Genomic DNA, 45,410 nt, shown 5'->3' with positions numbered 1-45,410 from the left:
GCGCTCCAGTTCGTCGGTAAGCTGGGTCTGATGCTTCTTGACGACTTGTGGCTCGAAGGTGCCGGCGCGGTCCCGCGGCGTCTGCAGCTCGAAACTGCCAGCGGGACTTTTCATGGTTTTCGACGTGGTGCCATTTTTGCGGTTGGGCTTGTCCTCGCTGGCGAGGTGCTCTTCCAGCTCCGCCTTCATGGCGGCTTCGGTAAGTTGCTTGATCAGAGGAGTTAGAATGCCATCTTTGCCACTGAGGTCTTTGCCTTCACGCAAGGCCTTGATGGCGGCATCCATATCGAAAGTGGGTTTGGTCATGGGCCATCTCTTTTTTGTTAATGATAAAGAAATGACACAGAGTTCTGAACACTACCGAACTAGCAGGGTGTGGCAGAAAGGTGGCGTGGACAATCGCTTATGCCGTGTACCCAGCGGTTATCGAGCTGCCTGCAAGCGTGTCGTACGGCCTCAGCAGACCCTACCAAACCTTTAAAACGGCTTTCAAAATTTCGATTGAGACAGAGCCAGTGTTTTGGTGAAATTCCCAGTCGCTCAAGAATGGGAGGAATGTTCTCAGAAATGGTACCGCGCTTTCTGGGGGCTAAATATCGACCACTCCAATCCAATAGCTCTAAATAGTGATCCAGCAGCAACGGGGTTGCGCCCTGGCTCCATTGGTTGATAGTAAGCAGAGCGGGAAATAGGAAGGTTCCTAGGGCCGGGATCGTATGTACACAAAATAATCGATCAAAAACGTCTGATATTGATTGACTTGGCAGTAAAAGGCAAAAAGAAAAGCTCGACAGTAATACAGCCGGTACCCCTAGTGTTTGTATACCTGTATACCGACCAAGCCTACAGCCTCCGCTAATCCCAGTAGTTGCAACAGTTGGTTTTCGCAATTGTAAGCCGAAAAAGAGTCTGTGTCCAAAAGGAAAGCCGATCCGTATGAGAATCGCCGACTTACTTTCGCGAATCAAAGCTTACTTTTGTGTTGTGGCTTTAATACCTGCGCTCCTAATCTACCACCCCTGGATAGTGGTCCAGCCGTAATAGCAGGCTTAAATAGTTAGGATCCAACCGAGATATAATAAAGTGCCCCGGAGGATATCTGCTTTACTAATGATATTTAATATGCAAAGTGTTTTGATTACAGAGTAGGTGTATACAGATTGCACTTCGAAATTGAATAAAAACACTATGTCAAACCACCACAGTATATATAGCGTATCCTAGTTAATTAGCCACTTGCATTTGTTCGTAAAATGACCGTATTTGTGTTGCAGAAGTGCGGTGCCGACTTACAAGAGGAGCGTAGCAAAGATTTGATAGAAGCTTCATGGCTGGAGAAAGTAAGCGCGGCTCGTATGGATTCCGTGAGGTGACCAAGAATAGAGAAAATCCCACAAGCATACAGCATGTCATATGTGACATAACATTACATGTTTCACTGTTAGCAAGAGTAAAAACAAGAAAATCAAAATTTATCTTCAGCAAAAGACCAGTAAAACAGCTAATTACTCGAATTTAAAATAATAAAACCCTTAAATTTTGCACAAAAAACAACCAGAGCAATAGCGGAATGAAGCAGAAATGTCGCCAACTAACAACTTCTGTTATTGGCTTAATAAAACTTATTTGTGTTTGTAAAGTTTGTGATACATTACGCTGCCGAGAGGTCGCCGACGGCTCTTTTTAGGAAATGAAATGATGGAAGACTTGAAAAGTAAGATCAATAAGCTTGCTTCCTTTCTTAAAGTAGACAGCCAGAACCAACGCTTGCTCATTGAGTTGGTGGAAACCTGTTTGAGAGCAGGTGAATTGGAAAAAGCTGAGCATTACTTGCAACAAGGCCTAAGTCACTGGCCTGAAGATTCGTCACTGTTGTTTCAGAAGGGCATGTTGTGCATGTATAAAGGTGAGTACAGCGTTGCCATTGATGAATTCTCATCTCAGCTAGGCTCTAAAGTTCCTCAAGATATTGTGAAATATAATATTGCTTGGGCTCAGCTAGCGTTACATCAGCCACAAAATGCATTGAGCACCCTGGATGGGCTGGAAACATTATCACCTAGGTCCGCATTACTTAAAGCGCGGGCACTGCATTATCTGGGACGTATGAAAGAAGCTGAACAGCTCCTTACCTTTGCTAAAACAAGTGAGGAAACTGCGCTGGAAGCGGAGTCAGTATCAGCCCTGTTAGCTCTAGATCAAGAGGATAGAGAATCAGCGCGGACCAAGGCTGATGCAATCCTCAGCAAGTCTCCCCGGAATGTCGAAGCCAATGTGATTATTGGTACCCTGAATTTAGGTGATGGTGAATTACAGGCAGCAGAGAATCACTTTGCCGTTGCTTTAGCAGAAAAACCATCGAGTGGTAGGGGATGGCTTGGAGAGGGTTTGTTGGCACTACTCCGAGGGGAATTTTCACATGCCACAAATAGCCTGCAAAAAGCTGTCGATAATATGCCAACCCATTTAGGTACTTACAATGCTTTGGCATGGGCTCATATCTGTAATGGGGATTTATCAAACGCTGAAAAAACAGCGCTGCGTGCTAAAGAGCTAGAACCGAGATTTTCTGAGACACTAGGGACATTGGCAATAATTAACCTTCTTAAAGGAGAAAGAAATAGTGCTGCTGTCCAGGCAAAGGTGGCAAATAGATTAAGTGCCAACTCCTTTGCAGGTCGTTTTGCACAAGCTCTTCTGGAATCAGATTCTGGAGAGCAGGAAAAGGCTGAAGAAATCGTAACACAAATATTGAATAGTGAAGTCAATGAGCAGGGCGAGCGATTAATTAATTCACTATCTCGCTTTCAATCTTTGTCAGAAACAAAAAAGAATGACTAGTTAGGAATAGTAGTCACATCTTTAACTGCGTTGTAAAGTCATCGGTATGACACCAGAAGTAGCGTTAGAAATGGTCAGAGAAATGCTAGCCACGGCAGGGCTGGTATCGTCTCCCATATTGGGTACGGCCCTGATAGTCGGCATGCTTGTTAGTATTTTTCAAGTTGTAACCCAAATTCAGGAGATGACTCTAACTTTTGTGCCAAAAATGCTAAGCATTATCGGCATAATATTTATCTTTGGTACATGGATGTTAAGTACCATTGTCCTTTATACGGAAGGAATGTTTCGTCGGATCGTTGAGCTGATGTAATGTCAATCCAGGCTGGACTTGATTTTATCGTAAGCATGTTGCTTGTTGCGTGTCGTATTGCACCTACCTTCATGGCATTTCCTTTGCAGCCAGTAATCAGCCTGCCAGCTCGAATCAGATTTTTTTTAATAATTGCGGTTGCGTTGGTCTTAACTCCATTTGTAATAATTAGTGAGATTAGAATTAGCAGTAGCTATGAACTAATTACGATAATGGCAAAAGAGCTAGTTGTAGGCATCACTCTATCTGCTGTGGTAATGGCTGCAATGTCCGTATTTTTAGTTGCAGGAAGGTTGATTGATTTCCAGATGGGGCTTGGTGCGGCGACACTACTAAATCCACAATCAAACACGCAAAACTCCCTCATAGGAACATTGCTTACTTTACTTGGTACAACCATCTTCTTTTTACTGAGTGGGCATCATGCACTCCTTAAAGGCATCATAGAAACATTGAATATAGTCCCCATAGGCAGCACTATCCATCCAAATGGATTGTTAGATGCATTTATTGCATCAGGGATGATGTTTATGTATGGGGCAATCTTGGCTGCCCCCATACTGCTCGGGCTGCTTTTGGTTGATTTGGTTATTGCCGTATTTGCTCGTACGATGCCACAAGTAAACCCATACTTTGTTGGATTGCCACTTAAGATATTTCTCGGCTTATTTATTTTAACCGCTTCTCTAAGTTATTTGATATCACCAATTACCGCGGTTTTTGAGAAAATATTTGACTATTGGGGGCAAGTGCTAGTTCAGTAATGGCCAACAACAATTCATCTTCAGAAAAAACCGAACCAGCTTCTCCGTTTAAACTAAAAGAAGCAAAAAAAAGGGGGCAAGTCGCTAAAAGTTTAGAGGTAATTTCTCTCTTTACGCTAATTGGGTTTTTGATATTAATAGTGGGTATGGGAGAGATACTGGCCGGTCAGCTCCTTGATAATCTATCAGGGATGCTGGACTTCTCCGAAGTGGCAAGTGGTAGTGACGAAAATATCCTAGGTTGGGCTGGCCTTCAAGTTCAAAGGACCATATTCGTTATTGTGCCAATTATGCTGTTGGCGGCGCTGTTTGCGGCATTAGGGAATATAATTCAAACAGGGTTTGTCTTTTCGGGATATCCATTAAAGCCAAGTTTTGACAAGTTAAACCCCGTTAATGGGTTTAAAAAGATATTTTCGTTAAAGACATTATTTGATCTTTTTAAGACACTAATAAAAATTGCCGTCTTAATTGGTTTTCTATTCTTCTATATTAAGAGTAAATTAAACAGTTGGCTTGCACTGGCGAATCATGACCCAAGTTCCGCATTATCTGTATTTATTAGCGCGCTCGTAGAGGTGTTGGCTATGTTGATACCACTAATTGCTGCTATAGCCCTTTTGGATTTCTTGTTTTCAAGAAAAAGTTTCTTAAAGCAAATGAGAATGACAAAACAAGAGGTTAAAGATGAAATAAAGCGTAGAGATGGAGACCCGAAGGTAAAGCAAAAAATAAAAGAACTTCAGCAAGAATTGAGAAGTAAAACTACGGGCCTGGGAAGTGTGCCGTCGGCAGATGTAATTGTAACAAACCCATCTCATATATCTGTTGCTTTAAAATACCATGAAAGCAGTATGCTAGCCCCTAAAGTAATAGCCAAAGGCAAAGGCAAAACAGCTTTACTTATTCGTGAATTGGCCAGAAAACATAACATTAAAATAATGCAAAAGCCACCATTAGCACGGGCACTCTATAAGAGAACAAAAGTAGATGACTACATACCAGTTGAAAGCTACGTGCCGGTTGCAAAATTATTTGGTGAACTAAGAGAAAAACGCTTGCCCCCAATAGCTAGAGATATTAAAGACCAGGATGCACTCAATGCTTGAGAGAATGTTTGGAACAAAGAGTGAGGTTGCCCTTGTTTTAGGGGTTATCGGAATTCTGGTGGTCTTATTCGCACCAATACCATCAGAGGTGTTGGACTTCCTACTATTGTTTAATTTAAGTACTGCCCTACTTATACTTCTTCTAACTTTTTATATGGATCGTCCAGTAGAATTTTCTACTTTTCCGGCAATCCTACTAATAGCCACGCTTCTAAGGCTTGCATTAAATATCGCAGCGACCAGATTGATTTTAAGTGATGGTGATGCAGGTGAAGTTATTGGAGCAGTAGGTGAATATGTTGTTGGAGGAAATTACATTGTAGGCCTCGTTGTTTTCTTCATCCTAATTGTTGTGCAGTTTATAGTCGTAACAAGTGGCGCACAACGAGTTGCAGAAGTAGCTGCTCGCTTTACTCTAGATAGTATGCCTGGTAAGCAAATGAGTATTGATGCTGACCTCAACATGGGACTTATCAATGAGACCGAGGCTCAGAAAAGGCGAAAAGAAATCGAGCGTGAGGCAAACTTCTATGGCTCCATGGATGGCGCAAGTAAATTTGTGAAAGGTGATGCTGTTGCTGGCATTATCATTATTCTTATCGATATTATTGGTGGATTAACAGTAGGAATTGCCCAAATAGGTATGAGCTGGGGGGATGCTCTCCACACCTATACATTAATGACAGTTGGCGATGGCATTGTCACTCAAATACCTGCGTTAATTATATCTACGGCAACCGGAATCATTATTACCCGTGCATCTAGTGACTCCTTTTTAGGTAATGAAATTTCGAAGCAAATAAGTAGATATCCTAAGAGTTTAGTTCTGGTGTGCATTGCATTAGCATGTTTTTCGATCTTGCCTGGGATCCCTCTTTGGCCAATAGGAATATTATTAGCTATTTTTATCCCTACTCTATTCATCATTTTAAATAAAAATCAGTCAGAAATCACTGATGATGAATTAGCTGCGGAAAATGCGGAAGAAAGCAGAAACGAAAACGCTGGGTATCACGATATTATCGTCGAGCCATTAGAAATACAATCGGGTTCTGAGTTGGGTGAGTTCCTATCCAAGGACTCAATTTTTATTGAAAAAATTAAGAGCTTTAGAGGACAGTATACCCAAGAGATGGGTGTAATAGTGCCAACGTTGAAGGTCTCAATATCACAAAGTCTTGAGCCAAATGCATATGAAATCAGATTGTTTGGTTCAAGAGTGGCTAAGTCTGAGTGTTACGAAAATAAGCTTTTGGGAATAAGTACAAGTAGTAGTATAGATGTCAGTGGAATAAAAACTAAAGATCCTTCTTATGGATTACCTGCTGTATGGATAGATAACTCACAACGAAGTCAAGCAAAAGAAAGCGGGCTGACGGTAGTAGATCCGATTACAGTGATATTTACACATTTCAGTGAAGTTATTAGAAAGCATGCTGACGAACTGATAACTAGAAAGGAGACTGAAACACTGCTTTCAAAGGTTAAGATGTCTCAGCCTGGACTATATGATGAGTTAATCCCTGATAATTTATCATTAAGTGATATTCAGAAAATTCTGAAACTGTTAATTAAAGAGAAAGTGCCAATTAATAATATCGAGCTTATTGCAGAGTCTTTGGTTGATAAATCTCGCTCAATAAAAGATGTCCATATACTTGTAGAGTTGGTTCGCCAACAGCTCGGTCGAGTAATATGTGAGCCTTTACTAGATAAAGACGGTACATTGCAAGTACTCACACTAGAGCCTCGACTAGAGAGAAATCTATCAGAAAGTATTAATAATACAGATGGGGTGAGCAGCTTGGCAGCCGATCCAAGGTTGATTGAGACATTTACAATGAGTATTGCTAAATCGGCAGAGCAAATGATTAACTCCGGAAATAAGCCAGTTTTACTATGCTCTGGAAAACTACGAGTGCATATGCGGCAGTTGATAGAGCGCTTTATGCCCCATATGTCAGTTATCTCGTTAAATGAAGTACCAACAAATATACAGGTAAACTCATTTTCAATCGTGAGAGTTAATCAAGATGAAAAAAGCAAAAGAGAGCCAGTAGAAGCGTAATGGAAGGAATTAATACAATCTTAAATACGATGCAATCTGATCTTAGAAAACTTAATTCGATCGGACATAATTTGGCAAATGTTGATACAAATGCATATAAACGTATTGTTGCAGATTTAGAAGTACAGTCGATAGATTTGGTTGGCAAGGAATTAGCTATCACGGGAAGTAATAATATAAATATAGTCTCGAGTTCCCGAGTTGACTATTCAAATGGAGCCTTAAAATTTACTGGCCGAAGCCTAAATGTGGCAATAGAAGGTGATGGTTACTTCCAAGTACGAGATAATGCAGGAACATGGTTAACTCGACAAGGAGAGCTAAAAGTAGATAGCGAGGGATATCTCACATTACTTGACGGATCAAAACTTCAAGGAATTGATGGGGATATTCAAGTCCAACCAGGAACAATTGAAATAAGAAATAACGGAGAGCTTTACCAAGAGGGAGATCAAGTTATTGCTAAAATAGCTGTAGTTGATGCTTCGGATAATATGTTGCAGGAAATAGGTAAAGGAAAATATTCAAGTCCCTCAGTTTCTTTGCTTGAGCAACCGTCGGTTAGGCAAGAATTTCTCGAAATGTCCAATGTAAACCACTTACATGAAATGGTCAGTTTGGTAGAGCTTACTCGACATTTTGAAGGAAGTCAGCAAGTACTTCAGGGATATAGCACTATGATGGAAGAGCTAGTATCTAAAGTCGGTAGAATTTAACAAATATTGATAATTAAGGCCTTGGAAAACCTATGATAGATGCACTATATATTGCCGCGACTGGGATGCGTGCAGAGGCAGCACAAATTGATGCTATATCAAATAATATGGCAAACTTGAATACACCGGCTTACAAGCGCCAGGGAGTCAATTTTGAGAGTTTGATATATCAAACCGAAAAAGTAGGCTCGGTAAATGGGCAGTTACAATCTCAAGGGATGGGGGCTGCGGCTAGCCAAATAACCAGATTTTATGAGCAGGGTGACCTCAAAGTATCTGATGATCAGATGGATATTGCCATATCCGGAAAGGGCTTTTTTGAGGTTGAATTACCTAGTGGATCACTCGCTTATACAAGAGTAGGAAACTTTAAATTAGATGATAACGGTTTTCTTGTAACAGAAAATGGCTATTTATTAGCTGACCGTATTCAAGTTTCACCAGATGCTATAGATATCAATATTTCTGAGTCCGGAGTTGTTTCAGCACGCTTATCTGATAATAGTGAAGAAACCCTTGGCCAAATATCTCTGGCAGGGTTTATGGCCGAGCAAGATCTGGATGTTATTACTGGTGGTCTCTATGGTGCAAATGAAGATTCTGGATCAGCATACTATTCGGAGCCAGGCGAGGACGGTTTGGGTTTAGTTCGACAGGGATATATTGAAGCTTCAAATGTTGACCTTGTTGAAGAGATGCTAAGTTTAACTATGGCACAAAGGGCTTATGAGGGAAGTTCACAAGTTATTCGTGCAGCCGATGAAATTATGAAAATCAATAACTCGTTAAGAGTTTGAACATATAAATGAAGCAGTATAAACATGTAGTAATTGTTTTTATGGCTGCTTCATTCGCTGTCGCAGAGGAAATTAAAATAAAACTGCATCCTATAATTAATCAAAAAAGTAAAGCAGTTTTATTAAGCGAAATTGGAGAAATAAGTTCTAAGTTAGAGAAAAATAAGGAAATACTAATTCCAGGTAATCTACAAAGAGATAGGACGGAAAGGGGATATTGGGTAGATAAATCTGATTTATCGAGCCTAATTATGGCTCTATACCCTCAACATCATTTGAATATCTTTGGCCCAGACAAAATTAAAGTTAATTGTCCTTTGTTTAATCTGGATATGGATGTCGTCAATTTAAAAGTGAAGAAAGTTTTTCATAGCAAAGTTGAAGCGGGCAGTGAGCTATCAATAGTACCGTATGACAACATTCCTGAAGTCAACCTTTGTGCTGAGCCAGATCAGATAGTTATAAAGAGATTTTCAAAGGGAAAAATAAAATCAAGAGAAGCAGTGAATGTATCACTAGAAAGCAAAGGTAGAGTTATTTACAACTTCCCACTTTGGTTAAAAATAGCACATTACGATACAGTGCTACAAGCTGCCAGTTCCTATAGGAAAGGTACCTACTCAGATAAAGTTATAGTAAAAGAAAAATACACTGATATAGCTAAATTAACGCACACTCCAATTGAAACCATACCACAAGGGATGCGCCTCAAGAATCATATCAATACAAGTGAGGTAATAACAACTGATGACTTTGAGCTTATACCATCGGTAGAAATGGGAAGGTCGGTAGTAATTTTATCAGTGGTTAAAAACATAACAATAGTTGCCAAGGGTAAGGCCAAATCTGATGGGGATTTAGGTGATTTGATATTAGTCCAACTAGAGAACGGTGAAAATATGTTCGAAGGTAAGGTTATAAGAAAAGACACGGTGCTTGTGCAGGGGGAAATGTGAAGAAAGCTGTAAAGGTACTCTTATCTATCATGTTCATTAATGTCTTAATGATAGATAGAGCATACTCTGAATCACTTTTTAGTGATGAAACATTTATCCCGCTAATAGCTGACTACCGTGCAGTAGCGATAGGAGATACCGTTACTATTGTAATTGTTGAAACCTCTCTTGCTCGTGCGAATGATGGAGGAAGTGGTTCCGCAGCGATTTCTGTTGGTGCTGCTGGGCATCTTTCCACAACGACAAGAGAGGAAATAGGAGGGGGATCTCTAGATTTAAGTGTTGGGGGATCAAGCGATAGTAGCACAAATAGGGATGGTCTATTTAAGGCTGTTATTACTGCAGATGTAGCGGAGATAAGCCCGAGCGGCAATCTTTTCCTCCACGGAAAACAGCATTTATTAGTTAACGGGGAAGATCAATATATTTCAGTGACAGGTTGGGTTAGTCCTTATCATGTAGATGATAATAATACCGTACTTTCTAGCCGGCTAAGTCAGGCAAAGATCGTATATTCAGGGAAAGATCCGGATAGGATTAGTATTTGGAATAAAATAGCAGGTTTTATCTGTTGCCCAGGAGATGGGAAAATTGATGATGATGTATACAGAATAGAAGAAATTGAAGCTGATACTAATATAGAAGATGAAGTTTTTGGTAAGTAGAGATATTCTTATGAGAAGTTTCAGGTGGAAACTTTCCTATTCATTTACGATATTGACTATTGCTTTTTTTATTATGAGCGATGTCAATGCCACGGTACGACTTAAAGAGTTTGCTCGCGTTGAAGGTGTTAGAGATAATGCCTTAGTTGGCTATGGATTGGTGGCAGGTCTTGCAGGTACTGGCGATACGCGTCGTTCAGATGCTACGATACAATCGATAGCAAATATACTAGCTAGATTTAATGTAATAGTTGATGAACAAGAAATCAGTAGCCGTAATGTAGCAGCTGTTATTGTTACAGCAAATCTCCCTGCTTTTTACCAGCCTGGTGATAAAATTGATATTAATATTGCATCAGTTGGTGATGCGCGGAGTCTAATCGGGGGTACATTATTAATGACTCCACTAACGGCAGCCAATGGAGTTATATATGCTTTGGCACAAGGACCAATTTCCGTTGGAGGGTATTCATACGGATTAAATGGAAATGTTATTCAAAAAAACCACCCAACGGTAGGTGTAATTACAAATGGTGCAACAGTTGAGAAAGCTGTAAACACGAAGTTGCTAGAAGAAGGTCAGCTTAGTGTGGTTTTGTCCGAACCTGACTTTACAACTGCTGCTAGAGTTAAAAAAGCCATTAAAAGTGCTTTCCCCTCGCTAAATATTACCACTGAGCATGCAGGTAAAATAATTGTTGATGTGCCCACCAATATTGATTTAATTGATTTGATCGCTGATTTAGAAAATATATCCATAACGCCGGACAGTATCGCTAAAATCATTATTAATGAGCGAACAGGTACCGTAGTTTCGGGAGGTTCCGTAAGAATTGATGCCGTTTCAATATCCCATGGTAACTTGGAACTAAGCATATCTACAGATTATGCTGTGTCGCAACCAAATATATTTTCTATTGGCCTAAATAAGTCAAATCTAACAGATGAAAATGGCCAAGGTATTTCTACTGTTGTTGTGCCGGATACTAATATCAGTGTTAAGGAGCAATCGCTAGCATCAGTATCGCTGCCATCAGGAAGTACTGTAAATGATCTTGTTCGTGCTCTAAAGCAGATACACGTTAGCACAAGAGATATGATTGCTATCTTACAGGCAATAAAATCTGCTGGCGCATTGCATGCAAGACTCATAATTAAATAAATGAAGAATTACGACATGATTGAACTGATTGATAGTATTGCAGGAAGTTTACTTAATAAGTCTCTTGATCGAACAACTGTTGAGAATCGCCTTATTGCAAATAACATTGCAAATATAGATACGGAGGGTTATAGGCCGCTTACTACAGAGTTTGGTCGGTCATATGAAAAAATAAGACAGGCCCTGAGTGAGAATGACTTTACTGACTTGGAGAAAGTTTCTTCTTCGTGGAAGCCCGCTGAAGAAGTTAGCATTCACCCTACTTACCATAGTGTCAGCCTTGATCAAGAAATGGTTAAACTAGCCAATAACACTTTGCAATTCCAGTCTCTATCTGTCGCAAAAACAAAATTATCTGAAATATTAAAGACTGCAATTAAAGGAGGTTAGTAATGATAACTGATAGTTTTGCAATAAGTTTAGATGGCTTAGAGTATCAACGCCTAACGGTTGATACCGTAGCGATGAATATTGCTAATAGTACCAAGACATTTAGCAATACCATGGATGTTTATAAGCCTCGGGATGTGGTAGCCAGTACTAATGGTCAGATGGATGCAAATGGCATTGATGGAATAACTGTTTCCGAAAGAAATGTTGAACCCAAACGTATTTATGATCCTTCACATCCCTATGCTAATGAAGATGGATATATCTTAAAACCAGCAGTTGATAGCGTCGAGGAAATCGTTAGTTTAATGACTGCTGTGCGCGCATATCAAGCGAACATACAGGCCTTAGAAGCTTCCAAAAAGATCATTCAATGGACAATTGATATGAGTGCCAAGTAATGAGTATTGATGCAATTAATCCAATTGGAGAGTTTAAAAAGATTGAGCTGCCATCAAGTTCAGAGGTAAGAAATAATAATTTTTACCAAGCTGTTTCGTCAGAATTGCAGCATGTCAGTGAACAATATCGCGTTGCTGAAGAGCAGGCTTTAACGCTTACAGTAGGCAATCTGGATGATGTCCATCAGGTAATGTCAGCAATCAACAAGGCCAAGTTGAGCTTTGAATTGGTAACTCAGGTTCGAAATAAGTTACTTGAAGGTTATCAGGAAATTATGAAGATGCAGGTATAGTGGAATAGTTGTTATGCACATAGATTTTAAATCATATCAAAAGAAAATATTCGCCGGCCTTTTTGTTCTGTCGAGTATTTTAGCTGTTGTGCTATTCCTCTTGATTAAAACTGGTAGTGAAATATTGGTTAGCGATCTACAAAAAGGTGAGATTAGTAGTGTAACTAGAACGTTAGTAGATAATAACGTCTCCTTTGAAATAGATGAACAAAATGGAGCGATTTCAGTCTCAAGTGAGCAAATCCCAGTTGCTCGAATGCTGTTAGCCGAAAATGGGCTGCTTGATATAGAAAATGTTGGTTTTGAAATTTTTGATGATGCTTCGTATGGCTTAACTGAGTTTTCCCAGAAAATTTATTATCAGAGAGCTCTCCAGGGAGAGATTGAAAAGTCAATTAAAACTTTAGATGTGGTTCGTAGCGTAAGAGTCCACCTTGTACTTCCGGATAATTCTCTTTTTAAGAGAAGTCAAGAAGAAGCTAAAGCTTCTGTAGTTTTGACTGTTAAAAATCAATATGCTCTTAGACAGGATAAGATAGTTGGGATTCAAAATCTTGTCGCTGCTTCTGTGCCTAAGCTAATGCCCAGTAAAGTAACTATTATGGACTCTAAGGGAAACCTCCTGTCCAGTTCTGAGTTGCTTCTTGGTGATGCTCTACAAAAAGTAGAATTTAAAAGAGAACTCGAAGAATATTACACTGCAAAGGTAAACGAAATTCTTTTTAAAGTAATTGATCAAAAGAATGCAGTTGTAAGTGTTGATTTAACTATAGATTATTCAAAGTCTGAAAGTACACAGCAAAATTCGCTTCCGCTTGTGAATTCTGATTCCGGAGTTTTGGTGAGCAATAAGGTTAGTAGGGAGTATAGAGAAGACAGTACATCAAAAAGGTCTAGTTCTAAGGGAAAAAGCAGCGAAAATGACATTCTATCTGAGAGTATTGAAAATAATTATCAATATTCCAGTGAGTTAGTAAAGAAGCAAGTTAGCCCAGGGCGGATCATAAGAAAAGGCGTCTCAATATTGTTAACAAGTGAGCTGGGCGAGGGACAATTACAGAAGCTGCGAGATTTGGTTGCTAATGCTGTCGGTCTCAATGAAGAAGCTGGAGATAAAATATCAATTGAATTTATTTCTTTAGAGAAAACGATAAAATCTGATCTTGCGTCAAATGCAACCCAAGAGATGGTAGGTGAAAAATTAAAAGAGCCTGTAAAGGTTCTCTTGAGAGACTCTTCTCTTCAAAAATACGATATCAATAAGTTTTCATCTATTAAAATATACGTGTATGCCGGTATTTCTTTCTTTATTTTGATAATTTTGTTTTTTATTTTTGGTCGAGGAAGGTTGAATTCAACTGAGCGTCTGGAAGTTTTAGATGATATGAGAATATGGCTCAACGAAAGCTCAAGTTCGAGACAAGCTGATGTTAAATAAACCTGCGAAGTTGGCTGCTGTTAGGTATAAATCATTATCCTTTCTAGATCGTATCTGGATACGCTCTAGGTTAAATGGTGATTGCAAGTTAGTTTTAGATAATGCGCTAAGAGACTTGAAGAAATCAGGGATTAAATCACTGAAGTACAGTGAAGTGACTAACCTTATAGCTGACGAGAGCATATCTGAAGTTAATGATATAGGTTGCCAGCAAGATCGAGTTCTTCCGAAATATGTTTCTTTAGTGGAAACTGGAGGGAAGCAGAAAATATTTTTGAAGGGTAACGTCACACCATACGTATCTGATTTGATTAGCACCCGGTCGGTAGAATATATGACAGGTGAATTTTAATGTCTGATATAATTCGTCGCGCTAAGATAGGTGGAACCCATAAGATAGAATTTTATACGCCTGATGCTAATCCTGTTGTAACGGAAGACACTGATGCAAAGGTTGAAAATATTGAGGCGCAATTTGAACATGAGAAAAAGCTAACAAAATCTCTTAAGCAAGAAATTTTGACATTACAAGAGCTTATTAGTAGGCAAAACTCAGAGCTTGAAAATTTACGAAGTAACTTGCTTGACTTAGAGAAAACCTATGATTTAACAAAGAACGAATATGCAAAAGATATTGAATCCAAATTAAAGCAAGGTTATGCAGACGGTTGGAAACAAGCGGAGGATGAATACAAGCAGCATTTCACTAATGAGGTCGCTAAAAAATCAGAAGAGTTTGAGAAGAACTTGGAGCTGCTGGGCGAATTTTCCAAGTCCCAATGGTTAAAAGTCACAGAGAGCCTTTCATTACTTGCCCTAGAAGTTTCTTGCAAAATTTTAGGGGTTGAATATGCAAAGCAAAGTGGTTTAAGAGCATTTATATCAAATGTAATAGAGGTGCTACCTAATGAAAAAAAATTGACTATAAAGGCTTCACCACTTGATGTTGATCGAATTCGAAGTATACGTAGTGAAATAGAGTATACGTTTAATTGTGAGATTAGCCTCATTCCGGATGATGATCTGCGGTTGAGTGATCTATTAATTGAATATGATGTTGGCGTTCTGGATGGTGGTCTTGAAAGGCAATTAATGGCAATTAGAAAGTCTCTGTCACAAGAATTTAATTGTGAGCAATCTTAATAAATGAATACTACGGCTAGTCTTGTAGAGAGTATTAAAACTACCAATACCATAGGTAAATTTGGCAAGTTAGTTAGTTTTCATGGAACATATGTATCTGCTACAGGTGTTGACGCTCGTATTGGCGACTTATGCTATATTTATAAAAAGAATAAGGCCGAAAACATTCGGTCTGAAGTTGTCGGCTTTGATAAAGATAATATAATTCTTATGCCCTTCGATACAATGACAGGGTTAATGCCTGGGGACCGGGTAGAAAGAATAAATAATAATACAAAATATATATATAGCGATCGACTGATTGGTAGAGTAATCGACGCATTAGGAGAACCTTTAGACTCTCTTGGTGATATCTCTTCAATTGGTAAAGGGCCATGGAAAACTCCCGGCCCAATTAACCCTTTTGAAAGGAAGAGAATTGACACAATTGCTAATACTGGAATCCCGATAATTGACGGATTACTTACCCTGGGTAAAGGGCAAAGGGTGGGTATATTTTCTGGAAGTGGCGTAGGAAAAACAACTTTAATTAATCAGTTGCTTAGTGCTAGTGATACCGAAGTAAATGTAATTGCATTAATTGGCGAACGAGGTCGCGAAGTAACAGAGTTTATAGAGTGTATTTTGGGAAAGGAAGGTCTGTCAAAGTCCGTAGTAATCGTCGCCTCAGCCGAACAGCCACCCTTGTGTCGTGTATATGCGGCGCACACTGCAGCCAAGATTGCAGAGTATTTTAGTTATCAAGGAAAGGATGTCTTGCTGACCATTGACTCAATAACGAGATTAGCAATGGCCCAAAGAGAAATTGGTTTAGCCAGGGGGGAGCCGCCTTCCGTTAAAGGCTATACGCCTTCCTGTTATTCTATTTTACCAAACCTCATTGAAAAATCTGGTGCCTTTAAGACTAGAGGCACTATCACCGCCTATTATACGGTGTTAATAGAAGGTGATGATATGAGTGATCCCGTAGCCGACTATATGCGAGGGATTCTAGACGGCCATATAGTTTTAGACCGAGATATAGCCGCTCAAGGTAAATACCCTGCAGTCAATATACAGGAAAGTGTTAGTAGAGCTAAGGGGGCGCTAATCAATGATGCTGAAAAGTCAATCCTCATGCTGATATATAAATATCATTCATTATTCCATGAATCTAAGTCAATGATAGATATCGGAGCATACAAGGAAGGTGAAAATGTTGAATTGGATAAAGCTATATATATTGAAGGAAGAATTAATGATTTATTTTATACCGGTAAGTCGTTAGATAGAAATACTGTAATGGATGAACTGAGTAATATAATAAGTTCTGCTAATCAACGGAAGTCGAGTTGATTTTATAAAGATAAAATATGATATCTAAACTAAGGAAAATGGATTGTAAAATCCAAGCGCTTATCACTTATAAGCAGAAGTTAACTAATGATAAAGATGAACTGGCTGGCGTTATTGGTGAAATGAAAAGGCAGCTTGATGATTTTAATTTTCAGAAGGCTAGAGCCTTAACAAGATTGCACGATACTGAAGAGTATATTGACTATAAATATCAATCTAAAATGCTAGATTTTAACCTTATCAGCGCTCAAGAATACTATTTGGAAAGTGAGAGCCGAAATATAGACGAGCTTAAGGGTAAAATTGATGATATTGAAAGTTCTATCGCAGAAATAAATAGCGAATACATATCTGTTCAAGCTAGAATTAACGAAATTGATATAAAGATTGTTTGCTCAAATAAAAAGCGTGCTCGTTACTATGCCATATATGAAGATTTGTATTTTAGTGACCTTTATTTAATGAGCACAATAAATAAGACAGGATCATGCTAAAATGAACTCAACGAGCATAAAAGAATTCTCGTCTGTAACTACTCCGAAGGGAAGCGCTGAACTTGATAATGGAGAAAAAAATCTAAGGATTAAAGAGTGGGAAAAAGCCCTTATAAATGCGTCTGATTCACGCTCAAACTTTACAGAAGTTCAAACTAAAGCTCTACCGAGTGAGCTAAGACGAGATGAAATCCTCAGTTCAAATGAAGTGATATCTAAAACTCTCAGGAACTCTAATGAAATTCATAGGCATATTGCGATAGGAAACTATCAGGCAATAGGTCAAAATGTGCACGATCAGCTGAGGAGTATCGAAAGCCCTGTAGATAAATTGAAATCTGGACCCTCGATTTTTAATACTCAAGTGGCTGCTATAAATACGCAGGGTTACTATAAATCTGTAATGACGGAGAAAAATTTGACTCGTGCGATAGCAAACAGTTTACCAGAGAGAACTAAAGTACAGCTTGTGACTGGAAGCGGTGGGGTTGAAATACGTATTCGTGATTATCATGGAAATGTAGATGAAATAAAACATGTAGTGTTTCAGTCTTCAAAGAAATTGAAGTTGATGATAAATAGGTTGGTTATTAATGGTTCTGTTGTTAAAGGATTGGAGTATTAAACATGTCTATTGATGCTGTTGGCAGAGTTGCAGGGGAGCAACCCTTAAATGAGCAGAGTACCGTTAATTTAGATGAATTTATGCGCATCTTTATTACCCAGCTTAACTATCAGGACCCGTTGGACCCTGTTGATAACCGTGAATTCCTCACGCAGTTAGCTGAATTCTCAAATCTTGAAATTGCCAAGTCGTCGCAAGACAATATTTCAGATTTACTAGAAGTCAGCGCGGTCAGTCAATCTTTAGGTCTACTTGGTAAAACTGTGGAAGTAAATGGTAGTAGCGGCGCAATTATTGGGAGTGTCTCGTCAATTAGATTTTCTGATGGTTTACCCTTGCTTACCCTGACTACTTCAACTAATGAAGTTATAGCAGATTTATCTCCTGCTGAAGTTCGAATTATTAGGGAGTAATGTGTATGTCGTTACTAAGTGTTGTAGGTAATAGTTTATCTGGATTTAAAGCATTCACCAGAAAGTTAGATAACCTGAGTCATAATGTTGCCAACATGAATTCTCCCGGTTTTAAAAAGCAAGACAGTTTTTTTAGGGAGTTGAATGATAATGGACTTGGTGATGGTGTGCGATTTTCCGGTACAAAGACCCATTTCACTCAGGGAGATATTTTTAGCACAGGTCAAAATACTGATTTGGCTATAGAAGGCGATGGATTTTTTATTATAGAAAATGAAGGTGATTTTCTATATACACGTGCAGGACAATTTACATTTGTTGATGACCTTCTTGTCGATACTACTACTGGTGGGGCAATACTGGGGTTGTCCGAAAGTGGTGAATTGCAAGAAATTAGTACTTCGGAGTGGCAGTCATCTACTTTTTCACCCACTACAGAAGTAAACTTATCAGGAAATTTAAGTTCGCTTTCTGCGGCTGATACTGAATTCCCACTTACTAGTGACCCGCCTATCACGGTCGATGTTTATGACTCTGTTGGAACATTACACTCGCTAACTCTCAAATATAGGAAAGAGGCTTCTGGTGATTGGACAGCAGAAGTTCATGATAGTAATAACAACTTAGTGGGTAGTGGTCTGTTAGGGTTCACTTCTGCCGGGTCGCCGATTGCAGGGGCTAATGAGCTTTTGGTACAATTGCAGCTATCAGATAACCTCACTCATGACATTACATTTAAAATTGGCGAACCAGGGGAATTTGATGGTCTAACAAGTTTTCCATCTCAAACTGCCAATTTATCTGCGCTGAGTGTAGATGGGCGAGGGGAAGGAGTCTTGCAAAGTACAGAATTTAATTCGGATGGAAGTTTAGTTCTAACCTACTCCAATGGTGTAGTTGAGGAACCGTTTACAATTGCACTTGCTAATTTTGTAGACCTTAGTTCCCTTGAGGTTTTATCAAATAGCCTTTTTAAGGCTGAAAACTCACCGGATGTAATAGCAACTGCAGATGAGTCTATTGTTGGAAGTATTAGGTCATCTTCATTAGAGCGCTCTAATGTAGATGTTACAGATGAATTTTCAGAAATTATAATCATCCAGCGTGGTTATCAAGCCTGTTCGCAAGTCCTTACTGTTTCTAATCAAATGCTTGAAGAATTATATAATAGCTCAAAGGGTGGATAAATGAATTCTAGCAATTTCTATGTTTTTTCTCAGATGGAAGAGAAAGAACTTTCTGAGACGCTGAATTCAGCCATTTTAAGCCATTCTGAAAAGTGGTTTGGACATAGCTCTATTGAGTATGTGGTAAAAAATGCATTTGAGCTTGAAATTTTAAATAGTTATGATTCGAATTACGTTTCAGATGATTTTTTTATCTGTTTTCCTGGTGAGAATAAATTAACTTTGCTCAAAGAAATCGTTAAAGTACCAGTCGTTAAGGAGGATGTAGGGCACGCTATAAGCTCAAGGGTATTGCATGATTTCTTATCCGACTTTTCCTCTAATTTTCCTGGGGTTCAAGAGGTAAATACGTTAGAGGATAAATTGCCTAAAAATTTACATAGTTATGGCTCTGGATGGGTCGCAGTCGATATTGTTCTCCATAAAGAATTTTTATTTAGGTGCTACTTAGCTGAAAATGTAGTTAAAAAAATAATAGGGAATCCGCGGCAATTTTTTCCTGATAATTCAAGTTTTGGTAGTTTTTCATCCTTATTTAATGGGTGTGCATTGGAATTTTCTGCCGGCATCGGCATGGTTCGATTGGGCTTGCAACAGCTAAAAGATTTGGAAGTTGGAGATGTCGTTAAAACTGATGTGAAGATTAACGAGGAAGTAAATTTAATTTCAAGTAACAATCAATTGTACATACGGGGCTATATTTGTAAGAGAAATTCTTATAGGTCTGTATTGATTAGTGGTTTGAGTGAAGCCTAGCAGGTTAGGGGGTTATTTTATGTCTGAGAGTCGTGAAGTAGATATGTTAGAGTTGTCTGAGTTTAATGAGAGTGATGGAGGTAAGTTATTTGACAGGATAAACCCAAAATTTCTTAAAGGGATAGAGGTCGAAATAAAGGTTGAATTTGGTCATACGAGTATCGCTTTAGAGGAGTTAACTTCACTTTCTATAGGGAATATAGTCAAGTTGGACGCTCCTTCCGAGCAATATGTAAATCTTAAAGTCGGGGATGAAATTTTTGCGAAAGGACTGCTAGTTGTAGTTGATGGCTGTTATGGAGTAAAGATTGAAGAGGTCTTTAGAGTTTGATGTCTCGTAGTTTACGTCAATTTGTATTATTTTTTCTTCTGATGTTTCTGTCGCTTGCTGTTTCCTCAGATGAAAAAGCTAGCTTCAGTTCTGGGCAGATTGTAAATTCTCAAGATTCAGTTTTCTTTAAGGAGGATTTTTCATACGTAGATTTATTGCCTAATAATTATTTTTTCACTATTTTCTTGTTGGCTGGATTTTTTGTGTTTTTGAAAATTTACGATAATAAGAGGCGGCAAATCTCATCAGGCTCAAAAAATATAAGATTAATTGAGAAAACTGTTCTTGATAATAAGCTGGTGGCTTACCTTCTGGTTGTAGATGGTAATAAAGCACTGCTAATACAGCAGCCAAGCGGAGTAGATATAGCGTTACTGTCTGGGCAGGATGTTTTGGAAGTTGATCGTGCTGCGTAAATTTTCTGTTTTTGCAATACTTATTCTTTCCTTTTTATCTCTTGAGGCTTTCGCTCAATCTGAGTCAATAAATTTCGCTGATGATAAAATTCAGTTCTCAGTTAATGCAGGGGGAGAAGAGGGAGACCTGGCTGCACCATTGCAAATATTATTGCTGCTAACTCTACTAAGTGTGGCCCCGGCAATTCTAATCATGTTGACAGCATTTACGCGAATAGTAATTGTATTGTCAATGTTAAGGCAAGCACTTGCTATGCCTAGCACCCCGCCTAATAGTGTTTTAATTAGTTTTGCTCTAATTTTAACTATCTACGTAATGCTGCCGGTTTTTGAGAAAATTAACGATGTCGCTATCGATCCTTATTTAAAGAAGAAAATTTCTTTAAATTCTGCTGTTGATTTGGCTAAATCCCCAATTAAAGATTTTATGATAAGCCAAACCCGTGAAAAAGATATAGTGCTTATTTCAGAGTTGTCCGATAGCGATATACCTCATGAACCCCAAGATCTAGATCTGTCTATTTTAGTACCGGCTTTTTTACTTAGTGAACTCCAGTCTGCATTTATTATTGGGTTTGTTATATTCCTTCCTTTTTTAATGATTGACTTAATTGTAGCCAGCGTTTTAATGTCGATGGGTATGATCATGTTACCCCCAACTACTATTTCCCTTCCTATAAAAATTCTTGTATTTGTATTAATTGAGGGCTGGTCACTTTTAGCATATTCATTGGTTGGTAGTTTTACATAGTATGCTTTTCAATGTCTATTGAGGACAATGTATTAACTGAAATGTGGGACGCCCTTAGTCGTCCCGGCATGAGTAATGCTCGCACATGGCTTTATGAGTACTATAAGGATTATGGCTACTATATTGCAAAACGTATATATGCCCGCAGAAAATTTACAGGTGTAGATATTAATGATTTATATCAATTGGCCGATGTTGGGCTGATTGAAGCGATAGATAGATATGATAGAACAAAGAAAGTAAACTTTAAGACATATGCAGCGTTTCGTATTAGAGGTAGTATTGCAAATGGTCTTGAAAATTATTCAGAAAGGACGAGCTATTATGCCGGCGTTACTGCAAGAAAACAAATACAACAAGAGGTGAATTTTTCAGGTGAGAGTTTTGAAAGTAATCTATTTCAAACATTAATATCTATAACTTTGAATTTGGGTTATTCATATGTGCTTGACGCATATGATTACGTTGAAGAGATTACTAATAACGAATCTCCGTATACATCCCCAGAGTATAGTTCTTTTTTGTCAGAAATCTTGAATAAAGTAGGGAAAATGTCGAATATTCATCAGGATGTTATTCGGATGCGATATTTTGAGGAGGCTAGTTTTTCTGAAATTGGTAGAGCTTTAAATCTTAGTAAGACTAGATCAGCCCAGCTCCATAGCGAAGCTATACAATTATTGCGGAAGTCAATCAATAGCAGGTTTGATTTTGAGTGTTAGTTAACATGGGATATGGTTTAGTTTGAAGTGGATGCCAAATATATCTATGTTATAGGTAGAACTACAGCTATAGTCATAGCCCTCAAGTGCCTTTTTAAAATTATTATTTTTGATAAATAGAGCCTTGACTAGAAGTCCATCCAACTCTTTTATTTTCTATTTGGTTAGTTTTTCACTGTATTTGAAGGTTGGAGATGATTTTCGATTACTAATATTAAGGATTAGTTAATTCGGTTCTCAGTTCTACTATCTAATAGTGTGAGTAATCCAAATGTTTGTTTGTCGATAAAGGAATTTCGACTTTCTAGATAAGACCTCTGAGAGATGTATTCTCAGTTAGTTGTAATTATATTTCTACTATAATTATTTTATGCTCTTTTAATGAGTGTAAGTGTACGAGTCTGATCAACCTATCATTTATTTTGGAGCCTATTTAAGTATCTGTACAGACTACAAAACACATAAAAGGCTCCACTATATTAGATGTGGTAACGTTTATTACTACTTAACACGGCACCTAGGCCCATTTCGCGCAGCATTAAAACGGTCACGTAAGCGCTCAATCATGGTTGAGCGCGCAGCATCGTGGTTTATACTCATAACCACATTTACTGCCAAGCCCTCACCGGTCTCAGCAAAAGTAGTCTTCCCTACTGTTGGGTCAAAGGTAATTGGATCATAAGGCGTTGTGCTGTCGGCTATGCCCGAATTTAGTTGATCAACTGTGATGTAGCCGGGTACTAATTCCATCTCCATAGCTTCAGGTTCCAGCAGTACCAGTGCCGCGATTATGTCCCACAGGCGAATAACCGCGTCCATGGCGAAGTCGCCGTTACCCTGGAAATCTCCACCCTCAAATTCGCGAATGGAGCTAAGCAACTGTGAGGTGTAGCAGGCTTCCGGGGTTGCCCGGCGTTTAGCCAGGGCTTCGATGGTGCTGCCCTGTACCTTGGCCATATCGGTAGAGTTGGTGGGTACTAGATAAGTTTCAATATTATTTTCGCTCAGGGCGTCAAAGGCCCACTGTGCACTCAAGGGGTCGAGCAGAATATTGAATTCCTGGTGGGTACTGAAGTCGCTGTCACAGCCGAAACTTGGGTGGGAGAAAATATTGCCACCCAGGTTGCGAGATTTGTCGCCAAAGCAGGCCGCTTCGTGATCTGCAGTAAACGGCTCATAATTCTCAAAGCCGCCACCCATCATAATAACGCGATCAATTTTATCCAGCTGCTCTTCGTTGGCTTTGCCAAGTACGCGGGCCAGGGTGGTGAGTTTACCGGTATTGAATACTACTGGATGCTGCTCCAGATTACTTAGGGTCTCCAGAATAATATCTTCAGCAAGCTCGAAATTAAAGGAAACACCATTATTGCCTTGGTAGCGATAGTGCTCCTGCTTTGCGCGTGGGATTAGATGATCGGTGCCATACAGGGTGGAGCCGTTGTCGCGCCAGGGGCCGGGCACATACTGGCCATAGAGGTTAATGCCCATGGCATTGCGGCGTTCCAGATTCCAGGTTCCAGTGGTGAAATCGGAGGAGTTAGGCAGCTGGTAATCATCCCGGCCAGCTACAGCCTTGTCATCATTTACCGGAGTACTGGAAGCCTTACCGTTAGCTCCGTAGGCGACCTCCTCAGTGGCAAAGTAGGCACCGCGAATTACTTTGGTATCGTTGTTGCCCAGCCACTCGAGTATGTTGTAAACCGTATTGGCTCCGTGCGCTACAGTATTGAAGGAGTCTTCGACGACTGCCAGTTCCAGGGTATAGCGGGGATCTTTGGCAATCAGCATCAGTGCTACGGCATCGTCAAAGTTATTGAAGTCGCCAATCCAAATAATGGGTTGGGCATCTTCGTTTTTGCTTGCCTGATACAGCTTATTACCGTGGTGGCCACTGTCTGCGTTGCAAGAAGCGAGTGTGGTAAGACTGCCCAGTAGCAAAGCCCCTGCAGAAAACCAGTGTTTTAATTTCATCAGCTCTTCCCTAATCTTCGAGTGGTTTAATCCTGGAACCCAATAGGTCTTCCATGATCTATTCGGTTGCCACTTTTGTAATACTCTTGGTTTATGTATTGAGATATTGCAAAAGAGGTGCCGATTTTTAATCGGCAGCGATACATCCCTGTTGAACCAATTGAAAACTGCCTACATCAATTTCCAATAAATGTCTTTAAATTTCGAGCCAGCTGCTGCTGTAATGGTTCCTTACCTTGAATGCCTAAGTCTGTAAGGCGTGATTTATCCAGTTGGCAATTGTATGGGCGCGGTACAGAAAAATTGGGTTCACTATCTGCACTGATATGATCGGCCCTTAATTCACAGGCTTCGGCAATAATGTGAGCGAGCTCATAGCGGGTGCAGGCGGTATCGCCGCTCCATTGATAAATGCCTTCAAACTTGGTGTTACAGCAAATTTTTAACAGACATTGCTCCAATACTTCTGCTACTTCCTCCACACTGGTGGGAAAGCGAACTGCCCAGTGGTCCAGTGTGACCGGTTTTTGTTCTCTCAGAGTATCCAGAAGGGCAGTAATACCGGATTCCTCCAGATAGGCGACGGGTCCAAACAGCCAGGGCAGTCTTAATACCCAATGGTTAGCGTATTTCAGAACCACTTCCTCTCCGGCTCGCTTGCTGCGGCCATAGAAATTTACAGGATTGGGGGTGTCATCGGAACTGTAGGGTGCCGCTGTTCCATCAAAGACATAGTCGGTGCTGATATACACTAACTGTGCATCGATTTCGCTACATTGTTTTGCCAAAAGCTCTGTGCTGCTGACATTCAGTTGCCAGGCAGTATCTGGGTTTTCGGCACAGCGGTCTGGCCAGCGCTCGGCGGCACAGTGGATTACGACATCGGGCTTAATTTCTTGCAAGCAAGTTTTTACTGCGTCGCTATCAGATAAGTCCAGGTGAATGAGGTTTTCATCTACGCGGGAAAAAGCGGTACCAGCTACGGTAAAAGCCGGGTTGCTGTAAAGTTGTTTAAATACACTGCGGCCTAATAGGCCGGAGGCGCCGGTAATCAGGATTTTCACGGGTTACTTTCCTTTAATCAGGCCAGTGGGAGAAATGTGACCCTTATAGAGCAATTGATGATGCAGGATGGGTGGGCAGGAAGCGGAGAAAGCTTACCTGCTCGAACTGCCCGGCTCGCCAACCCGCATATTTTCTGGAGGTGTGGCCGGGCAGGAGCCAATTACATTTGCTCCATCACTTCAATGCCGAGTAAACCGAGGCCAGTAGCAATAGTGCTGGCGACGAGGTTACACAGTTGAAGGCGGCTGTGCTTCTGCTCTCCGCTGACGCCTTTTTTCAGTACCGGGCAGGCTTCGTAGAAACTCATATAGGCACTGGCCAACTCGTACAAGTAGGTGCAGAGCACGTGCGGAAAGGTATCTTTGGCTACCTGATCCAGTACTTCCCCAAATTGGTTTAGTTTAATGGCCAGGGCGCGCTCTTGATGGCTTTCCAGATTGATGTCGCCCTTGAGTTCGCTCGGCTCAATACCGGCCTTGCGGAAAATACTGCGGACACGGGTATAGGCATACTGCAGGTAGGGGGCTGTGTTGCCTTCAAAGCTGAGCATGGATTCCCAGCTGAAGATGTAATCGTTAGTGCGGGTTTTGCTCAGGTCGGCATACTTTACTGCGCCGATGCCCACCTTGCGCGCGATTTCCGCACAGGTTTTTTCATCTAGCTCAGGGTTTTTCTCGGCTACCAGTTTCTCTGCCCGCTCCACCGCTTCGTCCAGTAGGGCTGCCAGTTTTACGGTACCACCGGTGCGGGTTTTAAAAGGTTTGCCGTCATCGCCCATCATGGTGCCAAAGGCGCAGTGCTCAAGAGAAACGGATTCCGGCAGGAAGCCAGCTTTGCGTGAGGCGACGAAAGCCTGCTGCAGGTGCAGGGATTGACGGGCATCTACTACGTAGAGGATGCGGTCGGCTTTGAGCTGGTTGGCGCGATAGCGGATGGCTGCCAGGTCGGTGGTAGCATACAGGTAACCACCGCCTTTCTTCTGAATAATCATCGGGCTGGGATTGCCCTCTTTGTCAGCCATCTCTTCCAGGAACACTACGATAGCATCTTGGTCTTCTACGGCGATGCCGTTATCCAGCAGTTCTTTAACCAGCACTGGCAAATCGTCGTTGTACTGGCTCTCGGCGTAAACGTCCTCCTGTTTGAGGGTGACATTCAGCTTGGAGTAGATTTCTTCACAGTGGCTGATTGATATATCGATAAACTGCTTCCAAAGCTTCAGGCACTGCTCGTCGCCGCCTTGCAGCTTTACGACGTATTCACGGGCGCGGTCGGCAAAGCCTTCTTCGTCGTCGAAGCGCACTTTGGCTTCGCGGTAGAACACTTCCAGGTCGGCTAAGGCCACCTCTGCATCGCTATCTGCCAGCTTGTCAGACAGGTGAGCCAACAACATACCGAACTGGGTTCCCCAGTCACCCATATGGTTTTGACGGATAACCTTGTGGCCCTGGAACTCCAGCAGACGCGCCAGGGCATCACCAATAATGGTGGTACGCAGGTGGCCCACGTGCATTTCTTTGGCCAGATTGGGGTGGGAGTAGTCGATAACTACGTTCTTCGGCTCTTCAACAGCGGCGATATTCAAACGCTGATCCCCATTCGCGGCCAACAGCTGCTGGCTCAGCCACTGCTCGCTCAGGTGGATATTCATAAAGCCGGGACCGGCGATCTCGACCTTTTCGATCATATCGCCTTTTTCAAGATGTTCCAGGATTTTGCTGGCCAGCTCGCGGGGGTTGGTACCGAGTCGCTTGGCTGCACCCATAGCGCCGTTGGCCTGATAGTCGCCAAATCCGGCTTTTTTCGCAGGTGCCACGATGGGGCCGCATTCTTCGGGGGTACCGGCGGCGAGCATGGCGGCCTGGAATTTATCGGAGAGGAGTTGGCGAATATTCATAGAGGGATATAGCTGTCTTAAATTCGTGGAAACGCCGAATTTTAATGGGCGGTGGCGGCTTTGCAACCAACCTTCGCTATAGAGAGGTTTAAATCTGGATGCAAGTGTCCAGACGGCATGGCGCTCAGTGGTATGATGCCGCCAAATTATGGAGGTACCGTGAGTTCTACCACACTTTATTGGCACGATTATGAAACCTGGGGTACAGACCCGGGGGCTGACAAGCCGGCGCAGTTTGCCGGTATCAGGACTGACGAAGAGCTGAATATCGTCGGCGAGCCGTTGATGATTTACTGCCGCCCCTCAGTGGACTGCCTGCCGCAGCCGATGGCGAGCCTGGTGACTGGAATCAGCCCGCAAAAGGCCCTGGCCAATGGCGTGCCGGAAATAGAATTTATCCAGCGCATCCTCGCCGAGCTGGGTGCGCCCGGCACCTGTGGGGTGGGCTATAACAGTTTGCGTTTTGACGACGAAGTTACCCGCTACACCCTGTATCGCAACCTGTTAGATCCCTATGAGCGCGAGTGGCGCTCCGGCAACAGTCGCTGGGATATTATCGACATGGTGCGCCTCACTTACGCCCTGCGTCCTCAGGGCATCCAATGGCCGACCCGAGAAGACGGTGCGCCGTCCTTTCGCCTGGAAGAGTTGACCGCTGCTAATGGTATTGCCCACGAGGGTGCCCACGATGCCCTGTCGGATGTGCACGCCACGATTGATATGGCGAGACTGATCCGTAAGCAGCAGCCGAAATTATACGATTATGTATTCCGCCTGCGTCGCAAGCAGGAAGCTGCCAAGATGATTGATATGCGCGAGCGTCGCCCGCTGTTGCATATCTCCGGCAAAGTGTCTGCAAATCACGGGCATTTGACCTATGTAATGCCTTTGGCCAGCCATCCAGTTAACCGCAATGCGGTCATTGTTGCCAATCTGGCGATGGACCCCGAACCGTTGCTTAATTTGGATGCGGATACCCTGCGCGAGCGCCTTTACACTGCCCGCGACCAGCTTGGTGAGGGCGAACTGCCTGTGGGCCTGAAGTTGGTGCATTTAAACAAGTGCCCGGTTCTGGCCCCGGCAAATATGCTTGATGACAAGCGCGCCACTGAGTTAGGTATCGACCGCGCAACCTGCGAGGCGAATTGGCAGAAGCTCAAAGATGTTGACCTGACTGAAAAGCTACACAGCGTATTCCTGGATCGGGAGTTTCCCAAGAAGGATGTAGAAGCTGATCTTTACGGTGGTTTCCTCAGTGATGCCGACCGCGATATCTGCCGCGAGCTGCACCGTGGGCTGGCTGCCCGAGGCCCCGAAGCGCTGGCTGGTGAAGTGCCTTTTAGTGACAAACGCCTGCCCGAGTTGTTGTTCCGCATGCGTGCGCGCAACTTTCCTGAGACCCTGTCTGAAGAGGAACATCAGCGTTGGCAGATCTGGTGTTTCCAGCGTTTAACTGACCCTACCGCTGGGGCTTCTATCACGCTCGAAGATTATTTTCGCCAGCTGTCCGATTTACGGGTACAGCACCCGGAGCGGATCTCGCTGATTACCGAGCTGGAAAACTGGGGCGATAGCCTGCTCGCCTAATGTGTCGAATCACGCCGGCGGTTATTCTTCCTCTGGGCTCTGCTGCAGTGCCCAAGTAGAATGCCGCTCGCGAACACCTGGCGCCCACAAGGCGCAACCACTGGAGTAACCATGGACTTTATCGGAGCCAATATTCTGTCCGTCAGCCAGTTCGAGCGTGCCGACATAGAGCGCGTGTTCGATGTGGCCGACGCCATGACCCCTTACGCCAAGCGCGAAAAAGTAACGCGCGTGTTGGAGGGGGCGATTCTCGGCAATATGTTTATGGAGCCGAGCACCCGCACTCGCCTCAGTTTTGGCGCGGCTTTTAACCTTTTGGGCGGTACTGTACGGGAAACTGTTGGAATTACCGCCAGTGCCATGGCAAAGGGGGAGTCCCTCTACGATACGGCGAGAGTACTCTCTGGTTACAGCGATGTGATTTGCATGCGCCATCCACAAGAGGGCTCTGTGGCGGAATTTGCCGCGGCGAGTCGTGTTCCGGTGGTAAATGGTGGTGACGGTGCCAATGAGCACCCCACCCAGGCGCTGCTGGATCTCTATACCATCCGCAAGGAACTGGCCGCCCACGGTCGCACTTTGGACGATTTCCGTATCGCTATGATTGGCGATCTCAAGCACGGGCGCACCGTACATTCGCTATGCAAGCTGTTGTGCCTGTTTGGCAAGGTGCAGGTGGTACTGGTATCTCCGCCGGAGCTGACCATGCCGGAAGGGGTGGTAGAGAAGCTCCGTGCCATAGGGCATGATGTGACGGTCACCGATCAGCTGGAAACCTCTATTACCGATGTGGATATTGTCTATTCCACCCGCATCCAAGAGGAGCGTTTCGCCTCCCAGGAAGAGGCCAATCTTTATCGCGGCCGCTTTCGTCTGAATCGTGAAATTTTTACCCGTAATGCCCAGCCAAATACGGTAATTATGCATCCGCTGCCCAGGGATTCCCGCGCGGAGGCCAATGAGCTGGATACGGACCTAAATGAGCACCCTAGCTTGGCGATTTTCCGCCAGACGGACAATGGTCTGTTGGTGCGTATGGCGTTGTTTGCTCTGTTGTTGGGGGTGGAAAATCAAGTGGACATGTACGCCCGTGAAGTGAACTGGCATAGTCGTCGCAACCCGGTTTAACGCCGATTGGTCCCGTTTTCAGATAGCGCCGCTTTTTTCTGTTAATCTGATTGAGTTGGCCCGGCCAGTATTGATCTATCTGGTCCGGGCGCCTCCGCAATCGCATCAGGGAAAGGTGCATGTTGAATCAGATTTCGCCTGCGGTTTTCTCTCGCAGCGTCGCTTTTCTGGCGCTGTTCTTTTCTGTATTAATTTGCAAAAGTGCTGCGCAAGAAGGCGCTTTTCCCCATGTGGCACTTTTAACTATCGATGGCGCCATTGGCCCGGCTACTACCGATTATTTTAAACGTGCCACAGAGGAAGCGGGAGAGCGGGGTGCAGAATTAATCATTTTGCATATCGACACCCCTGGGGGGCTCGATGCCGCTTCGCGCGATATTATCCAGCATATCCTTTCTTCCCCCATTCCAATTGCAACTTATGTCTACCCATCTGGCGCCCGTGCGGCCAGCGCCGGTACTTATATCCTCTATGCCAGCCAAATAGCAGCCATGGCTCCAGCTACCACCCTTGGCGCCGCTACACCGGTACAAATAGGGGGGCCGCCAGGAACGCCTGCTCCGGGAGGTAAGCCCCAAGAGAATGAAAAAAAAGAGGAAAAAGAAAAGAAGGAAGGTGACGAGGAAAGCGAAGAGGAAAAAGAGGAGAAGCCTCTTTCCGGTACTGCGATGGAACGCAAGGTGGTTAATGATTCGGTCGCATTTATCCGTGGTCTCGCTCAGCGCCATGGGCGCAATGCGGATTGGGCGGAAAAAGCGGTGCGCGAAGCGGCAACCCTGACGGCTTCGGAAGCGCTTGAAATGAATGTGGTGGATATTGTTGCCAAAAATGATCAAGACCTGTTAAAGCAGATTGCGGGGCGCAAGGTTTCTCTCGACTCCGGCGAGATCACAATATCACCAGAAATTGCGCAACTACCCATAGAAAATTATGAGCCGGATTGGCGCAATGAACTACTGGCGCTGATTACCAACCCGCAGGTCGCCTATATTCTTCTGCTTATCGGTATTTACGGCTTGATATTTGAAGGCTATAGCCCCGGTGCCTTTGTACCGGGGATTGTCGGAGTTATCTGCTTGTTATTGGCATTTTACGCATTACAAGTTCTGCCAATTAATTATGCAGGTTTGGCACTTATTATTGTTGGCGCGCTGCTGATTGTGGCGGAAGTATTTATGCCTAGTTTTGGCGCCTTGGGTATCGGTGGAATTATTGCGTTGGTTATTGGCTCGGTAATGCTGATTGATACCGATGTGCCCGGCATGCAGGTATCAAGAAAATTAATCGGTGCAATTGCCGGGGTGAGTGGACTCTTTTTATTGACGTTTTTCCTGGCCTTGGGGCGAAGCTTGCGTACACCGCGGGTACCTGCGGATCAGGCTCTCGTGGGGCGCTCCGCGGTAGTCAGCGATGTTACAGAAACGGAGGTGCTGGTGCACCTCGATGGCGAAATCTGGAAAGCCCAGTGTGAGACACCATTGGAGCCAGGGCAACGTGTGCGGGTAATCGCACAGCATGGTTTACTTTTATATGTAGAGCCAGGTTAAGTTTTTGAAAACTATTAACCTGTGGGCGTAATTAGCACGCTTGCAGATTTCAGGCGGTGAGACAGGGAGAAAGGAAAATGGTCAGTTATTTTATTGGTCTGCTAGTGCTCGCGGTGGTACTGCTGTTGATGTATGCCATTCGTATCCTACGGGAATATGAGCGCGCGGTGGTATTTTTTCTTGGACGTTTCCAAACCGTTAAGGGCCCCGGCCTGATCATTATTATCCCTATCATCCAGACCATGGAGCGTGTGGATTTGCGCACCGTGGTCATGGATGTACCTACACAGGATGTTATCAGTCGCGATAATGTTTCGGTAAAAGTAAATGCGGTGGTTTACTACCGTGTAATCAATCCACAATCTGCAATTATCAATGTAGAGTTTTATCACGAAGCAGTAAGCCAGTTATCCCAGACCACCCTTCGCTCTGTACTAGGTAAACACGAACTGGATGAGATGCTTTCCGAACGCGATAAGCTTAATGTGGATATACAAAATATTTTGGATGAGCAAACGGATGCCTGGGGTGTGAAGGTAACCAATGTCGAGATTAAACATATTGATCTCGATGAGAGCATGGTTCGAGCGATAGCCCAGCAGGCCGAAGCTGAGCGGGCGCGGCGCGCCAAGGTTATTCACGCAGAGGGTGAAGCCCAGGCGGCCTTGAAGCTCACTGAGGCGGCTGATCAACTTTCCAAAAATGCAAATGCAATTACCTTGCGTTATATGCAAACTATGATTGATATTGCCGGGGCCAATAACAGCTCAACATTAGTATTTCCGTTGCCGCTTGATTTGATTGAGCCACTACTTAAACGAGGTTCTGAGGCCAGTAGCTCATAGATCCAGGGCAATCTAATAGCAGATTTTGACTTATTTAATACAATCAAGTACTACTGGATCAGAAGGAAAGAATACACTGCACTCGAGACGCGCTGTGAATACATCCTTGTAAGCTCGTAATTGGCATCCATGCCTCATACGGTCCCGAGCGCAGTGTATTCTTTCCTTCCCTCTTTTTAGTAGGTGTAATCAGAATAATAGAATTAGCGGGAAAAGATTAAAGGTAAGATAAAAAGGCCGCATTGGAGCTGCAGCCTTTTATTGTGTAAAAATTTCCTTTGATAGACTTTTTACAGTAACTTTTTCATCAGGGCACGAGTTGAGCTATCCCAATCGTTTGGTACTTCACCGTCAGCCGCTTGATAGATTTTTGAACTTAGCTGTTTGCCCAGTTCCACGCCCCATTGGTCGAAGGGATTGATACCGAGCAGGCAGCCGCCTGCATAGACTTTATGTTCGTACAGCGCCAGCAGGGCACCGAGATGATGCGGGTCGAGTTTACCCAATATTAGCGTATTACTTGGGCGGTTACCCGGGACCACTTTGTGTGGGGCCAGTGTATGGGCTTCGCGGTGGGTATAACCGGCTTTTTCCAGTTCCTGGCGCGCTTCGTGTAGGGACTTACCGCGCAACAGGGCCTGGCTCTGGCTAATGCAGCATGCCAGTAGCCAGCGGTGCTGTTCGTGTAACTCAGAAGTGGGTTCTTTCACCGCAATAAAATCTGCAGGGATCAGGTCGGTGCCCTGGTGCAGCAGTTGGTGGAAAGAGTGCTGGCCGTTGGTACCCTCGGTACCCCAGATCACACTGCCGCTGGGATAGCCCAGTGCCTGGCCGTCTTTATCTACGCTTTTACCCAGGCTTTCCATATCCAACTGCTGTAACCAAGCCGGGAATTTTGCCAGGCGCTGAGCGTAGGGCAGAACCACTTGGCTGCCGGTATTCCAGCATTGTCGATACCAGAATTGAATAAGGGCCATAATCACCGGCAGGTTTTTCTGAAGGGGGGCGTTAGCGAAGTGCTGGTCCATAGAGTGAGCGCCTTGCAGCAGTTGCTCATATACATCGTAACCGCAAGCTAACACAATCGGCAGGCCGATGGCGGACCACAGTGAGTAGCGACCACCCACCCAATCCCACATGGGAAATATATTTTCCGGAGCAATACCGAAGTCCTGTGTCGCAACAATATTGCTGCTCACAGCAACGAAATGCTGAGCAAGCTGTTTTTCATTGCAGCCGGCAGCTAGCATCCAGCGGCGTGCGGAAAGTGCGTTTTCCCGCGTTTCCAAGGTGGAGAAAGATTTGGAAGCGATAATAAACAGGGTCTCTTCCGGGTCCAGGTTTTTGAGGGTGTCATTTAAGTCAGCACCGTCAATATTCGCTACAAAATGTACACGAACTCCTTTCTTGTGCCAGGGGCTCAGAGTCTCCACCACCATGCGCGGGCCGAGATCGGATCCTCCAATGCCGATATTGACAATATGGCGAATGGGCTTATTACTGAAGCCCAGCCAGCTTTGGTTATGAATAGTTTCGGCAAACCGCTTTATCTGCGTGCGACAGTCTGCCACCGCATGTTCGTGATCGGTTTGTGGCTTACCTTGAAAACGCAGGGCGGTATGAAGCGCTGGGCGATGCTCGGTATTATTGACATTGGCACCACTCAGCAGGGCGGAGATCTGTTCACTTAGGCCCTGGTCTTCGGCATAGCCGAGCAATAACTGCAAAGTGTCCTGACGCAGATGGTTCTTGCTGTAGTCCAGGTAGATACCCGCTGCTTCTAAGCTGAAATTTTCTGCGCGCTGTGTATCGGTGGCGAATAGTTCACGCAGGGACCATTTGTGTTTTTCGAAATGGGATTGCAATTGGTGGATGGCCGAGGCGCGACTCAATGTCAGAGTTTCACTTGTCATGGTAATTGATGGTTAATTCTCTTGTGAGCAGTTTCTTATTGCGAATGTCACACAAGCTTATAATGCTTGGTTTACAAAGGCTGGTAATGCTAACGCATCCCATGCGCCGGGCTGGCGTCTGAAACGTTACAGTGTATTACAGAAGATGGTTTTCGGTAAGAATGGAATACTCAAAAGACAAATGCCGCTCGTGAAAGCGGCATTTGGTGGTGATTCATACTAAATAAAGCTTTTAAGAATAGGTGTCTGTCAGCTCCGATTGGGTTAAAACCTCATTTAGTATGAATCACCACGCTGGTTCTGCTCGAAAGTGATTTTACTTCACCACTCTCATGCAGCGTACTCTATCCGAGGCCATCCAGCAGTCAGCATCTGCGGGGCAGGCCATTGAAAGAGGAATTTGTTCAGCGCCGGGTGGGCAGTAAGCTGGAGGTGCCGGAGGGCTACAGCAACCTGCAAGAACCAGTGCACTGATAATTCCGATTAAGTACTTGGCTGGAGTGAAATTCATCCCCTAACTCCTTTCCGTTGATGTAGACATTAGCATAGCCAATAAAACGTCACCTGTTGGTCAGCTTTGTAAATTGCGCTCTACAAAGATACCGCCTAGTTGAGTGTAATAGGCGCAGGGATTAAATAACTGCCAGCGGGAAAGTCTGGAAAGAAACTGTGCCAATTTATTGCATTTTTAGACTGTAAAAGCCGGTGTTTTTTTATTCTTTTCTATTTTACGTTGCCTTGTGGGTTTAAAAGAGTGTTTATCTTGGTTGCGTATAATTTTGTTGCTCTGAGTTAGCTGCTAAAAGAGGTTTGGAGTAGTGGTTAATTTTAGATGGTTCTGGATTTGGTTGAGATTAAATTAAAAATTTTGGCGGATAAAAAATAATTGAGGCGTTTCGATTGGGAAAAGCCTTTTGCAATACGGAATTTATTTGTTGTAGGTGAACTTCTTTCAGGTCCGAGTCACGGTTATTTTCGGATAGCTTGGGTGTCTATGGCTGGTGGCGGCTTCGGGCCTATAAAGCCGCCACCATTTTTTTAATGGATGGGCCTTGGGCCGTGCAGGAAAGTACCGAAGGCCCGGGCCAGAACCTCCTCACGTTGCGGATCACGTAAAGCTTCCAGCAGGGATGCTCGTATTTGCGGTATAAACATCAAGTCGGAAAGCAGCAAATTAAAAGTATCCTGGTTCCTGGTGCGCGCCAGCGCGTTAAGCCAAAGCTTGGCCAGTTTGCGGTCTTCCAGGTCGAGAGCGCAGCGGCTGCCAATTGCGGTGAGCAGTTCGGTACTCTGTGCTGTAGCGGGTGAAAGCAGTAGCTGTTGTAGGAATGCCTGGCGCAAACCCTTGGCTGGCGAGTAGGAGATACCCCGTATGGTGGCGGCTATCACACCATAGTCTGGGGAGTCACCGGCAAGTGTTGTACCGGCTCGGGCAGTGATGGCTTCAACCAACTGATGATTGGTTGGTTCGTTTTCCAGGCATTGGCACAGATTGATAAAAACGGGCGCCGCTACCTGGGCGATTTGGCGCAGAAGTAATGCTTTTTCGCTTTCCCAGCGAGCTGTCAGGTCAGCGATACCTTGAAGTGCCAGATTGTCCCAGCGGGATTCCTGTGGCGCACGGAAGTAGTTGAGCACGGCTTCATAATGTGTGCTTGCTGGGCGCTTTAGCAGTAAACCGGTATGGGCGTGAAATGCTGCCTGACGTTCGGTGGAAGGTGTATAAATTAGGCCACTTTGCTGCAGCAGATGGTCCAGCTGTAGTGCAGATTCTGTGGCTGGCCCCTGCTGAAGTTCTTGTGCCAGTGCGCGCAACAAGCCATCCCTTGCCTGCAGTTGTAATTTGCCTTGCTCATCGAGAGGAAAGCGCAGGAACCAAACTGCCGGCTCGCCGCCCTCGGCAGGTTGCAGCAAAAGTCCAGTCCAGGCCTGGCGCAGGTAGGGATGGGGCCAGGGCTTTTGCCCCGCCTCAAAGGCCTCGGCTGTGGACTTGGGCACAGATTGCAGACGCCGGCCCAGATCGAACCAGCGCAGTTTAAAGTTAGCCTCTTCGATTAGAGTGCTCAGGGTACCGCTTTCACTCATGGGGGGTTCTTGTATCTCTCCTTAGGATGCCGTCGCCGCTACTGAGATCGGCTTCTGCTTGAAGTGCAGCCAACCGTAGGCAATGGCCAGCAGTGGACACAGAATGTTGAAAAGCGCGTAGGGCAGGTATTCAATAGTTTGGATGCTGAGGGTTGCAGCCATAAAGGCCCCGCAAGTATTCCAGGGAATCAGGACCGAGGTAATGGTACCTGAGTCTTCCAGGGTGCGGGAGAGGTTAAGGCCATGTAGGCCCTTTTCCTTAAATGCCTCGCGGAACATACGGCCGGGGATGATGATGGCCATATACTGATCGCCGGCAGCGGCGTTCATGCCGAAACAGGTCAGCACGGTAGAGGTTACCAGCCCGCCCACAGTCTTGATGCGGGACAGGGTCCAATTCACGAGTACCTGAAGGAAGCCGGCCCGTTCCATGGCGCCACCGAAGGCCATAGCGGAGGTGATCAGCCACACGGTATTGAGCATGCTACTCATACCCCCTTTGGACAGCAGTGAGGCCACATTCTCATTGGTGGAAGTGGACTTGTAACCGTCGAACAGGCTATACCAGGCACCTTTCAGGGCAGCCATAAAGTCTTCTCCGCCACCCAGGCGGCGAGCGGTTTCCGACTCGAAGATTAGGGCGATAACACAGCCAACCAGGGAGCCGATAATCAGTGTGGGGTAGGCGGGCACCTTGCGCCAAGCCATGGCCAGCAACAGGATCAGTGGCAGCAGGCTGACCATAGAAATATTAAATTCACTTTTCAGCGCGGCCAGCAATTCTTCAATATCTGAGGCGGAGGCGCTGCTGGCTTCAGATGTAAAGCCGAGAAAAGAGAAGGCAATGAGAGCGATCACGAATGCAGGGATCGCGGTGGACATCATATGGCGGATATGCTGAAACAGATCGTTGGAAGTTACCGCTGCGGCCACGTTGGTGGTGTCGGAGAGCGGAGACATCTTGTCACCAAAATAGGCGCCTGAAATCACTGCGCCGGCAGTGACTTCCAGAGACAGTCCCAGAGCACCGGCTATGCCCATCAGTGCCACACCCAGAGTACCGGCAGTAGTCCAGCTTGAACCGATACTGAGGCCCACCACGGCACAGATAATACAGCTGGCGGCATAGAACCACTGAGGCGAGAGTATCTGTACGCCGTAATAGATCATTGAGGGGACTGTGCCAGCCAGGATCCAACTACCTATAAGGGCGCCTACCGCCAGCAGGATCAGGATGGCGCCGAATACCAGGCCGATGCCGTGTAGCATGCCGCCTTCCATATCGCTCCAACTGTGGCCATTTTTCATCCCCATCAGAGCGACTACGCAGGCGCACAACAGCAGCGCAATCTGGTTGGGGCCGTACGAGGAATCGGCACCGTAGAAATAGACGGATAGGGACAACAGGGCGATCAAAATCCCGAGGGGGATCAGCGCATCCAGCAGGCTGGGCGTGCGCGCTTCAGAATTGGGGCTGGCTTGAGACAAGGTGAACTCCTGCTTGACTGCGTGGCTAGTGCCGTAATCGTTATCGTTGTTTTTGCCGTCGGCGACGGTAGATCTTCCTATTCTCTCGGCTTGGAGCGGTGAAGTCTACTTTGAATGGCGACTGGAGAGGGAGGACCCTTCTGCTGACTGAGGCGTCAATGCGGTATTTCAATGTTTCGGTCAAACATCCAAAAGAGCGAGGTGCTAGCAGTTCTGCGAGGCTTCCGGTATGTTCTGCGCCAACTTTTATCCCGGTCACCCCGTGGCCGCAATATAAATGAGCTTGGGCCACCAGTAGTAGGCCCGGCAGGTAGTGATTTCATGAGAGCTAGTGAGTTAGACCCCGCTCAATTTGAGGATATTCGCCCCTATCGCGACGATGAGGTACGCCCTGTTCTGGATAGGTTGATTGCCGACCCGGAAATGTCCCATGCCGCTGCGCATTTCCTCCTTCCCAAACTGGCGCGACTCGAGGGCCCACTGGCCTGGTTGGTGCGCCAGTTCCTGCGTTTTGAGTTTCGCAATGTACACAATGTACGTGGTGTGCAGGACATTGTGGAAAAGTATATTGACAAGGTGGTGAACCGTACCACGTCAGGCCTGACCATCTCAGGACTTGGCACTCTACCAAGAGATCGAGCCTGCCTGTTTGTGAGTAATCATCGGGATATCGCCATGGACCCGGCCTTCGCTATTGTGGCTATGTATAAAGAAGGGCACGAAACTTCCCGTATTGCCATTGGCGATAACCTGCTGAGCAAGCAGTTTGCCAGCGATATTATGAAGCTCAACAAGTGCTTTACGGTGAAGCGCAGCTCCGGCAGTCGCCGCGAGAAGTTGGCGGCTGCGAGCCAGCTGTCCAACTATATCTATTACTCTATTGTCCATGAAAACGAGCATGTGTGGATTGCACAGCGCTCCGGTCGTGCCAAAGATGGTATGGATCGCACTAATCCCGCACTTGCGGCTATGTTCGCGATGACGAAGGACAAGGAGACACCCTTTGCCGACTTCTGGAGAAAGCTGCATATAGTGCCGCTGTCTATTTCCTACGAGTGGGACCCTTGTGATGGCCAGAAGGCCAAAGAACTCTATGTCACCGAGCATCGGGAAGAGTACAAAAAGGCCAAAAATGAAGATCTTGCCTCGATCGGCAAGGGGGTTATTGGTCATAAGGGGCGTGTGCATACTGCCTTTGGTGCGCCAATTGAGGGTGACTTTCACGATGTAAATAGCCTTGCCGAGGAGATCGATCGGCAGATCGTCGGCAACTACACCCTGCACCCCACCAATTTGATCGCCTATGAGATGATTTATGGGGGTGTGTCCGGCCTGCCGGTGGGCTATCCGTCCAAGCCTTGGGAGTCGGGGGAGCACGAGGAAACCCGGGAAAAGTTTAAGGCACGTATGGCGAAAATTGATGAGCGCTGGCGCGACAAAGCTATCCAGGCTTATGCCAACCCGGTGGTATCCCGCCTTGCATATGAATGATCGTTACCGGGGTGCTGGTGGGGAGGTGGCGCTTAGTGGATAATAGCGCCCCCTGCGCCATACACTAGCGAATAGATTTCACGCCCCGTGCTCAACGACAAACACAAAAGCGCTATCCAGACCGCTTACAGCCAATTCCTGTCCAGCCGTGGGCTTAAAGCCCGTTATGGGCAGAAACTGATGGTGGCGGCAATCGCCCGCACACTCGGCGCTATTACTCAAAATACTACTGGCGAGCGCGATGCAGAAAAGAGCGACGGTGGGCATATCTGTGTAGTGGAAGCAGGTACCGGTACCGGCAAGACAGTGTCCTACCTACTTGCTGCTATCCCCCTGGCCCAGGCCCAGGACAAGACCCTGGTAATCTCTACCGCGACTGTGGCGCTGCAGGAGCAGATTATCCACAAGGACTTGCCAGAGGTGGCGCGCCACAGCGGACTCAAGTTTGAGTTCACTCTGGCCAAGGGGCGCGGTCGCTACCTGTGTCTATCCAAGTTGGATCAGTTGCTCTCCAGTTTCTCAGCCAGCGGCACCGGCATTTCACTTGGGCTCTACGAGGATGAATTACCCCAGGTGGAAGCGGAAAGTGTCGCTCTTTATCAGAAAATGACCGACAGTCTGGCTGCCGGCCATTGGGATGGGGATCGAGATAACTGGCCGGACACTATTGAGGCCGAGGACTGGGGTCGGGTAACCACGGACCACCGCCAGTGTAGCGGCCGCCGCTGCCCTCATGTAACTAATTGCAGCTTTTTCCGCGCGCGCGAAAGTCTGGGTAAGACCCAGGTAATTGTCGCCAATCACGACTTGCTGCTGGCGGACCTGGCTCTGGGAGGTGGTGCCATCTTGCCACCGCCGGAGGAGACCATTTACGTCCTTGATGAGGCCCACCACCTGCCGGATAAGGCCCTTAATCATTTTTCCCACCATAGCCGTGTCGGTGCCTCCACCAGTTGGCTGGACCAGGCCAATAAGGCCATAGGGCAGATGCTGGGGGAGATTGGTGATGGCGCGGAGCTGGACCGCTGCGGCGAACAGCTGCCGGCGGTACTCACTTCTGCCAAGCAGGGTCTAGAGCAGATGTGGCCCCTGATTGAGGAGCTGTGCGAATTTGAGGACGAGCGCGGCAATACCACTCGCCACCGCTTTGAGGGTGGGGTAGTCCCCGAAGTCATGTCACAGCTGGCGGAAAAACTACGTGAGGACTTCGACGAACTGGAGAGCTTGTTCAACAAGATGTTGCAAACGGCTCAGCGTATGTTGGAAGACGTCCACTCACCGGTCCCGATCGTCGATCTGGAGCGCTGGTATCCACAGCTGGGTAGTTGGCATGGTCGAGCTGAGGCAAATCTGCTGCTGTGGGCTAACTATGCCCGCGCCGATGCCGATGGTGCTATGCCGCAGGCGCGTTGGGTCACTTTGGTAGACTGGGGCGGTTCAACAGACTTCGAAGTGTGCAGTTCCCCGATATTGGCTGGTCAAACCCTGGAGTACAGCCTGTGGCGACGCTGCTACGGTGCGGTGCTAACCTCGGCCACACTGACCGCGCTGGGCAAATTCGACCGCCTGCGCATGCGCGCCGGAACCCCTGAAAATGCCAGCTACCAAGTAGTGCCGAGTCCATTCGATTTTTCTCGCGCCACCTTGCAGGTGCCTGCCCAGGCTGTGGATGCGGGCAACGCTGAACGTCATACTGACGCGGTTATCGATGCCCTGCCGGAATTGCTCAAGGGAAGGGGTGGCTCCCTGGTGCTGTTTTCCTCCCGCAGGCAGATGGAAACCGTCTACGAGGCGCTGCCCGGCACTTGGCGTAACCGCATCCTGATGCAGGGGCAGCAATCCCGTCAGCAGTTACTGGATCATCATCGTGAGATTGTTGACGGTGGTGGCAACAGTGTGTTGTTCGGGCTTGCCAGTTTTGCTGAGGGGCTGGACCTGCCGGGAGATTACTGCCGGCATGTGGTGATTGCCAAACTGCCGTTCTCGGTGCCGGATGACCCCATTGAGGCGGCCTTGGCAGAGTGGATTGAGGCCAAGGGTGGCAATCCATTTATGCAGATCACCGTGCCGGACGCAGCCTTGAAACTGGTACAGGCCTGCGGGCGCCTGCTGCGTGCGGAAGGGGATAGTGGCACTGTGACCCTGCTGGATCGGCGGGTTGTTACTCGGCGATATGGCCAAGCGATACTCAACTCTCTGCCACCGTTTACCCGTCATATTGAATAGTATTTTTAATACTGCTCCGGCTTTCGCCAACAGTCCGAGTGTGTTCGCCAGGAGCAAAGGAATCTTACCGCTGTTCGAGAAGAGCAGTTGCAGGGGCTGGATTTATGCAAGCTATATACTCTGAAATTGCCGATCAACTGTTACTGCTCGAAGCGGAATTGCGCCGTATGGCGCTTTGGCAGGAGGAAGTCCCGCCCGCGGAGGCCTTGGCTAGCACAGAGCCCTTCTGCGTGGATACCCTGACCCTACCGCAGTGGTTGCAATTTATATTTCTGCCGCGAATGCGGCTGATGATCGAACAGGAGATGCCACTGCCTCGTGAGTGCGGTATTGCCCCAATTGCACAAGAATTTTTCAAAAATAGCGGCGATGCAGCTGCCTTAGTGGCAATCCTGGAAGCTGTTGACCAGCGCCTGCAGCGCGGCTGATGGCCTTCTACAAAGGTGCCTCTTTGCCTACCTATTTTCTGAGGGCGCTGCCTGTCTGTTGCCCTATTTCGGATTATAAAGATCTGGCGCCTGTCACATTGTGGCGCTTGCATAGGCCGACTATAGGGACATCCCTGTTCACCGGCCTCTTTCATAGGCTAATATCGACTTCTTCTTGGGCCGGGGAAGAAAGTCCCCCGCCTGCTACCGTGAGTGCTGCAGAGGCAGCGCGGTCGGATTGAAATGCTATGGGGCTAGAGGTAATCGTTAGGATGCAGAAATTTTCCCTTCTGTGGTTATTGGTGGCGGCCCAGCTATTGGTGGGCTGCCAATCGCTGTTGTATCCCGGTCAGGAGCGTCCTCAGTCGGCGCCTGTGGGGGCAGAGCCGACGGCGCCACAGATAGAGGCGACCCAGTGCCCAGAGCCCGTGGAAGTGATCTGTGCTGAGCCGGAAGTCAGGGTTGTTGAAAAGGTTATCGAACGAAGCGTGGAAAAAGTAGTCGAAGTGCCCGTTGCCAAGGACAAGTTGGTGCTCGGAGCTGTGGAGAGAGTTTCCATTGAGCCTTCTGGCCTGGTAATAGAATCCATTGTTGATACAGGTTCACCGACTTCCACCCTGCGTGCCCAAGCGTTGACCCGCTTCGAGCGCGATGGCGAAGACTGGATTCGAATCCAGCTGGCCAAGCGGGAAGGTGATGGCGAGGCCAACTCCGTTTCTGTGGAACTGCCGATCAAGCGGCATATCCGCGCGACACGGCTCGGCTTTCCAAGCCAGCGCCGTCCGGTAGTGGAAATGAACTTGACCGTCGGGGATATCACCCACATGGTCGAGGTCAGCCTGACAGACGAGGGCGGCACTGATGTTTTGATGCTGCTGGGACGCAATTTCCTCAAAGATGCCGCGGTGGTCGATGTGAGCCGTCGCAATGTCCAGGGCCCACCCCGCATGTCCGGGGGAAAATAGGCCAGTTAGAAAGTTAGGTTCCGGTTGGAACCATAGATTTACGGGGAATGGCGAATGTCGCCGCGCGTTCAAGTTTATGTAATTGCGGCACTGCTCGCACTGATTGGGGCGGGTCTTACCGCTTACAAGCATTTTGAATTGGGTTTTCCACTGTTGCCGGGTGAATACCGCACTGTCTGGACCATTGAAGCCAAGGTAGGGTTCGATGCGGAAGGAGGGCCGGTCAAAGCAGCCCTGACCCTGCCACGAGAGCAGCGCAATATGGAAATCTTGGGAGAGACCTTCAGCTCTTCCGGTTTTGGTTTCTATATTGCCCGGGAAAACGACGAGTACCGGGCTATCTGGACGCGTCGCTCGGCCGAGGGACCCCAGTCCCTGTTCTACCAACTGGATGTATACCAGACCCCCGGCGCTGCGCTGGAGCAGCCTCTTGATTTAAGTACCGAAGTACAAAAGCCCTTCCTCGGTGCGCGTGAACAGGAAGCCGTGCGCTTGGCAATCAATTCTCTGGTAAAGCAGGCCCGCGAGCGCTCCTCCGATGTGGAGTCCTTCACCACTCAATTGCTGTTTGAATTGAATGATGATGGCAACCAGGATCGCAACCTGGTATTTCGCCATTATGCTGATAGTTCGCTGGTGGATGTTGCCCTGCTGATGCTTGCCACCGCCGATATTCCCGCTCACCGAATTCGCGGCCTCTACTTAGAAGATGACCGCCGCCGCTTGACTCCCGAGGATTTGCTCGAGGTATATGACGGTGAGCGCTGGATTGTCTTTGAGCCCTCCAGTGGTATGCCTGGAATACCGGAGAATTTCTTTATCTGGCAGCGCGGCGGCAAGAGCCTTCTGGACCTGGAGGGTGGTCGTAATTCCCAAGTGACTTTCTCGGTGATTGCCAACGATGTGCCCGCCCGGGATGTCTCTATGCGCAGTACCACCCAGGATAAAGAGGCCCTGGTAGATTTCTCTATCTATAGCCTGCCTATCGAACAGCAGAGCATTTTCAAGTTAATCCTGCTGGTACCTGTGGGTGCTCTGGTAGTGGTGTTGTTGCGGGTATTTGTGGGATTGCGCACCTCCGGTACCTTTATGCCGGTACTGTTAGCAATTGCCTTTATTGAAACCCAGCTGCTGACCGGACTCGCAATCTTTACCCTGATCCTAATCCTGGGGCTATGGGTGCGCTTCTATTTAAGTCGGCTCAACTTGTTGTTGGTGTCGAGGATCGCTGCGGTGGTGGTTACGGTGGTGCTCATTATGGGGGTGATCAGCGTGGTCAGCTACAAGCTCGGTATAGAGCAGGCGCTGACGGTGACTTTCTTCCCCATGATTATCCTGGCCTGGACCATCGAGCGCATGTCGATTGTATGGGAGGAAGATGGCCCCTACGAGGTCATTGTACAGGCTGGCGGAAGTTTGCTGGTGGCGGTGCTGGCTTGGTGGGTGATGACCAACCGTTATGTGGAGCACTGGACTTTTAACTTCCCCGAACTGCTGCTGGTGTTACTGGGCTTTATCCTGATTGTCGGCAACTACACAGGTTATCGCCTCAGTGAGCTGATGCGTTTCCGGCCACTGGTCAGGTAGGAGGTTGATGTGCTCCATTTTTCTTTCAAACATCTGATCAACAAAGTGCGCGGCGGCGTGGTTTCGCCGCTGACTTTAAGCGGCATCGGCGTGCTAGGCATGAATGCGCGCAATATTAATTACATTGCGCGCTACAACGACCGTGAAAAATTTCCCATTGTCGATGACAAGCTAAATACCAAGCGCGCGGCCAAACGTGCGGGTATTCCGGTGCCGGAATTAATTGAGGCCTTCGAAGCTCCGGCCAGCCGCAAGCGTGTGATGGAGGTGATTGATCCACTTTGGAAGTTTGTTATCAAGCCGGCGAGGGGATCGGGTGGCAAGGGTATCCTGGTGATTGCGGGGCGCGATGGCGACAAGTACAAAAAAATTTCCGGATCGGATATCGAGGCGCTGGATATTCTACGCCATGTCAACAATATCCATAGCGGCCTCTACAGCCTTGGCGGTAAACCCGACCGCGTGATGGTGGAGGCCTTGGTGGACTTCGATCCAGTCTTCCAGAATTACTCCTTTGAAGGGGTGCCGGATATCCGGGTAATTGTGTTCCGCGGCTTTCCGGTGATGGCGATGCTTCGCTGCTCCACCCATGACTCTGACGGCAAGGCGAATTTGCACCAGGGTGCAGTGGGTGTGGGGGTTGACTTGGCTACGGGTAAAAGTTGCCATGCGGTACAGCGAGGGCTGCGTATTAACCGTCACCCGGATACCGAGGTTCACTTTGACAAACTCAAAGTGCCGGGCTGGTATGACCTGGTGCGTCTGGCGGCAAGCTGTTACGAGATGACCGGCCTCGGCTACCTGGGCTGCGATATTGTCCTGGATCGGGAGCGAGGTCCACTGTTGTTGGAAGCTAATGCGCGTCCTGGCCTGGCGATCCAGGTGGCCAATGGTGTGGGCTTGCGTAACCGTTTGCGGTTTATCGAGGGGCTGGACGAGGAAACGCTCGAAAAAAATGTGGATGAGCGAGTGGCATTTTCCATGCGGGAGTTTGCCGCAGACAAAGCGCTATAAATGATCTGCTTGGCTCTGTGTCATCATCGTGCGCAGGCGCTTGCTTAGCATTTTTAGGCAGTATTACAGCGCTTTAATTTGTCA

The 45,410-nt window shown here is 45.9% G+C and carries 43 protein-coding genes; 36 read left to right on the top strand and 7 right to left on the bottom strand.

Annotation, left to right across the window (positions count from 1 at the left end):
• Positions 1-306, bottom strand: a 306-nt coding sequence (locus ACCI49_RS07480; protein ID WP_371838335.1) for a transposase, incomplete at its 3' end; no start/stop codon positions are given.
• A gap of 1,389 nt (positions 307-1,695) precedes the next feature.
• On the opposite strand from ACCI49_RS07480, the gene ACCI49_RS07475 reads away from it, so the two are divergent.
• The 26 genes from ACCI49_RS07475 to ACCI49_RS07350 are packed head-to-tail and all read left to right on the top strand — an operon-like array spanning position 1,696 to position 22,086.
• Positions 1,696-2,841: a tetratricopeptide repeat protein gene (locus ACCI49_RS07475; protein WP_371838334.1), complete on the top strand. Its 1,146-nt coding sequence runs from the start codon at positions 1,696-1,698 to the stop codon at positions 2,839-2,841.
• A gap of 46 nt (positions 2,842-2,887) precedes the next feature.
• Positions 2,888-3,154 (top strand): flagellar biosynthesis protein FliQ, encoded by a 267-nt coding sequence (gene fliQ, locus ACCI49_RS07470; RefSeq protein WP_371838333.1) that lies wholly within the window; start codon positions 2,888-2,890, stop codon positions 3,152-3,154.
• On the top strand, positions 3,154-3,918 hold the full coding sequence (locus ACCI49_RS07465; protein WP_371838332.1) for a flagellar biosynthetic protein FliR: 765 nt from the start codon (positions 3,154-3,156) through the stop codon (positions 3,916-3,918). Before fliQ ends, ACCI49_RS07465 begins: the two co-directional genes overlap by 1 nt.
• Positions 3,918-5,027, top strand: coding sequence for a flagellar biosynthesis protein FlhB (gene flhB / locus ACCI49_RS07460; RefSeq protein WP_371838331.1), 1,110 nt, complete (start codon positions 3,918-3,920; stop codon positions 5,025-5,027). The genes ACCI49_RS07465 and flhB overlap by 1 nt, the downstream gene beginning before the upstream one ends.
• Entirely contained in the window at positions 5,020-7,095 is a 2,076-nt protein-coding gene (locus ACCI49_RS07455) for a flagellar biosynthesis protein FlhA (RefSeq protein WP_371838330.1), read from the top strand. Before flhB ends, ACCI49_RS07455 begins: the two co-directional genes overlap by 8 nt.
• A complete protein-coding gene (locus ACCI49_RS07450) occupies positions 7,095-7,811 on the top strand; it encodes a flagellar hook-basal body protein (protein WP_371838329.1) in 717 nt (238 codons plus the stop codon). The genes ACCI49_RS07455 and ACCI49_RS07450 overlap by 1 nt, the downstream gene beginning before the upstream one ends.
• A 32-nt stretch (positions 7,812-7,843) precedes the next feature.
• Positions 7,844-8,608 (top strand): flagellar hook-basal body protein, encoded by a 765-nt coding sequence (locus ACCI49_RS07445; protein WP_371838328.1) that lies wholly within the window; start codon positions 7,844-7,846, stop codon positions 8,606-8,608.
• Positions 8,609-8,616: 8 nt separating this feature from the next.
• Complete coding sequence (gene flgA, locus ACCI49_RS07440; RefSeq protein ID WP_371838327.1) at positions 8,617-9,564, top strand: flagellar basal body P-ring formation chaperone FlgA; 948 nt, start codon at positions 8,617-8,619, stop codon at positions 9,562-9,564.
• Entirely contained in the window at positions 9,561-10,229 is a 669-nt protein-coding gene (locus ACCI49_RS07435; RefSeq protein WP_371838326.1) for a flagellar basal body L-ring protein FlgH, read from the top strand. Before flgA ends, ACCI49_RS07435 begins: the two co-directional genes overlap by 4 nt.
• A gap of 10 nt (positions 10,230-10,239) precedes the next feature.
• Positions 10,240-11,391, top strand: a complete 1,152-nt coding sequence (locus ACCI49_RS07430) for a flagellar basal body P-ring protein FlgI (RefSeq protein ID WP_371838325.1) — start codon at positions 10,240-10,242, stop codon at positions 11,389-11,391.
• Positions 11,392-11,406: 15 nt separating this feature from the next.
• Positions 11,407-11,781, top strand: coding sequence for a flagellar basal body rod protein FlgB (locus tag ACCI49_RS07425; RefSeq protein WP_371838324.1), 375 nt, complete (start codon positions 11,407-11,409; stop codon positions 11,779-11,781).
• Between the two features lie 2 nt (positions 11,782-11,783).
• Positions 11,784-12,182: a flagellar basal body rod protein FlgC gene (gene flgC / locus ACCI49_RS07420; RefSeq protein ID WP_371838323.1), complete on the top strand. Its 399-nt coding sequence runs from the start codon at positions 11,784-11,786 to the stop codon at positions 12,180-12,182.
• Positions 12,182-12,475, top strand: coding sequence for a flagellar hook-basal body complex protein FliE (gene fliE / locus ACCI49_RS07415; RefSeq protein ID WP_371838322.1), 294 nt, complete (start codon positions 12,182-12,184; stop codon positions 12,473-12,475). Before flgC ends, fliE begins: the two co-directional genes overlap by 1 nt.
• A gap of 13 nt (positions 12,476-12,488) precedes the next feature.
• The gene (gene fliF, locus ACCI49_RS07410; RefSeq protein ID WP_371838321.1) at positions 12,489-13,913 is read left to right on the top strand and encodes a flagellar basal-body MS-ring/collar protein FliF; all 1,425 of its coding nucleotides are present in this window, start codon (positions 12,489-12,491) and stop codon (positions 13,911-13,913) included.
• Positions 13,903-14,265 carry a hypothetical protein gene (locus ACCI49_RS07405; RefSeq protein ID WP_371838320.1) on the top strand — a complete coding sequence of 121 codons (363 nt, stop codon included), beginning with the start codon at positions 13,903-13,905 and terminating at the stop codon, positions 14,263-14,265. Before fliF ends, ACCI49_RS07405 begins: the two co-directional genes overlap by 11 nt.
• Positions 14,265-15,056 (top strand): FliH/SctL family protein, encoded by a 792-nt coding sequence (locus ACCI49_RS07400; protein ID WP_371838319.1) that lies wholly within the window; start codon positions 14,265-14,267, stop codon positions 15,054-15,056. Before ACCI49_RS07405 ends, ACCI49_RS07400 begins: the two co-directional genes overlap by 1 nt.
• Positions 15,057-15,059: 3 nt before the next feature.
• Positions 15,060-16,391, top strand: a complete 1,332-nt coding sequence (locus tag ACCI49_RS07395; RefSeq protein ID WP_371838318.1) for a FliI/YscN family ATPase — start codon at positions 15,060-15,062, stop codon at positions 16,389-16,391.
• 17 nt (positions 16,392-16,408) lie between these two features.
• Positions 16,409-16,885 (top strand): hypothetical protein, encoded by a 477-nt coding sequence (locus tag ACCI49_RS07390; RefSeq protein WP_371838317.1) that lies wholly within the window; start codon positions 16,409-16,411, stop codon positions 16,883-16,885.
• A 1-nt stretch (position 16,886) separates the two neighbouring features.
• Positions 16,887-17,510 carry a hypothetical protein gene (locus ACCI49_RS07385; RefSeq protein WP_371838316.1) on the top strand — a complete coding sequence of 208 codons (624 nt, stop codon included), beginning with the start codon at positions 16,887-16,889 and terminating at the stop codon, positions 17,508-17,510.
• A gap of 2 nt (positions 17,511-17,512) precedes the next feature.
• Positions 17,513-17,923, top strand: coding sequence for a flagellar hook capping FlgD N-terminal domain-containing protein (locus ACCI49_RS07380; protein ID WP_371838315.1), 411 nt, complete (start codon positions 17,513-17,515; stop codon positions 17,921-17,923).
• A gap of 5 nt (positions 17,924-17,928) precedes the next feature.
• Entirely contained in the window at positions 17,929-19,110 is a 1,182-nt protein-coding gene (locus ACCI49_RS07375; RefSeq protein ID WP_371838314.1) for a flagellar hook-basal body complex protein, read from the top strand.
• Positions 19,111-19,866 carry a FliM/FliN family flagellar motor switch protein gene (locus ACCI49_RS07370; RefSeq protein WP_371838313.1) on the top strand — a complete coding sequence of 252 codons (756 nt, stop codon included), beginning with the start codon at positions 19,111-19,113 and terminating at the stop codon, positions 19,864-19,866.
• A gap of 19 nt (positions 19,867-19,885) precedes the next feature.
• Complete coding sequence (locus ACCI49_RS07365) at positions 19,886-20,197, top strand: FliM/FliN family flagellar motor switch protein (protein ID WP_371838312.1); 312 nt, start codon at positions 19,886-19,888, stop codon at positions 20,195-20,197.
• Positions 20,197-20,613: a hypothetical protein gene (locus ACCI49_RS07360; RefSeq protein WP_371838311.1), complete on the top strand. Its 417-nt coding sequence runs from the start codon at positions 20,197-20,199 to the stop codon at positions 20,611-20,613. The genes ACCI49_RS07365 and ACCI49_RS07360 overlap by 1 nt, the downstream gene beginning before the upstream one ends.
• The gene (gene fliP / locus ACCI49_RS07355) at positions 20,603-21,364 is read left to right on the top strand and encodes a flagellar type III secretion system pore protein FliP (RefSeq protein ID WP_371838310.1); all 762 of its coding nucleotides are present in this window, start codon (positions 20,603-20,605) and stop codon (positions 21,362-21,364) included. Before ACCI49_RS07360 ends, fliP begins: the two co-directional genes overlap by 11 nt.
• An 11-nt stretch (positions 21,365-21,375) precedes the next feature.
• Positions 21,376-22,086: a sigma-70 family RNA polymerase sigma factor gene (locus ACCI49_RS07350; protein ID WP_371838309.1), complete on the top strand. Its 711-nt coding sequence runs from the start codon at positions 21,376-21,378 to the stop codon at positions 22,084-22,086.
• A 501-nt stretch (positions 22,087-22,587) separates the two neighbouring features.
• Here ACCI49_RS07350 and ACCI49_RS07345 read toward each other — a convergent pair.
• The 3 genes from ACCI49_RS07345 to argS all read right to left on the bottom strand — a co-directional run bounded on the left by ACCI49_RS07345 (position 22,588) and on the right by argS (position 27,022).
• The gene (locus ACCI49_RS07345; protein ID WP_371838308.1) at positions 22,588-24,060 is read right to left on the bottom strand and encodes a nucleoside hydrolase; all 1,473 of its coding nucleotides are present in this window, start codon (positions 24,058-24,060) and stop codon (positions 22,588-22,590) included.
• A gap of 176 nt (positions 24,061-24,236) precedes the next feature.
• The gene (locus tag ACCI49_RS07340) at positions 24,237-25,124 is read right to left on the bottom strand and encodes a dTDP-4-dehydrorhamnose reductase family protein (RefSeq protein WP_371838307.1); all 888 of its coding nucleotides are present in this window, start codon (positions 25,122-25,124) and stop codon (positions 24,237-24,239) included.
• 161 nt (positions 25,125-25,285) lie between these two features.
• Entirely contained in the window at positions 25,286-27,022 is a 1,737-nt protein-coding gene (gene argS / locus ACCI49_RS07335; protein ID WP_371838306.1) for an arginine--tRNA ligase, read from the bottom strand.
• A 117-nt stretch (positions 27,023-27,139) separates the two neighbouring features.
• On the opposite strand from argS, the gene sbcB reads away from it, so the two are divergent.
• From sbcB to ACCI49_RS07315, 4 genes are all read left to right on the top strand, one after another.
• Entirely contained in the window at positions 27,140-28,609 is a 1,470-nt protein-coding gene (gene sbcB, locus ACCI49_RS07330; RefSeq protein WP_020412142.1) for an exodeoxyribonuclease I, read from the top strand.
• A 111-nt stretch (positions 28,610-28,720) separates the two neighbouring features.
• The gene (locus ACCI49_RS07325; RefSeq protein ID WP_371838305.1) at positions 28,721-29,737 is read left to right on the top strand and encodes an aspartate carbamoyltransferase; all 1,017 of its coding nucleotides are present in this window, start codon (positions 28,721-28,723) and stop codon (positions 29,735-29,737) included.
• A 119-nt stretch (positions 29,738-29,856) separates the two neighbouring features.
• Positions 29,857-31,284, top strand: coding sequence for an NfeD family protein (locus ACCI49_RS07320; protein WP_371838304.1), 1,428 nt, complete (start codon positions 29,857-29,859; stop codon positions 31,282-31,284).
• Positions 31,285-31,361: 77 nt separating this feature from the next.
• Positions 31,362-32,129, top strand: coding sequence for a slipin family protein (locus tag ACCI49_RS07315; RefSeq protein ID WP_371838303.1), 768 nt, complete (start codon positions 31,362-31,364; stop codon positions 32,127-32,129).
• 290 nt (positions 32,130-32,419) lie between these two features.
• On the opposite strand, the gene pgi is transcribed toward ACCI49_RS07315, so the two are convergent.
• The 3 genes from pgi to nhaC all read right to left on the bottom strand — a co-directional run bounded on the left by pgi (position 32,420) and on the right by nhaC (position 37,615).
• Positions 32,420-34,042 carry a glucose-6-phosphate isomerase gene (gene pgi / locus ACCI49_RS07310; protein ID WP_371838302.1) on the bottom strand — a complete coding sequence of 541 codons (1,623 nt, stop codon included), beginning with the start codon at positions 34,040-34,042 and terminating at the stop codon, positions 32,420-32,422.
• Between the two features lie 1,038 nt (positions 34,043-35,080).
• On the bottom strand, positions 35,081-36,127 hold the full coding sequence (locus ACCI49_RS07305) for a DUF3549 family protein (protein WP_371838300.1): 1,047 nt from the start codon (positions 36,125-36,127) through the stop codon (positions 35,081-35,083).
• A 21-nt stretch (positions 36,128-36,148) separates the two neighbouring features.
• The gene (nhaC, locus tag ACCI49_RS07300) at positions 36,149-37,615 is read right to left on the bottom strand and encodes a Na+/H+ antiporter NhaC (RefSeq protein WP_371838299.1); all 1,467 of its coding nucleotides are present in this window, start codon (positions 37,613-37,615) and stop codon (positions 36,149-36,151) included.
• Between the two features lie 321 nt (positions 37,616-37,936).
• On the opposite strand from nhaC, the gene ACCI49_RS07295 reads away from it, so the two are divergent.
• From ACCI49_RS07295 to ACCI49_RS07270, 6 genes are all read left to right on the top strand, one after another.
• On the top strand, positions 37,937-39,106 hold the full coding sequence (locus ACCI49_RS07295) for a 1-acyl-sn-glycerol-3-phosphate acyltransferase (RefSeq protein ID WP_371838298.1): 1,170 nt from the start codon (positions 37,937-37,939) through the stop codon (positions 39,104-39,106).
• A gap of 87 nt (positions 39,107-39,193) precedes the next feature.
• Positions 39,194-41,332 carry an ATP-dependent DNA helicase DinG gene (dinG, locus tag ACCI49_RS07290; protein WP_371838297.1) on the top strand — a complete coding sequence of 713 codons (2,139 nt, stop codon included), beginning with the start codon at positions 39,194-39,196 and terminating at the stop codon, positions 41,330-41,332.
• 104 nt (positions 41,333-41,436) lie between these two features.
• On the top strand, positions 41,437-41,760 hold the full coding sequence (locus tag ACCI49_RS07285; protein WP_371838296.1) for a YqcC family protein: 324 nt from the start codon (positions 41,437-41,439) through the stop codon (positions 41,758-41,760).
• Positions 41,761-42,032: 272 nt separating this feature from the next.
• Positions 42,033-42,725 (top strand): ATP-dependent zinc protease family protein, encoded by a 693-nt coding sequence (locus ACCI49_RS07280; RefSeq protein WP_371838295.1) that lies wholly within the window; start codon positions 42,033-42,035, stop codon positions 42,723-42,725.
• A gap of 54 nt (positions 42,726-42,779) precedes the next feature.
• Complete coding sequence (locus tag ACCI49_RS07275; RefSeq protein WP_371838294.1) at positions 42,780-44,312, top strand: inactive transglutaminase family protein; 1,533 nt, start codon at positions 42,780-42,782, stop codon at positions 44,310-44,312.
• Positions 44,313-44,321: 9 nt separating this feature from the next.
• Positions 44,322-45,326: an alpha-L-glutamate ligase-like protein gene (locus ACCI49_RS07270; protein ID WP_371838293.1), complete on the top strand. Its 1,005-nt coding sequence runs from the start codon at positions 44,322-44,324 to the stop codon at positions 45,324-45,326.
• The last annotated feature ends 84 nt before the right edge of the window (positions 45,327-45,410 follow it).

The sequence above is a fragment of the Microbulbifer epialgicus genome (genome assembly GCF_041447265.1).
In the GTDB taxonomy this organism is placed as follows: domain Bacteria; phylum Pseudomonadota; class Gammaproteobacteria; order Pseudomonadales; family Cellvibrionaceae; genus Microbulbifer; species Microbulbifer epialgicus.
The sequence above is the reverse complement of the archived record's forward strand: the minus strand, read 5'-3'. Positions and strand labels throughout refer to the sequence as shown.

Bases quoted from the DNA above. Each gene is read 5' to 3' on its own strand.
- ACCI49_RS07475 (WP_371838334.1), top strand. From the start codon at position 1,696: ATGATGGAAGACTTGAAAAGTAAGATCAATAAGCTTGCTTCCTTTCTT.
- fliQ (WP_371838333.1), top strand. From the start codon at position 2,888: ATGACACCAGAAGTAGCGTTAGAAATGGTCAGAGAAATGCTAGCCACG.
- ACCI49_RS07465 (WP_371838332.1), top strand. From the start codon at position 3,154: ATGTCAATCCAGGCTGGACTTGATTTTATCGTAAGCATGTTGCTTGTT.
- flhB (WP_371838331.1), top strand. From the start codon at position 3,918: ATGGCCAACAACAATTCATCTTCAGAAAAAACCGAACCAGCTTCTCCG.
- ACCI49_RS07455 (WP_371838330.1), top strand. From the start codon at position 5,020: ATGCTTGAGAGAATGTTTGGAACAAAGAGTGAGGTTGCCCTTGTTTTA.
- ACCI49_RS07450 (WP_371838329.1), top strand. From the start codon at position 7,095: ATGGAAGGAATTAATACAATCTTAAATACGATGCAATCTGATCTTAGA.
- ACCI49_RS07445 (WP_371838328.1), top strand. From the start codon at position 7,844: ATGATAGATGCACTATATATTGCCGCGACTGGGATGCGTGCAGAGGCA.
- flgA (WP_371838327.1), top strand. From the start codon at position 8,617: ATGAAGCAGTATAAACATGTAGTAATTGTTTTTATGGCTGCTTCATTC.
- ACCI49_RS07430 (WP_371838325.1), top strand. From the start codon at position 10,240: ATGAGAAGTTTCAGGTGGAAACTTTCCTATTCATTTACGATATTGACT.
- ACCI49_RS07425 (WP_371838324.1), top strand. From the start codon at position 11,407: ATGATTGAACTGATTGATAGTATTGCAGGAAGTTTACTTAATAAGTCT.
- flgC (WP_371838323.1), top strand. From the start codon at position 11,784: ATGATAACTGATAGTTTTGCAATAAGTTTAGATGGCTTAGAGTATCAA.
- fliE (WP_371838322.1), top strand. From the start codon at position 12,182: ATGAGTATTGATGCAATTAATCCAATTGGAGAGTTTAAAAAGATTGAG.
- fliF (WP_371838321.1), top strand. From the start codon at position 12,489: ATGCACATAGATTTTAAATCATATCAAAAGAAAATATTCGCCGGCCTT.
- ACCI49_RS07405 (WP_371838320.1), top strand. From the start codon at position 13,903: ATGTTAAATAAACCTGCGAAGTTGGCTGCTGTTAGGTATAAATCATTA.
- ACCI49_RS07400 (WP_371838319.1), top strand. From the start codon at position 14,265: ATGTCTGATATAATTCGTCGCGCTAAGATAGGTGGAACCCATAAGATA.
- ACCI49_RS07395 (WP_371838318.1), top strand. From the start codon at position 15,060: ATGAATACTACGGCTAGTCTTGTAGAGAGTATTAAAACTACCAATACC.
- ACCI49_RS07390 (WP_371838317.1), top strand. From the start codon at position 16,409: ATGATATCTAAACTAAGGAAAATGGATTGTAAAATCCAAGCGCTTATC.
- ACCI49_RS07385 (WP_371838316.1), top strand. From the start codon at position 16,887: ATGAACTCAACGAGCATAAAAGAATTCTCGTCTGTAACTACTCCGAAG.
- ACCI49_RS07380 (WP_371838315.1), top strand. From the start codon at position 17,513: ATGTCTATTGATGCTGTTGGCAGAGTTGCAGGGGAGCAACCCTTAAAT.
- ACCI49_RS07375 (WP_371838314.1), top strand. From the start codon at position 17,929: ATGTCGTTACTAAGTGTTGTAGGTAATAGTTTATCTGGATTTAAAGCA.
- ACCI49_RS07370 (WP_371838313.1), top strand. From the start codon at position 19,111: ATGAATTCTAGCAATTTCTATGTTTTTTCTCAGATGGAAGAGAAAGAA.
- ACCI49_RS07365 (WP_371838312.1), top strand. From the start codon at position 19,886: ATGTCTGAGAGTCGTGAAGTAGATATGTTAGAGTTGTCTGAGTTTAAT.
- ACCI49_RS07360 (WP_371838311.1), top strand. From the start codon at position 20,197: ATGTCTCGTAGTTTACGTCAATTTGTATTATTTTTTCTTCTGATGTTT.
- ACCI49_RS07350 (WP_371838309.1), top strand. From the start codon at position 21,376: ATGTCTATTGAGGACAATGTATTAACTGAAATGTGGGACGCCCTTAGT.
- ACCI49_RS07345 (WP_371838308.1), bottom strand. From the start codon at position 24,060: ATGAAATTAAAACACTGGTTTTCTGCAGGGGCTTTGCTACTGGGCAGT.
- argS (WP_371838306.1), bottom strand. From the start codon at position 27,022: ATGAATATTCGCCAACTCCTCTCCGATAAATTCCAGGCCGCCATGCTC.
- sbcB (WP_020412142.1), top strand. From the start codon at position 27,140: ATGGCGCTCAGTGGTATGATGCCGCCAAATTATGGAGGTACCGTGAGT.
- ACCI49_RS07325 (WP_371838305.1), top strand. From the start codon at position 28,721: ATGGACTTTATCGGAGCCAATATTCTGTCCGTCAGCCAGTTCGAGCGT.
- ACCI49_RS07320 (WP_371838304.1), top strand. From the start codon at position 29,857: ATGTTGAATCAGATTTCGCCTGCGGTTTTCTCTCGCAGCGTCGCTTTT.
- ACCI49_RS07315 (WP_371838303.1), top strand. From the start codon at position 31,362: ATGGTCAGTTATTTTATTGGTCTGCTAGTGCTCGCGGTGGTACTGCTG.
- pgi (WP_371838302.1), bottom strand. From the start codon at position 34,042: ATGACAAGTGAAACTCTGACATTGAGTCGCGCCTCGGCCATCCACCAA.
- ACCI49_RS07305 (WP_371838300.1), bottom strand. From the start codon at position 36,127: ATGAGTGAAAGCGGTACCCTGAGCACTCTAATCGAAGAGGCTAACTTT.
- ACCI49_RS07295 (WP_371838298.1), top strand. From the start codon at position 37,937: ATGAGAGCTAGTGAGTTAGACCCCGCTCAATTTGAGGATATTCGCCCC.
- ACCI49_RS07285 (WP_371838296.1), top strand. From the start codon at position 41,437: ATGCAAGCTATATACTCTGAAATTGCCGATCAACTGTTACTGCTCGAA.
- ACCI49_RS07280 (WP_371838295.1), top strand. From the start codon at position 42,033: ATGCAGAAATTTTCCCTTCTGTGGTTATTGGTGGCGGCCCAGCTATTG.
- ACCI49_RS07275 (WP_371838294.1), top strand. From the start codon at position 42,780: ATGTCGCCGCGCGTTCAAGTTTATGTAATTGCGGCACTGCTCGCACTG.